This is a genomic window from Compostibacter hankyongensis, assembly GCF_039541075.1.
In the GTDB taxonomy this organism is placed as follows: Bacteria; Bacteroidota; Bacteroidia; order Chitinophagales; family Chitinophagaceae; genus Compostibacter; species Compostibacter hankyongensis.
In genome coordinates this window covers 230,686-288,273 of sequence record NZ_BAABFN010000006.1, presented here as the reverse complement: position 1 = coordinate 288,273, position 57,588 = coordinate 230,686, and the positions used below count along the sequence as shown (strand labels likewise).

The 57,588-nt window shown below is 51.9% G+C and carries 35 protein-coding genes and 1 CRISPR repeat array (1 of these 36 only partly in view); of the genes, 17 read left to right on the top strand and 18 right to left on the bottom strand.

The genetic code is table 11. From position 1 onward, the window contains the following. Positions 1–96: 96 nt before the first annotated feature. The 6 genes from ABD851_RS18040 (at position 97) to ABD851_RS13450 (ending at position 14,770) form a co-directional block, all read left to right on the top strand. Positions 97–192, top strand: coding sequence for a Dna2/Cas4 domain-containing protein (locus tag ABD851_RS18040; protein ID WP_425549953.1), 96 nt, complete (start codon positions 97–99; stop codon positions 190–192). Beyond that, a complete protein-coding gene (gene cas1b, locus ABD851_RS13470; RefSeq protein WP_344980121.1) occupies positions 189–1,193 on the top strand; it encodes a type I-B CRISPR-associated endonuclease Cas1b in 1,005 nt (334 codons plus the stop codon). The genes ABD851_RS18040 and cas1b overlap by 4 nt, the downstream gene beginning before the upstream one ends. A 28-nt stretch (positions 1,194–1,221) precedes the next feature. Beyond that, entirely contained in the window at positions 1,222–1,485 is a 264-nt protein-coding gene (gene cas2, locus ABD851_RS13465; RefSeq protein ID WP_344980119.1) for a CRISPR-associated endonuclease Cas2, read from the top strand. Positions 1,486–1,693: 208 nt separating this feature from the next. Beyond that, a CRISPR array of direct repeats spans positions 1,694–11,178; the repeat unit is 30 nt; unit sequence CTTTTAATCGTACCATAGAGGAATTGAAAT. Between the two features lie 128 nt (positions 11,179–11,306). Next, positions 11,307–12,206: a TraB/GumN family protein gene (locus ABD851_RS13460; protein ID WP_344980117.1), complete on the top strand. Its 900-nt coding sequence runs from the start codon at positions 11,307–11,309 to the stop codon at positions 12,204–12,206. Positions 12,207–12,409: 203 nt separating this feature from the next. Further along, positions 12,410–13,474, top strand: a complete 1,065-nt coding sequence (locus ABD851_RS13455) for a class 1 isoprenoid biosynthesis enzyme (RefSeq protein WP_344980116.1) — start codon at positions 12,410–12,412, stop codon at positions 13,472–13,474. A 54-nt stretch (positions 13,475–13,528) separates the two neighbouring features. Then, complete coding sequence (locus ABD851_RS13450) at positions 13,529–14,770, top strand: NAD(P)/FAD-dependent oxidoreductase (RefSeq protein WP_344980115.1); 1,242 nt, start codon at positions 13,529–13,531, stop codon at positions 14,768–14,770. A 28-nt stretch (positions 14,771–14,798) separates the two neighbouring features. Here the strand turns inward: ABD851_RS13450 and ABD851_RS13445 are convergent, their stop codons facing one another. Further along, on the bottom strand, positions 14,799–16,946 hold the full coding sequence (locus ABD851_RS13445) for a CehA/McbA family metallohydrolase domain-containing protein (protein ID WP_344980114.1): 2,148 nt from the start codon (positions 16,944–16,946) through the stop codon (positions 14,799–14,801). Positions 16,947–17,039: 93 nt separating this feature from the next. Between ABD851_RS13445 and ABD851_RS13440 the strand changes: the two genes are divergently transcribed. From ABD851_RS13440 to ABD851_RS13425, 4 genes are all read left to right on the top strand, one after another. Beyond that, the gene (locus ABD851_RS13440) at positions 17,040–18,854 is read left to right on the top strand and encodes a tetratricopeptide repeat protein (RefSeq protein WP_344980113.1); all 1,815 of its coding nucleotides are present in this window, start codon (positions 17,040–17,042) and stop codon (positions 18,852–18,854) included. A 248-nt stretch (positions 18,855–19,102) separates the two neighbouring features. Beyond that, positions 19,103–19,549: a hypothetical protein gene (locus ABD851_RS13435; protein ID WP_344980112.1), complete on the top strand. Its 447-nt coding sequence runs from the start codon at positions 19,103–19,105 to the stop codon at positions 19,547–19,549. Positions 19,550–19,589: 40 nt separating this feature from the next. Next, on the top strand, positions 19,590–20,033 hold the full coding sequence (locus ABD851_RS13430) for a hypothetical protein (RefSeq protein WP_344980110.1): 444 nt from the start codon (positions 19,590–19,592) through the stop codon (positions 20,031–20,033). Between the two features lie 11 nt (positions 20,034–20,044). After that, complete coding sequence (locus tag ABD851_RS13425; protein WP_344980108.1) at positions 20,045–20,863, top strand: SDR family oxidoreductase; 819 nt, start codon at positions 20,045–20,047, stop codon at positions 20,861–20,863. A gap of 54 nt (positions 20,864–20,917) precedes the next feature. Here the strand turns inward: ABD851_RS13425 and ABD851_RS13420 are convergent, their stop codons facing one another. The 7 genes from ABD851_RS13420 to ABD851_RS13390 form a co-directional block, all read right to left on the bottom strand. After that, positions 20,918–22,336, bottom strand: coding sequence for a sugar porter family MFS transporter (locus tag ABD851_RS13420; RefSeq protein WP_344980106.1), 1,419 nt, complete (start codon positions 22,334–22,336; stop codon positions 20,918–20,920). Positions 22,337–22,364: 28 nt separating this feature from the next. Continuing rightward, a complete protein-coding gene (locus ABD851_RS13415; protein ID WP_344980104.1) occupies positions 22,365–23,117 on the bottom strand; it encodes an SDR family NAD(P)-dependent oxidoreductase in 753 nt (250 codons plus the stop codon). A 20-nt stretch (positions 23,118–23,137) separates the two neighbouring features. Then, positions 23,138–23,890: an SDR family NAD(P)-dependent oxidoreductase gene (locus ABD851_RS13410; protein WP_344980102.1), complete on the bottom strand. Its 753-nt coding sequence runs from the start codon at positions 23,888–23,890 to the stop codon at positions 23,138–23,140. A gap of 52 nt (positions 23,891–23,942) precedes the next feature. Further along, positions 23,943–25,721: a twin-arginine translocation signal domain-containing protein gene (locus ABD851_RS13405; RefSeq protein WP_344980100.1), complete on the bottom strand. Its 1,779-nt coding sequence runs from the start codon at positions 25,719–25,721 to the stop codon at positions 23,943–23,945. Positions 25,722–25,757: 36 nt separating this feature from the next. Further along, positions 25,758–27,854, bottom strand: coding sequence for an FG-GAP-like repeat-containing protein (locus ABD851_RS13400; RefSeq protein WP_344980098.1), 2,097 nt, complete (start codon positions 27,852–27,854; stop codon positions 25,758–25,760). Positions 27,855–28,002: 148 nt separating this feature from the next. Then, complete coding sequence (locus ABD851_RS13395) at positions 28,003–29,676, bottom strand: RagB/SusD family nutrient uptake outer membrane protein (RefSeq protein ID WP_344980096.1); 1,674 nt, start codon at positions 29,674–29,676, stop codon at positions 28,003–28,005. An 18-nt stretch (positions 29,677–29,694) separates the two neighbouring features. Continuing rightward, on the bottom strand, positions 29,695–32,895 hold the full coding sequence (locus tag ABD851_RS13390; RefSeq protein WP_344980094.1) for a SusC/RagA family TonB-linked outer membrane protein: 3,201 nt from the start codon (positions 32,893–32,895) through the stop codon (positions 29,695–29,697). Positions 32,896–33,159: 264 nt separating this feature from the next. Between ABD851_RS13390 and ABD851_RS13385 the strand changes: the two genes are divergently transcribed. Next, positions 33,160–34,038 carry an AraC family transcriptional regulator gene (locus tag ABD851_RS13385; protein WP_344980092.1) on the top strand — a complete coding sequence of 293 codons (879 nt, stop codon included), beginning with the start codon at positions 33,160–33,162 and terminating at the stop codon, positions 34,036–34,038. A 6-nt stretch (positions 34,039–34,044) separates the two neighbouring features. On the opposite strand, the gene ABD851_RS13380 is transcribed toward ABD851_RS13385, so the two are convergent. Together ABD851_RS13380 and ABD851_RS13375 are read right to left on the bottom strand one after the other, a co-directional pair. Continuing rightward, positions 34,045–35,157, bottom strand: coding sequence for a Gfo/Idh/MocA family protein (locus tag ABD851_RS13380; protein WP_344980090.1), 1,113 nt, complete (start codon positions 35,155–35,157; stop codon positions 34,045–34,047). 81 nt (positions 35,158–35,238) lie between these two features. Then, on the bottom strand, positions 35,239–36,438 hold the full coding sequence (locus ABD851_RS13375; protein WP_344980088.1) for a beta-galactosidase: 1,200 nt from the start codon (positions 36,436–36,438) through the stop codon (positions 35,239–35,241). 152 nt (positions 36,439–36,590) lie between these two features. Between ABD851_RS13375 and ABD851_RS13370 the strand changes: the two genes are divergently transcribed. The 6 genes from ABD851_RS13370 to ABD851_RS13345 all read left to right on the top strand — a co-directional run bounded on the left by ABD851_RS13370 (position 36,591) and on the right by ABD851_RS13345 (position 46,401). Continuing rightward, the gene (locus ABD851_RS13370) at positions 36,591–37,190 is read left to right on the top strand and encodes an RNA polymerase sigma factor (RefSeq protein ID WP_344980087.1); all 600 of its coding nucleotides are present in this window, start codon (positions 36,591–36,593) and stop codon (positions 37,188–37,190) included. Positions 37,191–37,267: 77 nt separating this feature from the next. Beyond that, positions 37,268–38,503, top strand: coding sequence for a FecR family protein (locus ABD851_RS13365; RefSeq protein WP_344980084.1), 1,236 nt, complete (start codon positions 37,268–37,270; stop codon positions 38,501–38,503). A 152-nt stretch (positions 38,504–38,655) separates the two neighbouring features. Further along, on the top strand, positions 38,656–41,940 hold the full coding sequence (locus tag ABD851_RS13360) for a TonB-dependent receptor (RefSeq protein ID WP_344980083.1): 3,285 nt from the start codon (positions 38,656–38,658) through the stop codon (positions 41,938–41,940). A 13-nt stretch (positions 41,941–41,953) separates the two neighbouring features. Beyond that, a complete protein-coding gene (locus ABD851_RS13355; protein WP_344980081.1) occupies positions 41,954–43,663 on the top strand; it encodes a RagB/SusD family nutrient uptake outer membrane protein in 1,710 nt (569 codons plus the stop codon). A gap of 77 nt (positions 43,664–43,740) precedes the next feature. Continuing rightward, positions 43,741–45,024 (top strand): polysaccharide pyruvyl transferase family protein, encoded by a 1,284-nt coding sequence (locus ABD851_RS13350; RefSeq protein WP_344980079.1) that lies wholly within the window; start codon positions 43,741–43,743, stop codon positions 45,022–45,024. A gap of 108 nt (positions 45,025–45,132) precedes the next feature. Continuing rightward, positions 45,133–46,401, top strand: coding sequence for a glycoside hydrolase family 5 protein (locus ABD851_RS13345; protein WP_344980077.1), 1,269 nt, complete (start codon positions 45,133–45,135; stop codon positions 46,399–46,401). Positions 46,402–46,472: 71 nt separating this feature from the next. Here the strand turns inward: ABD851_RS13345 and ABD851_RS13340 are convergent, their stop codons facing one another. The 8 genes from ABD851_RS13340 to ABD851_RS13305 form a co-directional block, all read right to left on the bottom strand. Then, a complete protein-coding gene (locus ABD851_RS13340) occupies positions 46,473–47,717 on the bottom strand; it encodes a glycoside hydrolase family 99 protein (RefSeq protein ID WP_344980075.1) in 1,245 nt (414 codons plus the stop codon). A 65-nt stretch (positions 47,718–47,782) separates the two neighbouring features. Then, positions 47,783–48,541, bottom strand: a complete 759-nt coding sequence (locus ABD851_RS13335) for a DUF3823 domain-containing protein (protein WP_344980073.1) — start codon at positions 48,539–48,541, stop codon at positions 47,783–47,785. 25 nt (positions 48,542–48,566) lie between these two features. Further along, the gene (locus ABD851_RS13330; RefSeq protein ID WP_344980071.1) at positions 48,567–50,468 is read right to left on the bottom strand and encodes a RagB/SusD family nutrient uptake outer membrane protein; all 1,902 of its coding nucleotides are present in this window, start codon (positions 50,466–50,468) and stop codon (positions 48,567–48,569) included. Positions 50,469–50,490: 22 nt separating this feature from the next. Beyond that, entirely contained in the window at positions 50,491–53,877 is a 3,387-nt protein-coding gene (locus tag ABD851_RS13325) for a TonB-dependent receptor (RefSeq protein ID WP_344980069.1), read from the bottom strand. 264 nt (positions 53,878–54,141) lie between these two features. Then, a complete protein-coding gene (locus ABD851_RS13320; protein ID WP_344980067.1) occupies positions 54,142–55,272 on the bottom strand; it encodes a FecR family protein in 1,131 nt (376 codons plus the stop codon). A 112-nt stretch (positions 55,273–55,384) separates the two neighbouring features. Beyond that, entirely contained in the window at positions 55,385–55,960 is a 576-nt protein-coding gene (locus tag ABD851_RS13315; RefSeq protein ID WP_344980066.1) for an RNA polymerase sigma factor, read from the bottom strand. A 63-nt stretch (positions 55,961–56,023) separates the two neighbouring features. Continuing rightward, a complete protein-coding gene (locus tag ABD851_RS13310) occupies positions 56,024–56,677 on the bottom strand; it encodes a bifunctional 4-hydroxy-2-oxoglutarate aldolase/2-dehydro-3-deoxy-phosphogluconate aldolase (RefSeq protein WP_344980064.1) in 654 nt (217 codons plus the stop codon). A gap of 80 nt (positions 56,678–56,757) precedes the next feature. Further along, positions 56,758–57,588, bottom strand: the 3' portion of a protein-coding gene (locus ABD851_RS13305; protein WP_344980063.1) for a 2-dehydro-3-deoxygalactonokinase. The gene runs 129 nt beyond the window's last position; only the last 831 of its 960 coding nucleotides appear in the window; the start codon falls outside the window, past its right edge; it ends in the stop codon at positions 56,758–56,760.

The window sequence follows — 57,588 nt, the reverse complement described above, 5'->3', positions numbered from 1 at the left end:
TACTCCAGTTTATCAATTTCAAAAATGGACTCAAAATTTCAAAGATCAAACACGCATTATGTTTTTAATAGCACAAGACGTTATAAAATAAGCGGCTTGTTAGAAAGTGAAACATGCCCAGCGGTAATCAACAGTAAGATTTGCAATAGCTGTAGTTATTACGATTTCTGTTACATAGAGGAAGCGATATGAAAAAGTCGTACTATCTTTTTAACCCAGGCCGAATGAGCCGAAAGGATAATACTCTTAAATTCACGCCGGTGGACGAGGAGGGTAACGAAGGCCCTTCCAAATACATCCCTATAGAGGGGGTAGATAACCTGTATGTCTTTGGTGCGCTGGATGCAAACAGTGCCTTGTATAATTTCCTCGGCAAAGAGCAGATCAGCGTTCATTTCTTTGATTATTATGAACACTATACGGGAAGCTTCCTTCCCAAGGAATACCTGCTGAGTGGAAAGGTGCTGGTGGCTCAGGTGGGAGCTTACTCGAAGCCCAAAAAACGAATGATCATTGCGCAACGTTTCGTAGAGGGTGCGGCTTTTAACATGCTTAAGAACTTGCGTTACTATGGTAATCGCGGGAGAGATACCAGTATTCTGATTGAAAAAATTGAGGACCTTTGCCTGCAGATATCCGCTACTGCTGATGTGGAGACCCTTATGGGCATCGAAGGTAACATCAGGATGAGCTATTATGAAGCATTCGATGGCATTATCAACGATTTTGAAATGGGCAACCGGGTGAAACAACCACCATCTAACGAAGTAAATGCCATGGTATCTTTTGTGAATATGCTTTGTTATACCCTTTGCCTCGACATGATCTACCATACACAACTGAACCCTACGATCAGTTTCCTGCACGAACCTGGTTACCGGAGATTCTCTTTAGCGCTGGACCTTGCAGAGATATTTAAACCCATATTGGTCGATCGCCTGGTATTCTCTTTGCTGAATAGAAGGGTGATCCAGATAAATGATTTTGATCGACAACTAAATCGTTGCTTGCTGAAAGACAATGGTCGAAAGAAGGTATTAAAGGCATGGGATGAGAAGATCAACGAGACTATAAAGCATCGGTCATTAAAAAGGAATGTTCGCTATAGGCACTTGGTGAAGCTGGAGTGCTACAAACTCGTTAAGCATGTCCTTAACATGGAGGAATATAAGCCTTTCAGAGCATGGTGGTAATTTATTCTTGAGTATTTGATTTTGAAAAATGTACATCATACTGGTATATGACATAGAGGAAAAGCGTGTAGGCAAAATGCTTAAACTGTGTAGACAATACTTGAATTGGATTCAAAATAGTGTTTTTGAAGGTGAAATTACAGAGGTTAAGCTGAGGGAACTGCTTCACCGTGCTAAAGGCATTATAAAGACAGAAAAGGATAGTATAATTATTTTCAGCAGTAGGCAGGAAAAATGGCTGGATAAAACTATACTAGGGAGAGAGAAAAATGAGCTAGATAATCTGCTTTAGTCGTCTAGGGTAGTGCTATTAGCATGAGGATAGGATGTGTTCTTTGAATTAAGGAGCATAATGCATTCATAATCAATTGTGAATGTTTGTCGTCGATCTTCTGTATTAATCTTATTATTGTATGTCGACGACATTTTTCATGCACAAAATAATTATTTACTTTTGTAAAGCCTTGAAATAAGGCTATTTTTTGTCGTCACACCGACGGCTTTTAATCGTACCATAGAGGAATTGAAATTCGCAATGGACTTTGATCACTTGGACGGTAAGAAAGACTTTTAATCGTACCATAGAGGAATTGAAATTATATTCTTTTCCAATACCCGCCATTCACAGACTGACTTTTAATCGTACCATAGAGGAATTGAAATACAAAAATCCTTACAACTTTTAAAGGAGGTAACAGAACTTTTAATCGTACCATAGAGGAATTGAAATTTTACTGCTGAATTGAATGACGGACGGGGGTCAGACCTTTTAATCGTACCATAGAGGAATTGAAATCCGACACTAAAGCTGATTAACCGACACTAAATAGCGCTTTTAATCGTACCATAGAGGAATTGAAATTCCAATCCAATATGGGCCTGACCGTTTGCCCTTTCTTTTAATCGTACCATAGAGGAATTGAAATACGACGGGGTCGGCTTTTTTGCTACTTCCTGTAAAGCTTTTAATCGTACCATAGAGGAATTGAAATATTTGCCCGGCCTCAACCTGCTGCCCAAGGAGGACTTTTAATCGTACCATAGAGGAATTGAAATTCGCTAAAAAGGGGCTGTTCTACTTTGACGGTTGATCTTTTAATCGTACCATAGAGGAATTGAAATGACTTCACTGACTTTCACCCTTTCCCGAGATATCGTCTTTTAATCGTACCATAGAGGAATTGAAATTTAAGAACCGTATAATCATATCCATGATCGTACACTTTTAATCGTACCATAGAGGAATTGAAATTTCGTTACCGGTCTGGTGTTCGGTGAAGGGAATTGCTTTTAATCGTACCATAGAGGAATTGAAATAAGAAAAAGAGGGTCGACACTCGGCAAAAGATATCACTTTTAATCGTACCATAGAGGAATTGAAATTTTCGCAGGGGGTGGCTATATCCCCAGCCCGCAGCTTCTTTTAATCGTACCATAGAGGAATTGAAATTGCTTGGAAATTTGTGTGTTCAGTTCTGCATAAGCACCTTTTAATCGTACCATAGAGGAATTGAAATAGCTTTCCGAAGCACTAAAAAAGAAGATTGCTTCCCTTTTAATCGTACCATAGAGGAATTGAAATTACTATCGAGCTGCACAGCGATGGTACATTATGGTCTTTTAATCGTACCATAGAGGAATTGAAATATTCCGAATCGTTCAGTAGCGTGGGGCGGGCAAATCTTTTAATCGTACCATAGAGGAATTGAAATATGCTACCGTAGACCACAGCAAAAAAGTCAATTCACTTTTAATCGTACCATAGAGGAATTGAAATTAGAATATCTCCAATAGATATTCCGCGGGAACGTTTGCCTTTTAATCGTACCATAGAGGAATTGAAATCAAATAGCATGCGCCAAAGTACCTTCCTGGGCGGCACTTTTAATCGTACCATAGAGGAATTGAAATATGAATAATTCCCCCCGGACTTCGGATACCCGAGCTTTTAATCGTACCATAGAGGAATTGAAATTAGCCTTCCGGGCCGGCAAGATGCACTACCCATCCAGCTTTTAATCGTACCATAGAGGAATTGAAATTTGAGCTACCCAATTATTTCCCTTCAAACTGGAAAACTTTTAATCGTACCATAGAGGAATTGAAATACGATTTTGAATAAGCGTGAAGAACATAACAAATTCTTTTAATCGTACCATAGAGGAATTGAAATAGATAATCAGTTTGACTTTGTAATGGCAAGTGCTGTCTTTTAATCGTACCATAGAGGAATTGAAATCTCACCGAATAGAACTATGTATGCAGGCTGTACGGCTTTTAATCGTACCATAGAGGAATTGAAATTCGTGGCGCCTTAGGTAGGCGAAGCCGAGGCCCTCCTTTTAATCGTACCATAGAGGAATTGAAATTTGTACAGCAACATAAAGTTATATAATCGGAATGAAACTTTTAATCGTACCATAGAGGAATTGAAATTTTAATCTTTTAGTGTAATCAGCCTGCAACTTATCCTTTTAATCGTACCATAGAGGAATTGAAATATTCCCTGAGATGCCTCAAACCCGGGGGGCATATCCTTTTAATCGTACCATAGAGGAATTGAAATCCTAATCCCCTGGCCAATGCCAATCCAACGGACAGCCACTTTTAATCGTACCATAGAGGAATTGAAATTAATAGCCCCTTTTGGCACCAAACCATGTTCACCATCTTTTAATCGTACCATAGAGGAATTGAAATCAAATCAGCAGTCCAATAGGCGGCAGCGCTGGAAGTCTTTTAATCGTACCATAGAGGAATTGAAATTGTACGACAACTGCGGATGCTATTCTAAAGAGAAATCTTTTAATCGTACCATAGAGGAATTGAAATATTCTACTTGCAAAGGCTTCATCGGGGTATATTTCCTTTTAATCGTACCATAGAGGAATTGAAATCTTGCCAGCAATTCTTTACTAAAAAGACCCACATGACTTTTAATCGTACCATAGAGGAATTGAAATCTAAGCATAGCAAGCCCATTTAACTCGCCTCGCTTCTTTTAATCGTACCATAGAGGAATTGAAATTCCTTTTGGCCTGTTCTTGGTCCTCAGTGGGCCTTCTTTTAATCGTACCATAGAGGAATTGAAATTCGGGGAAGTGTACGGGATTAGGAAGGAGATAAGCACTTTTAATCGTACCATAGAGGAATTGAAATATCTATATCAGCGGTCAGATCAGCGGAAACTTGACCTTTTAATCGTACCATAGAGGAATTGAAATAGGACAACGGGGTATCCGAAAAGCAGATACTTGAACTTTTAATCGTACCATAGAGGAATTGAAATGCAGAAAAAGAACCTTCGACATGTTGCCTCGTCCGTCTTTTAATCGTACCATAGAGGAATTGAAATAGGTAATCAAGCGCCGTTGTCTGTTTCAGGCTTAGCTTTTAATCGTACCATAGAGGAATTGAAATAATGTATAACCGGCATTAAAACCGCTGGCGAGTTATTCTTTTAATCGTACCATAGAGGAATTGAAATTTTTTTCGCAAAAGAATTCCCAGCAGACCATCCCGCTTTTAATCGTACCATAGAGGAATTGAAATTGCTACCAGATATTGCTCTTTGTTTAGTTGTTCGATCTTTTAATCGTACCATAGAGGAATTGAAATTATTTATTTTTATCCCGGTCGTGGTTATTTTGCTACTTTTAATCGTACCATAGAGGAATTGAAATTAAAATCCTCGATAGGTTTTTGTCTCCCCATTGAATCTTTTAATCGTACCATAGAGGAATTGAAATGAGGGAGAAGGATTACCGGTCGGAGCCGTCACGTGCTTTTAATCGTACCATAGAGGAATTGAAATATAATCGACTTCTGATCTTCCTTATCGAAATTGAAGACTTTTAATCGTACCATAGAGGAATTGAAATACTTCGGAACGCACAAAGGCGAAGTGGCCGGCACTCTTTTAATCGTACCATAGAGGAATTGAAATAAGGCCAGAAATGCACCAGAGGTTTGCTCCTGGCTCTTTTAATCGTACCATAGAGGAATTGAAATCGAACGAAAACTACCGGGTGTCGACCGAATACCGTACTTTTAATCGTACCATAGAGGAATTGAAATGCATTTAAGTTCAGAGGCTTTGACAAGGGATTTCGGCTTTTAATCGTACCATAGAGGAATTGAAATAATTTGGAATCCTTGAGGAAACACCCAGGTTGTACACTTTTAATCGTACCATAGAGGAATTGAAATGCGAGAAACGCGCTACAGCCGGGAAATCTGGCGGCACTTTTAATCGTACCATAGAGGAATTGAAATTTGACGATCCCCTAAACCCCCAGCAGGCCGCATCAGACTTTTAATCGTACCATAGAGGAATTGAAATTTGGGATCGGCCCGTTAATCCGTACCTCCTTGCTGGTCTTTTAATCGTACCATAGAGGAATTGAAATGCGTTGGCCTTATCTGCGAGGCGCCGTAGTACGACCCTTTTAATCGTACCATAGAGGAATTGAAATTGATATGCGCGGGTCTGTAGCCGCCGGGCGATAATTACTTTTAATCGTACCATAGAGGAATTGAAATTAACAGAGGTCTTTAAGTGAAAATTTGGATTTACAGCTTTTAATCGTACCATAGAGGAATTGAAATTCAGAACGAATATCACTGCCGCCCCGGGATTCTTCTTTTAATCGTACCATAGAGGAATTGAAATTTTCTCCCCCTTTCTACGACGATCGCGGCACTATCCTTTTAATCGTACCATAGAGGAATTGAAATTGCTGAACGCCGAGGACGGGGATACCCATTGCCGCACTTTTAATCGTACCATAGAGGAATTGAAATTATTTTTTTGAGGAAATAGCCGCAACGGATGAAGCACTTTTAATCGTACCATAGAGGAATTGAAATACCGTTAACGTGAGCCATTAGGCTGTGCGTATGGGTCTTTTAATCGTACCATAGAGGAATTGAAATTCATTTAAGGATGATTGTTTGGGATTGAGGTTCTTTCTTTTAATCGTACCATAGAGGAATTGAAATAACGTCCGACACAGAAATAAAGCAAATGATTATTGACTTTTAATCGTACCATAGAGGAATTGAAATCTTTCATCGCCTCTTCTATCCACAGCAAAAAATGTTCTTTTAATCGTACCATAGAGGAATTGAAATAGGATTACAGGAGGTCTTGGACAATGGCAGCATTCTTTTAATCGTACCATAGAGGAATTGAAATATGGAAACCTGATTGCATCCTTTAATCTGACACCGCTTTTAATCGTACCATAGAGGAATTGAAATAATATCGGATCACATTCTATTAGGACATGATGATCTTTTAATCGTACCATAGAGGAATTGAAATACCGGAACGATGTTTTTTTATTCTTGTTGTCTTTTTCTTTTAATCGTACCATAGAGGAATTGAAATTATCATATTCCGCATCGTCAGCCTTTTGAAAGTTCTTTTAATCGTACCATAGAGGAATTGAAATAAAACTCCACCACCCCATTACCGTGGTACAGGGTAGCCTTTTAATCGTACCATAGAGGAATTGAAATTGATATTTGGATTAATGGTTTATGGTTTGAGTGCTCTTTTAATCGTACCATAGAGGAATTGAAATATATACAGAGATAAAAGTATCGGGGACTTTCCCTGCTTTTAATCGTACCATAGAGGAATTGAAATCTTTCAAAACAAATATTACTTTCCTGAAAACAACAACTTTTAATCGTACCATAGAGGAATTGAAATCTGCTTCTGTGTTAAGCCACTCGTCCGTTGCTCTTCTTTTAATCGTACCATAGAGGAATTGAAATTAAATCTGCTCAATGAGCAAAGTCAGAGAACCATCCTTTTAATCGTACCATAGAGGAATTGAAATTAGGCTTCCGGATGCCGTTTAATCCACTGAGCAAATCTTTTAATCGTACCATAGAGGAATTGAAATACTGCTGGGAAAACGTTGTATTATCACAGCGATGGACTTTTAATCGTACCATAGAGGAATTGAAATGGCGTGGACTGATCCGCCGATCTCGATTCCCGAACTTTTAATCGTACCATAGAGGAATTGAAATTTAAGCAGGCCATCGAGCTGAAACGCTACATGGGCACTTTTAATCGTACCATAGAGGAATTGAAATCTGAAAATCAAGTGCGTGCAAGCTGGATTGACGCTCTTTTAATCGTACCATAGAGGAATTGAAATAGCAGCACGACAACGTGGAGGCTGAAAGCATGCTGCTTTTAATCGTACCATAGAGGAATTGAAATATGCAAGCGCGTCCTGGTCATTTCCGATATCCATCTTTTAATCGTACCATAGAGGAATTGAAATTTATCTCACAATAATTAGCCAAATTATCTCCCGATACTTTTAATCGTACCATAGAGGAATTGAAATATAGCTTCCTGTTCTGATTTAATTTTAGCCTCACGGTCTTTTAATCGTACCATAGAGGAATTGAAATAAATTCGAATATTAGTGGGCTGGACATGGTCTTTCTTTTAATCGTACCATAGAGGAATTGAAATAATTCTATCAGAACTTTCAGCGCCGCGATAGCCCAGCTTTTAATCGTACCATAGAGGAATTGAAATTTTGAAGTACAGGGAATTTCCTGAAACAAAACTGATCTTTTAATCGTACCATAGAGGAATTGAAATTAATAAAAAGAATTTTCATTTGCGTATACAGAACTAACTTTTAATCGTACCATAGAGGAATTGAAATATCCTGCCGGTAGGCTCGCTATATCGCCGGTCGTAGTCTTTTAATCGTACCATAGAGGAATTGAAATGGAATTTTTGAATATTGCTAAAGGCGGAAATGCAACTTTTAATCGTACCATAGAGGAATTGAAATCCATTGACGTTTGATTACATTGTATTGAGATAGTGGCTTTTAATCGTACCATAGAGGAATTGAAATAGGATAATGGCCTTTTTAGTTCTGACGTCTCCACACTTTTAATCGTACCATAGAGGAATTGAAATTCGGGAAGGTTACACCGGAATACTCATAAAGGAATCTTTTAATCGTACCATAGAGGAATTGAAATTTGCTGCGGCTTCATCTATTTTGTTTTTGTCCAGCTTTTAATCGTACCATAGAGGAATTGAAATTTTTCAAACGGGGTGTTATCGCTTACCGGAGGCGGCTTTTAATCGTACCATAGAGGAATTGAAATGAATATACCGAAGGGCTGTTTACCTACAAGCTGCTCTTTTAATCGTACCATAGAGGAATTGAAATTTAGCTGATCCCGCCAGAGTATCCGTAAATATCTTTCTTTTAATCGTACCATAGAGGAATTGAAATTAGGCTTCCGGATGCCGTTTAATCCACTGAGCAAATCTTTTAATCGTACCATAGAGGAATTGAAATATAATGCTTTCGGCCGAATATTTGAAATTGGTAATCTTTTAATCGTACCATAGAGGAATTGAAATAAGTTTATAAAGAGGATATTATCCGCGTCTTGCTCTCTTTTAATCGTACCATAGAGGAATTGAAATTTGGCAAAGACGGCCGCACTGAAAAAGTATGAGGACCTTTTAATCGTACCATAGAGGAATTGAAATAAGTCCGTTTTTAGTCCTATAGTCCCCCCTGGATTACTTTTAATCGTACCATAGAGGAATTGAAATAAGATAATGGCTTTTGGAGGACATCTTTGCCGCAGCTTTTAATCGTACCATAGAGGAATTGAAATGATTTAAAGGAATTGGCAACATGGTTGAAGATGGCTCTTTTAATCGTACCATAGAGGAATTGAAATCGAACTTAGAACGCGCCGGTCTGCAGGAGGAGATCAACTTTTAATCGTACCATAGAGGAATTGAAATGCATCTTTACGGCTTTTCTCCCTTACAAGCTGCATCTTTTAATCGTACCATAGAGGAATTGAAATAAATCCCTTATCTTTCTGGCGTTTCCATCGATGGTCTTTTAATCGTACCATAGAGGAATTGAAATTTTTGTAACTGTTTTTAAGATAATCCGGCTTGCACTTTTAATCGTACCATAGAGGAATTGAAATAACAGAATATTCTTTCTAAATCAACACGACCCATGGCCTTTTAATCGTACCATAGAGGAATTGAAATCCGGACTCTTTAGCTGCTTTTGTCCGTGGTTCTGTTCTTTTAATCGTACCATAGAGGAATTGAAATTTCTTACCGGACAAATTTCCACGATCTAACCTGTTTCTTTTAATCGTACCATAGAGGAATTGAAATTGAATAGCCGGGATTTGGTAAAAGAAGTCATCTTGAACTTTTAATCGTACCATAGAGGAATTGAAATAGCTATGCTTGAAATTGGAATGAAGGAGGCCCCTTGCCTTTTAATCGTACCATAGAGGAATTGAAATGAAAATGTACCGTCGGGATCAACTATAGCTACCACAACTTTTAATCGTACCATAGAGGAATTGAAATAAGGATCATTCCCGCCGCTTATATCGGTCACGGCCCCTTTTAATCGTACCATAGAGGAATTGAAATTTATTCATTCTGTCAATTTCTTTCTGAAGTCTGGTTCTTTTAATCGTACCATAGAGGAATTGAAATGAAGAATGGAGTGCCGATACCGATGTTTCACCGGACTTTTAATCGTACCATAGAGGAATTGAAATCAGCAGATGCCTCCGATTGACACATACTGGCTGCTTCTTTTAATCGTACCATAGAGGAATTGAAATTCGGCTTTTACCTGATCTTTATGGGAAAGCAGACAGGCTTTTAATCGTACCATAGAGGAATTGAAATAAGCCAAAACCAAGACGAAATGGAAGTAGCGGCACTTCTTTTAATCGTACCATAGAGGAATTGAAATAAAACAGCGGTATGAATAATATCAGGAACTGTTTCCTTTTAATCGTACCATAGAGGAATTGAAATATGTCGTCTGGGCAAATATTTTTGTTCAACTGCAACTTTTAATCGTACCATAGAGGAATTGAAATTCAGCTTCCGGGTGTACTTGCCGGCTTCGTCGACCACTTTTAATCGTACCATAGAGGAATTGAAATGCGATAGGCAGTTCTGCGCAGCGGTAAGGCCGGTAACTTTTAATCGTACCATAGAGGAATTGAAATGCCCGGAAACAGCATCTGCCGTCTTTTCGCCTTCGGTCTTTTAATCGTACCATAGAGGAATTGAAATTTTGGGATCCCAGTTGCCCCCCCGTTGAAACTAAATCTTTTAATCGTACCATAGAGGAATTGAAATTCTCTATGAGTATTCTTCCGTGACTTTCCCAATGAACCTTTTAATCGTACCATAGAGGAATTGAAATTACATATCTCCCTCCAATAGTGCCGGAAAGCCTTCTTTTAATCGTACCATAGAGGAATTGAAATTAAGTCTTTTCTTCCTCCCACCTTATTGTCATGCTCTTTTAATCGTACCATAGAGGAATTGAAATGAGAATTGAGGACCTAACGGATGAGACAGTACACATACTTTTAATCGTACCATAGAGGAATTGAAATGTAATCTTGGCTTGCGCAGCGATATGGGCTTCTTTCTTTTAATCGTACCATAGAGGAATTGAAATAAATACAGCTGGCCATTTATGAACAGCACAATCCCCTTTTAATCGTACCATAGAGGAATTGAAATCACATGCCGGGCAGCATGAAGCGGGTGGCGCGGTATCTTTTAATCGTACCATAGAGGAATTGAAATTGAACTGAAGGCTCTGCACGGTCTGATCCATGCCGCTTTTAATCGTACCATAGAGGAATTGAAATTGAATAAATACAGGACTTTGTAAATTGGTATTATACTTTTAATCGTACCATAGAGGAATTGAAATTGATGGAGAAGTTTGCAAGGGGGAAGTATGCCGCACTTTTAATCGTACCATAGAGGAATTGAAATGGGTTTGCTGGTCGGCGCTTTTCAGCGCTTCGTCCTTTTAATCGTACCATAGAGGAATTGAAATTGCTTGATGGCCACAGGAACGTCAATGATGCCGTACTTTTAATCGTACCATAGAGGAATTGAGGCTTTGCCAATGATAATCTCAGTTTTCGGCCCCGGATAGTAGGTCAATGCGCCGTCATAACGAAAAGATGAAATAAATCATTCCGGTGAGCGGATTTGAAATAATTCCATACTGCTATAAAAAATCACAGATGAAACATTTCTCTATCTTCTTATTGATGTGTCTAAGCATAGGCTGTGTTAGTCAGACCAAGCCGAATACTTTGTTATGGAAAGTTTCTAAAAAAGGAAACAAGCATACTTCTTATCTGTTCGGAACCTTTCACCAGGTGAATCCGGATTTCTTTGATTCGTTAAAGGTGGCCAATAAATGTCTGAAGCACAGTAAAATATTATTTGTTGAAGATCATATCAATCCTAAAGACTCTGCCCAATACCTTCTTCAAATCAAAAAATCGTGGAAGCAGCTTGTAACATGGAATAAAGCTAAATGGGATTCAACGCTCACGCAAGATCAGAGAAAAATATTTGAAAGATTTGTAAAGAGCGGATTTTGGAAGGATAAATATTACCAGCTTTCTCCCGTTGCTATGATCTTTCCCCTTATAAATATTTATTTTCAGTACATCTGCGATACGGTCAACAGAACTTCATACGAGTTGATGGACCAGCGGATCACGGATATCGGGATTAAAGGCCATTTGAAGATAATAGGTTTAGACAGTAACCAGATCGACATTTTAAATAATGCCGGGAAGAAGGACAAGGATCTTGATATTGAGAACAGCGTGAAAACGGATATCCTGTACATGAAAAATATCGTTGATAAGAATCCCGAGATGGGAGCTTCGGAATTTTTATATCATTATAGAAAATTTGACCTCGACTATTCATTAGATAAAACGACAGATGGCAAAGCCACTCTTTTAAAAGAGAGAAACGACAAATGGATGAAGATCCTATCCAGAGCCTTCACCGATAATGATTGTTTTGTCGCTGTCGGTATGCAGCATTTGTTTTATATGGATGGCCTGATCCAGCAACTAAGGAGAACGGGATTTACCGTCTCTCCGGTGTCCTTGCAACAATAGATTTATAAGAAAGCACGAGCCCGGTGTCTTCCGACCATCCCGGGAACTCCTTGCATGCCGTTTGGAATCGCTCTTCTGCCGGGAGGAAGGGTCGATTTTATATCTTCCTTCCTGTATGATGCGCGGTTATCACCGGGTTCTTTTTTTATTTTATATAACAAAATGATGCTATTTTTATCCTCATTACCGTCAATACAAGCCATATGCCGCGAACGGATACTGTTCACTTTTACGAAGCCTTTCTTCGCCTGAGCTGGTTGCGCTGGCAGCTGAAGGTGCAGGAACAACGCCTCAGGAAGGAAATGCCTGCGTTGCTCGGAAATATCGCTCCCGGCTGGGCGGAGCACCTTTCAACCAATGACCTTTACCGGATAACAAAATACTGGCAACTGGCCCTGAATTTAATATGCGGCGGTCTTTACCGGCTAAGGGGATTGCCGTTAACGGAAGCGGAGCAACAGCGGATTATGTTGCTCAGCATTTTCGGGCCGCTGTACGACGACCTGTTCGACGAAAAGATACTGTGTTATGAACAGATCGAAGCCCTTACAAAAAGCCCTGAAGGATATATCCCACACAACGCTAAAGACGAGCTGCTGAAGAAAATATATCTGCGGTTACTGGATGTCGCCCCCTACCCGGAAGAGATGAAAGGACATTTATTCCGGGTTTTTATATGGCAAAAAGCATCGATGAAACAGTTGGATCCGCATATTGGAGAGGAAGAACTGTACGAAATAACTTATAATAAATGCTATCATTCAATTTTGCTGTTCTGCGCTGTATTGGATCATCCTCTTACAGCTGAAATGCAAAAGATGCTTTATCCCATGGCCGGTCTGCTGCAGCTGACGAATGATGCGTTCGACGTTTATAAAGACATGCAAAGCGACATTTATACCTTGCCCAATCTATACCCGGATTATAAAAGGCTACTGCATCATTTTATGAATGAAGTAGCGCTATTCAATGAACGCCTGATGAATTTACCCTTCCCCGGACGGGAAAAGAAGATATACAGCATTACCGTTCATGCACTGAATGGCATGGGACACATGTCGCTGGAGCAGCTCAGCATAGCGGGCCGCTATGTTAGCAATGCTGCCGGACTGAAGGCCTTAAGCCGTAAAGAACTGGTATGTGATATGGATACATTTGGCCAAAAGATAAGATGGGTAAAAAGGGTATGCGCCCTTGCCGGTCACCGGTCAGTTTCCGATAAGCATTACTATGTTCCCAGCCAAGCGGTTTCGCAGCCGCTCTGCTGACAAAGTGATCAATGTTGCCAATCTCATTTTTTAACCTGTCTGTTTTTAACGAGGATGCTTGAGACAAAGGTTTGTATCATAGGCGCCGGACCCGGTGGGGCCACTGCGGCATTGCAGCTGTCCGCTTTGGGTATTGAATGCGTGATAATTGACAAAGCCGTTTTTCCGCGCGATAAAGTGTGCGGCGACGGCTTAAGCGGAAAGGTTTTTACCACGCTATCAAAAATTGATAAGGAGATGGCCGGGCGATTGCAGCAGTTTACCGACAAGCTTGGCAGCTGGGGCGTGACCTTTGTTTCACCCGGGCGCCTGGGCATTGACATTGCCTACAAAACCCGGTACGACCGCAGCGTTGACGATCCGGCCGGTTATGTTTGTAAGCGCATTCACTTTGACCACTTTTTAGTCAGCGAGTTAAAGCGAAAGAAGGATATCCGCCTTTTTGAGGGAGTCAATATTGAAAAATATGAATTACAGGAAGATGGTTATCTTGTTTCTGACCGGGAAGGTCGTTTTTCCGTAAAGGCAGGGTTGCTGATCATTGCAAATGGCGCACACTCTTCTTTTACAAAGGATGTGGCCAACATCCGCATGGACCCCTCCTGCTATGCGGCGGGAGTCAGGGCTTATTTTAAGCATGTAAAAGGCACCCATCCCGATAATTTCATTGAGCTGCATTTTCTGAAGCAGCTGCTGCCCGGGTATATGTGGATATTTCCTTTGCCTGACGGGCAGGCAAACGTGGGAATGGATATGATCAGCGAAACGGTGCGGGGCAAAAAAATAAATCTGCGGACGCTGCTCATGGATACGCTTAAAAATGACCCGGTATTCAGGGAACGCTTTGAGGATGCTGAGATCATCGGCAAAGTAGAAGGCTACGGCTTACCGCTTGGAAGTAAAAAGCGAAAGCTTTCCGGCTGCCGGTATATGCTTGTGGGAGATGCGGCGCATCTTATAGATCCGTTAACGGGAGAAGGCATCGGGAACGCGATGTATGCCGGTCGCCTGGCTGCCTTGCAAGCCGAAGCCGCGATAAAGAGCGGTGATTATTCCGCCGGTGCGCTTATGGCATATGACAATGAAGTTTACCGCATATTGGGTCCCGAGCTGAAATTGAGCAGACGATTGCAAAGGCTGGCGAGGTTTCCGAGGTTATTTAATATCGCTATGAGGGCCGGTCGCCATAACCGGGAATTAAAGGAGCTGATATCCTGTATGTTTTATGAGGTAGACCTGCGAAAGAAACTATCCCGGCCTTCCTTTTATGTCAAGTTATTACTGAACAGGAAATAGGCAAAAAATAGCCCTTTATTGCGCTGCCTTATGTTCCCTCATCTATCCACACACATTGGGTAAACGCGCCGTTCACGGCGGCATCCCAGGCTTCGAGCCGGACCCATTTGCGATTGTGCAGGTCGAGGGGAATGGTGAACGTTTTTTTGCCGAATGCGCCGGTGCTGCGCAAGTCTATCTTTTTCTCGTAGACCCGGTCCCCGTCGCCGGAAACGATCTTTATATCATCCAGCGGAAAGGTCCATTGAAGGGTACAGGCGACCCGGGCATCCCCGGCTCGCGGGAGCTGTAATGTTTCCCCGGACTGGCGGCCGTTCACTGAGAAATCCGTGATCAGTATTTCCCCGGTGGTGACAAAGAACCTGCCCTTCTGCAAGGCTTTCAGTACGGATGACCAGCCGTTCCCGAACGAAGGCAGGCTGTCCAGCTGAAGATAGTTGATGTTCATGTTGCCATACAGCTCGTATTCCGGAAGGATCTTGAAAAGGTCTCCTTCCCCCGGCATATATTTTTTCTGCCCCCAGTTGGCCATGTCGCCCAGCAGGTCCAGCGCTCTTTTTCCCAGCACGGAGTCGGAAAGGTCGGCGGGAAGCGATTTCCAGGCTGCTCCCAGAAAGTGATCCGAGCGGTAGAAGGCTTCATCCTTATACCGGTCAGGATAGCCTGTCGATCCTTTTATCCGGGGATGGGAGGTCCAGGCAAGTCCGTCTTCTTCTTTCAGCAGCCGGAGCATGTCTTCTTTGCTGCCGATATGGTATACCTTTCCGTACACAGGATTGTTTTCTGAAAAGGGCCTGCCGCCCTTTTCAGACATGGTCCAGTACACCGGCCGTGGAAAGAGGCTTATCCAGTGGCCGCCGAAAAAATGATTGGGCTCTTCCCCCGGCAGCAGCAGGAAGCTGCTGTCCGACCAGCGCCGGCACAGGTCAAACGAGGTCTTCAGCTCCTTTAAGCGTATGCTGTCGGGTCCGGCGGGATGGCCGCCGAGGTGAAAGGAAGCGAGGTGAACGATATCTACGCCCGTCTGCTTGAAGGCAGGGACGAATTCCCCTACTGCCGGCAGCGGCTTGCCCTGGAGCACGTCTATTTCAGGCTCTATGTGATAATGACTGCTAAAGGTATAATATCCCGGCAGCCGCAGGTATTTATCCTGATGGGTATACGCCTTTACCTTTTCAAGGGTCTGTTCCCCGTCGCGCGGGTTCAGCAGACAAAAGAAGCTCAGATGCTGCTGTGTGCCCGGCGGAGCATTAAACCACGGCACAAAACGTTCATCCCCCTCCGGCTTTTGCCGGATACCGATGCCGAACTGCGGTATCTTGTTCCGGTAATTGCGGCCGCACCAGGTAAAGGCCATGTTGTAGCAGTTGTCTTCCGGAAAGAAATATTGATGCGGCGGCGGAAACAGGGCGATATCGCCGCCTTTTCCCCGGCCGATGATGGTACGGTATTTCACGGTGAGGTTGAGGCTTTTCATAGGGTCGCTCATCCGTTTGAGCTGATGCAGCCGGTTCTCCGGATCTGCCCAGCGAATGCTTTCCCAGGGATTGATGTTATTCCAGAGGTCGTCGTCCCAGGGCGTCCGGGATACAAGTCCTGCATCGTAGACCATGGCCGTTGAGTCTTCAGGCGTGGACATCACCGCGTCCATTTTTATCAGCGGGGTTCCTCCGAAGAGGGTAATTTCCATCTTACCCGAAAAGGGGCCGGCCTTGACGGTGGAGACCACCACCCGCGTGCGGATGCCTTCGGAAATTACTTTTATGTCTTTCTTCTGTAATTCGGAGCGATATACAGTATAGGGCCGTTTATACGGCTTGTCAAAGAAAATGATCCACTGCGTGGGCGCCTTCAGGGTGCGCTTTCCCACTGTTAAAAGAAAAACGGGGTCAATATGGGCGGCGATCTCCGAAAAAGCGGTGGCGCGGTCCCTGATCTTTATGCTGTTGAAAAGCGGCGCTCCGGCTTGCAGGTTAAGGTTGATCTGGCCTTCGGCGCCGCCTCCGGCATCCCAGGTGATGCCCAGGTTGTGATCCGAGATGGTCATCCCGGCGCTTTCTCCTTTACGGAACTGTTGGGTATCTACCGGTATCTGCGCCCGGATGGTCAGGGAGAGCAGCAGGCAGCCCAGACCCGACAGGATGAATGAAGAGAATGCCGGAGTTGGTTTTTTCATCTTACAGCTGTTTCTGCCGGGTATGGACCGGGCGGAGAGGAGATAAAAATACTTTTGTTCAAACATAGTTATTTTTGTCCTAAATCGCCTGTAATGACAAAAATGCGCCCGGCGCTCCGCATCGTAGTATCCTGTATGATTCTCTGCGGCTTCCTGCTCACCACCCCGTTGCATGCGCAACCCCGCCCCTCGGTGGAGTTGCGGGGCGGGATCGACTCGCTGGAGGCGGAGGTGATCCACCAGGACAGGGATACCGCCCGGGTGAACGAGCTGCTGCATCTCTCTTTTCACTATCTGTACAACGACACCTTACGGTCGCGGTACTATGCCCGGTCGGCGGTGAACCTGGCCGGGGCGCTGCATTATCACCTGGGTCAGATCGTGGGGTTCACCCGCATGGGCGACATATATGCGCAGGGCGATAATTTCAGGGCAGCCTATGCCCAGTACATGAGGGCCGACGAGATCGGGCGCCGCTATGCGGACAGAAGGGGGCTGTTTATCCTCTATAATGCGCTGGGCGGATTTCACAGCTCTCTACAGGAATTTGATCAGGCGCTGGAGTATTTCCAGCGCGGCCTCCTCGTGGTCCCCGAAGGCGACACGATCGGAAAAGCTAATCTCTACCTCAATATCGGGGTGGCCTACGGCTGGGCCGGCGATTATGCAAAAGCGAGGGAGTACCTGAACCGGGCCCTGACCCTATGCACCGAGGCGAACGCCCGGCCTAAGCTGGCCTTTATCTATAGCAACATGGGCAACGTCTTCGCCGCAGAAAAGGAACCCGGACCGGCCCTGGCTTATTTCGAAAAGGCCAGGGAGCTGGCCCGCACTTATAAGAATAACGCGCTCCTCGGATCGAATTACCTGTATGTGGCGGAGATCTATATGGAGCAGGGAAAGCTCCGGGAGGCCATGCAGCAGGTGCAGGCGGCGCTGAAGCTCGCCGTCGGGGCAGGCGCTACCGACGACCGCATCAGGGGCCGTATCCTCATGAGCCGTATCCTCGCCCGCATGGGGGAATTTGAGGAAAGCGGAGACATCCTCCGGAAGCTGGATCAGGATCAGCCGCTCAGTATCGAACAGCAGAAATTCAAACTGGAAGCCGCCATGGAGCTGTACCGGGAAAAGGGCGATTACCGGAAGGCGCTCGACTATGCCGGCCGCCTGGCCGCCGTCAAGGACTCCATCACCCGGCTGGCCAACCGGCAGAACATGGACCTCCTCGAGGTGCGCTTCCGGACCCGGCAGCGGGAAGCGCAGATCGGGCTGCTGCAGGAACAGAACAAGCGCAAGACGACCCTGGTCTATGCCGGCGGCATCGGGCTCCTCCTGTGTATCCTGATCATCTTCCTGCTGTTCCACTCCAGGAAGCTGAAGGAGAAGGTGTACCGCCACCGCCAAAAGATGCTGCAGGATGAAAATGACAAGATGCTGGCGGAAAAGGCCCTGATGGAAGAAAAAGCCTTGCGCGCCCGGGAGGATCTGGATCACAAGAACCGGGAGCTTTCGGCCAGCATCATGCAGACCGACCACATGACCAAGCTGCTGCTCGAGCTCCGGCAGCGGCTCTCCGACAAGCAAGGGCAGGAGAATCCCCGGCAGATGGAAGGCATCCAGCGGCTGATCCGGCATAACCTGGAGCTGAACGAAGACTGGCAGCGGTTCAAGCTGCACTTCGAGGCCGTGCACCCCGATTTCTTCGATAAGCTGATGAAGCTCTCCCCCCAGCTCTCCAAGAACGAGCTGAAGCATTGCGCCTATATCCGGATGAACATGTCCAACAAACAGGTGGCCAATCTGCTGAACGTGAACCCGGACAGCGTGAAGATGAGCCGCTACCGCATCAAAAAGAAACTGTCCCTCTTGCCCCAGGACGACCTCATTGCCTATATACTGACCCTGTAGCTCCCCTTTTTACGGTCGTCCCTCCGGGTTTCAGGGTCCTGACCCGTCATTTCTGCTGTGACAGGAGTTGTCAGGTCTTCCGGAAGTCCCGCTACAGCAAAGGGTTTCCGGATCTGTAGCCCATTTGTAACCCCCGCTGATCCTATTTGTAACCCCCTGAGATTTGGTCCCGCCACCGCTCCGGCATTACATTTGTCCGGAGAGCCCTTGTCAACCCTCAATCACATCAACCCTTAAAAACTACTGTCATGAAAAACAAATACCGGATCATCCTGCCGGTCCTCGCTGCCGCCTTGTGCGTCTTCGCCTCCTGTAAAAAAGATGAGAACAAGTCTCCGTCCAAAAAGATCGACGGCACGTATCATGCGTTTGAGCTGACGCTGAACGGACAGACGACCGAGCTTCCTACGGACGATGAAAATATCGATATCCAGATCGCCAGCTCCGGAGATAAAAAAGCAAAAGTGACGCTTATCGATAATTATAAGGGGAAGCCCACCGAGATCCCCTTCGATTGCACGGTCAGTGAAGATGAAGAGGGGGAGGTCGTGCTGACCGGCTCGAATGATAACGGCACGCTTCACCTGGATTTTTGGAATAAAACTTCCATCGAATTCGACTTTTATAACGAACGCAGCAATGAAGAGCTGTTTATCGGCGCGTCGAAGGATGGAAAGAAGCCGGGTGACTGGTAGTCTGTAACTATTTTTATTCAGCATCGAAATATATCTGAAAATGAAAAACAAATATTGGATAATGATCGTGGTCCTGGGCGGCCTGCTTTCGGCCTTCTCCTCCTGTAAAAAAGAGGATATCAAGGTGAGCGGCAAAGAGGCCGAAGGGACCTTTACCGCTTTTGAAATTACGATGGACGGCAAGACAACGCCGATGCCTACCGAAGACGAAAGCATGAAGATAAAGGTCACCGTTGTCGACGCTACAAAAGCCGAGGTGATCCTGAGCCTTACTACCAAGGATAAAACGGATCAGACCCCGCCGATATCCTGTTCCATAAAAAAGGATCCGGATGGATTCACTTATTTAACGGATATCGAAACCGGTAAAGAGCTCGTGCTCTATTATGATAAGAACACGATCGACTGCTTTGTTCCCGATGGGAAAGGAACAACGGTCAGCGCCTCAAGGAACGGCAAGAAGCCCGACTGGTGGGATGATTAAAAAAAAGTAAAATGTCCAAAACCATCTTTATTACCGGAGCTTCCTCCGGTATCGGAAAGGCTACGGCCAAAGTATTTGCCGCGAATGGCTGGAATGTGATCGCCAGCATGCGCGATCCCGAAAAGGAAACCGAGCTGACGGCGCTGGACCGGGTACTGGTTACCCGCCTCGACGTCCGGGAAGCGGATACGATTACGGCCGCCATCCGGGCCGGCCTGGATCGTTTCGGCCGGATCGATGTATGGATGAACAATGCCGGGCTGGGCGTCTTCGGCGTCTTTGAGGCTACGCCGCAGCAAAAGATCATCGACCTGTTCGAAGTGAACCTCTTCGGGGTAATGGCTGCGACCAGGGCCATTCTGCCTCATTTCCGGGCGCGGCAGGAAGGACTGATCGTCAATATCAGCTCGGCCACGGGTCGCAGCACCTTTCCGCTCCTGTCGGCTTACTGTGCATCCAAATTCGCGCTTGAAGGTTTTTCGGAAGCCCTGTCTTTTGAGTTGTCCTCCCAAGGCATCGGGGTAAAGATCATCGAGCCCGGGATGGTGGAAACCAACTTTGACGAGGCAAGCCGGCAAAACAGTGCCGACGCCCCGTTGCCGGAGGACTACAACGCTTATCTGCAGAAAATGATCGCATCCTATACCGCGGAAGAAACCCACCCGGTATCCGCTGCGGATGCTGCAAGCGCCATCTACGCCGCCGTAACAGACGGTACGGATACGCTTCGCTATGTCATCGGGGAAGATGCCCGCGGAATGCTCTCCGCAAGGAGCAGCATGCCGGACCAGGATTATCTCGACGCTATGCGTCAGCGGTTCACGGTTTAATACGGTTCCGGCCGGGCTTCGGCGGAGGATGCGCTCCGCCGGAGGCCGAGCCGGTCATGCTCCGGAGGCAGGTCTGTCGCGGCTTTTCTCCCTGGCCAGCATGGTTTCCAGCTCCTCCAGCGTTTTTCCTTTTGTTTCGGGTACATATCGCAGCACAAAGACGAACCCGATAATATTACATATTCCGAAGAGGATAAAATTGATTACCGGACTCAGCCTGAGCAGGTAAGGCGAGATAAACACCACCAGAAAAGTGGCCAGCCACAACACGAAGGAGGCCAGGGACAAGGCTTTGCTGCGGATATGGTTGGGAAATATCTCGGACAGCAATACCCAGGTTACCGGCGCCAACGTAAATGCATATACGGCAATATAAGCCATGACGAAGGCGAATACCAGGGTACCGTTCACGGCCGTGCTGTTGAACGACCAGGCCAGCAGGAAAAGCAATACCGCCATGCAGGATGTGCCGATCAGCATCAACTTCCTTCTTCCCATTTTATCGACCAGCCCTACGGCAAGGATGGTCATTATAAAAAGGACGAGTCCCACAAAGACGGCATTCAGCAGCCCGTCTTTTATGCTGATATTGGCCTTGGCAAAGATGACCTGCATATAGGCGGTAACGTTGTTTGCCCCGGAGAATTGCTGCAGCACGGCCAGCCCGAAGCCGGTCAGCAGGATCGGAAGCACGGCGCTTCCGAAAAGCTCGGCATAGGTACCCTGTTGACTGCCGGCCTGCAGGGACCGGTGGATCTCCTGCAGCTCCTGTTCCGCGAAACGGTCGTTGCCTATTTTCTTCAATACCGTCTCCGCTTGCTGGTGAAAGCGGGCCTTGACGAGCCAGCGGGGACTCTCCGGTATGGCAAATAACGCGGCAAAAAAGACCAGCGCCGGCACCAGGGCGGCGCCGAACATCCATCTCCAGCTCTCCATGTTACCGGGATCCCCGACATAATAGCTCACCACGATCGCCAACAGTACGCCGGTTACAATGGACAGCTGGTTGGTAGAGACCAGTTTTCCCCGCATGGGAGCGGGCGCTATCTCGGCAATATACATCGGGGACAATACCGATGCCGCGCCCACACCTAATCCCTGTGCGAACCGCCAGGCCGCCAGCGCAACAGGCCCGCCCGAAAAGGTAGCGCCAACAGTTGTCACCAGGAAGGACGCCGCGGTAAAGATCAGCATCTTTTTTCTGCCCAGCCGGTCCGAAAGCCAGGCCGTCATAAAGGTGCCGCCCATACAGCCCACCTCGAAAATAGCCACCACCCAGCCCAGGGAAAAGCCTTCAAGATGAAACTGTTGCTGGATGAAAGGAATTACGCCGGTGATCACGCCCAGATCGAAGCCGAACATGAGCCCGCCCATGGCTGCGATCAGGCTCATGGTCAATACATATCTCCTGTTGTAGGAGAAATGCTTCTGGTTATATCCCGTTTCGCCGGTGGGAGAAGGTATGGTTTGCATGATCAATAGGATGGTGAAAAAAATTGTGTCAGAACGTAATGGTCAGCCCCCCGTCGACGGTCAGCACCGATCCGGTGATATAGGAGGCGTCGGGGCCGGCCAGGAAATAGGCTGCTCCGGCTATTTCTTCCGGGCGCGCCGCCCGTTTCAAAGGCAGGTGCTCCCCACTGATATAATTCTCCCGGAACCAATCCGATTCCAGCTCGTTTTTGCCGTCTTCCTTTACCGACATCGGCGTATCGACAAAACCCGGCGCTATAACATTGGCGAGGATATTCCGCGGGGCCAGCTCCACGGCGAGGGAACGGGTAAACTGGGTGAGCGCGGCTTTGGCCATGCCGTAGGCAGAGCTTCCTCTGGCTACCCGTTGAGCATGTATAGAGGTGATGTGGATGATGCGGCCCCCGTCCTTCATGAGGGGAACCAGGGCACGGCAGATCCCGACCGATCCGTACAGCATGACCTGCAGCGAAGCGTCCCAGCTTTGAAAGTCGGAATCAATGGCGCTCTGTTTCCGGGAGATGCCCACGCTGTTTATCAGCACGTCAAAATCGCCGAGTCTTCTTTGTACGGTTTCCCGGAGCGAGGCAATGTCTTCAGGATTACGGATGTCCATTTGATGCGCGATATGCCCTTCTCCCGGCAGCGTTTCGAGTGTGGTGGTACATCCCGCCTCTTCCAGGGCCGCCACCACTACCTGCCAGCCCTCCAGCGCAAACCGTCCTGCAATAGCCTTTCCTATTCCCGAAGATCCCCCCAGCACGATAACTTTTTTCCGCATGTTAAGATAGTTTTAAAAGGTCAATAGGTGGCTCTTCCCCCTGAAATGTCAAAAATAAAACCCGTAGTAAAGCTCGCTTCCCGGGATACGATCCAGCTCGCGATAGCCGCTACTTCCTCGACGGTGCCCAACCGCTTCATCGGTATCTTGGCCGTCATATAAGCCAGCTGCTCGGGCGCCGTATTCTCGTTCATCGCAGTTTTGATCACGGCCGGAGCAAGTCCGTTCACCGTAATGCCGGTTTCGGCGTATTCCTTGCCGACCCCTTTCACCAGGCCGATCACGCCCGCTTTCATCGAAGAGTAGCCTGCCATAAAGGGATTGCCTTCCTTGCCGGCAATGGAGGCCAGCAGCAGGATGCGTCCGTAATTGTGCTTCTCCATAGCCGCTACGGCATACTTGGTCATCAGGAAAGAACCCCTCAGATTGATGCCGTATATCTGATCATAGGCTGCCGTGCTGTAATCCGTGATCCTGGTATTCGTGGGTCCGACGATGCCGGCGGAGTTGACCATGATATCCACCCGCCCGAAATCATCTGCTACCTGCTGCATAGCCTGCCGCACATCTTCTTCGGAAGAGATGTCTACCACCGTTCCGCTGACGGACAGGTTTCCGGCTTTACATTCGTCCACGGTTTGCTGCAGCAATTTTTCGTTGATATCGAAAAGCACCACGGTACCGCCTTCCCCGGCAATGCGGAGGGCAATGGCTTTTCCCAGCCCGTCGGCTCCGCCGGAGATGACGGCTACCTGATCTGTAAATCGTTCCAAAATGTGTTGTTTTTAAATCTGTTCATAAAAATGGATCCGGCAGTATGTCCGGTCATCCCTTAAAGAGTATCTGCTTTTGATAACCCGAAGCTTTGTTGACCTTTGCATCCATCAGGTGATAAACCGTGGAAAGACGAGTCCCTTCTCCCTCCACTTCCCATTCCCGCGGGGACGACCTGACGAAACGGGGGCGGCTGCCCAACGAAACGGGTCCTGCACCTTCATATCCCAACAGCAGGGGACCATAGCTGATGCCATAGCGGCCGGGCCGGGTGTGTTGTGCGTTAACCCTGTTGCGTGTGCGCAGGGCCTGATCGAATTCGAGGGTAATGACATTCCCTTCTTTTAACACGGAGTTTATCATGAGGAAGCCGTTCTCCGTTTTGAAATCCTGCGGGCGGCCGTTCACCTTCAGACTATGCCGGCCGGCCCAGGAGGGCGCGAACAGGCCGAGCCTGATGTTATCCGGCGCGCTCCCGCCGGTAACGGTCAGGGTCATCTTTCCCGCAAAGGGATAGCCGGTCTCCTGCCGGAGCCGTACCGGTCTGCCCCCCAGTACCAGGTCTGCTTCACTGTTGTGGTAAAAGGGAAGCATCACGGCTTCCGGAGTGGTAAAACAGGCATAACGGATGGCGCTGGCCAGACCTTCCCCGCCGCGCATGGTACAGCACCAGTAGGCCTCGTCGGTGTTTACGCGCAGCACATCAGCGTCCGGACCGGGACAGTTATCCAGCCCGAAGCCGCCGTTGGCCCGCTGGGTATGCCCCAGCGCATTGTAGTAGATATGATGCGCATCTTCCAGATAAGCCGTCTTGCCGGTATGTTGCCACAGCTGAACGGCTACCATAAGTGAATCCACAATGGCGCAGGGTTCCGTCCATTCGGGACGGCCGAACCAGTTGAAGTTTTCATAGTTCTCCGTCATCGCTCCGGCGCGGTACAGGGCATACCGTTTTTCCACCTGCGACAGCAGATCTGCCCTGCGGGTCGTTTCATAATAGCGCAGTACGCCCCGCAATCCGGTGAGGGTGGCGTGGGTCTGCGCCTTTATTGCAATCAGGTCCATTTGCAGGAACCGGTCGGTCATCTCTTCGATAAGCGCTTTCAATTCGGCGGAGGGAAACAAGCCGTAGGCCTGCACTACGCCGTCCAGGAAAATAAAATCGCAGCCGATATCCGAAGACAACATCCATCTGCCAATCGTATTTTGGGTTGTGCCGGCCGCCTCGCCGGTGTTCTTCCGCCGGCTGCCGGGATCGATGGGATAGTCTTTGTGATGCCCCCGTGTGGGCAGGGCAAGGTTATAAATGATGTTGCGGATATGCTGCTTTACCTGGGGATCTTTCTTCCAGGCATAATGTTCGCACAGCCCGCGGAGCAACCATCCGTGTCCCGAAAGCTGCTGCTCCAGTATCTTGTCTTTCATGACGGGACCCAGGTAGCCCTTCTCGTTTACATGTGAAGGGATAAGCCGGATGATCTCATCAAGATACTTTGGCTCGCGGCGGGTAGCCTGCGCCTGCAGCGTCAGACCAAGTATAATACGTCCTTCCTTATCGCCGGGCCATCCCTCGGAGGCGCCCCCTGCATTGAAGTCATTTTCGGGCCTATAGATATCCGTTTCCAGCCGGTCATAATTTCTAAAGGCGCGGGTGAGCAGCTCGCCTTTCATCATGATATCCGCAAAAGCCGCCGGCTGCAGTAGCCGGCCGGCCGGGGCGGTGGTTGCGCTTCGGGTCAGGAAGTCCCTTATTCCGGCCGGCACAAAAGCTCCGGTTAATCCAAGCGCCGATGCCTGTTTCAGAAAATCCCTGCGGGTTTTCGGTTCCATAATCTGTTGTTTACAGTAAAAATAGAAAAATGCTGCTTAACGCTGCGGATCTACGATCTTTCCCTTAAACGTTTTCCGGAACCCTTCCGGTAACAGCAATACCGGCGCTTTTACCGGCCATGCGGTTTGCTTGATAAAGCCGGTTGCGGTGGCCCTGAAAATAGTGCTGTCGCCGTATTCCTGGAAATAAGTGCCCTGCAGCAGAACGTTGTCCATGAACAGCCGGTTATACTGACGCGTCATAATCCAGTAAAAATCATCCATGCGGTTGCCGTAGTGGTCGGACCATGGCTTTGTAAACAAAGGGTTGGCGACAAACCGGTCGATAACGTGATGAGAAGGCTCTACCGCAGTATGCTCCCAGGTCTCGTTAAAGCTGTTCACCCAGACCGATCGGGGCGCATACTGAATAACCCGCATCCACTGGCTGCGGTAAAAGTCTCCGTCTTCCCGGCCTACAAAGGTCAGTCCGTTCCAGAATCCGGGCATGACCGGCATCATCTCCGGGTCAGCAACATTGCCGTATTTCTCCGGAATGACCCAGCCATAGCAATTTGATTTCTCTCCGCTGGCGCCGGACTGGGTGCCGTCCATCCACCGGCAGGTGATCTTGTCGATATAGGCCCGGTCGCCTTTCCAGGTGTCGATGTCTTTTACATATTTCCATCCGGTGGTGATCATATGTATGACAAGAGGCTTGCCCTTCAGCAGATAATAGAGGTCTTTAAAAGGCAGGTAGAACTCCTCCCAGGCCCGTTTGCACTCCTGGTTCAGCCGGTTAAAAAAAGCATCCTCGCCTTCTATGCCGCGGGTGATGCCCAGGGAAATGTTCGCGTACATTTTGTGGTCGCCCGGTTTCAGATGCCGGTTCCAGTAACGGAGGCGCTCCATAAATTGCCTGGCCCGGTTGTCTACCCATGCATTACTTCCGTTGGTAATATCCAGCGTCACATAGGTGAAGCCGGCGTCGTGTATCTGCCGTATCTGTCTGTCATTGACCGCCGGGTCGCCCGAATCGTAAGTGCCTCCGTCCGGGATATAATCATTGCCCCAGGCTTCCCAGGTGTCGATGAGTGCCGGGTCGGCGGTTTTCCCCCTGCCCGGATATTCCAGCCCCAGCCATTTTCCGCCGGAAACGATCATTACAGCAGCCTTCTTGCCATCCGGGCTGCCCGGCATGCCGAACCCGGCATCGGGGATGTTGTTTTTGTGTTCTCCGTGTAGAAAATTTGCGACCCAGGTTTGCGGAGGTCCGAACCCTTTACCGGTTGAATATGCGGCACTCCAACTGCAAGCGCCGTTTTTATCCCAACATATCAGGTCGTCCCTGCCGTCTTTGTCGATATCGTACATCATACACACCGGCGGCCGGCTATCCTGCTTATCCCCGAAAATCTTTGAACCGGTAAGCCCCGTTGCCCAAACGGCTTCGCCGCTGCATTGCTTCCCGTCCGACAGCGCAACCTTCCAGGTGCCGCTGCTGAAATCTCCCGTAATGAGATCGGCTTTTCCGTCGCCGTTTACATCACCGACGATCCTGGTTTCCTCATCCGCACCAAAGCCGGAAGCGAGGGGATATGGGATTCCGAATCCATGGCCTGTCGACAATGCGGTAACCCATTTTCCCGCGCCCTGATAGACCAGGAGGTCTGCCTTCCGGTCTCCGTTGATATCTGCAAGGAAGGCCTGTCTGCCGGGCGCCTCCTCCTGGGGTAATTTCCACCGCACCGCGCTCCGGAACGCGATGTCCCCCGAGAGCGCAACATAGGCATCTCCCGTAGTCATATCCCTGAACAAAAGATCGGCTTTCCCGTCGCCGTCCAGGTCGCCCATCAGGGGTTGGATAAAAGTCCACTGCCCCCTGAACGTGAGCGCATGCACCGGCGTTAAAAAAGTATGGCCATCCGACAGCGCCACTTCGACGGCACCGCTTTTTCCTCCGTTCGCATATACGGCCACCGCGTCATCCTTTCCGTCTCCGTTGACATCCCGGAGAAAACAACGGACCGCGCCATCTCCGAAATGCGTGGCCCATTTCAGGGGACGCTCTTTGGCAAATAAGGTAGAATAAAATATTCCGGCATTCCGCTGCGCATGCAGGGGCCTGACGGTGAGCAGACAAAGGCAAGACATCGCCAGGGTATATTGAAGAATTCCTCTTCCGGCGTTCATCGCAATGGGCATATTATATCGGGTTAATCGATTGGTTGTTTTTTTGTGTTTTTGAAGCGCCGGATACTGTCCGGAAGCTTTTCTCGCGTTCCGGGCAGGCGATCAGCGCCTAATAACCCGGGTTCTGCCCGTTCACCCAGCCGTCCGGTCCGCCGTTCTGCGCCTGCATCTTCGGATTGGATTCCAGCCAGCCTTTGTAGACCGGGAACAGGTAATTCTTTTTGAAGAATTTCATCGGGTGTACCACCACGGTATTGTAATTATATCCGCCGGCTCCGTCGGGAACGATATCGATCCCGTTTACGGGTTTGTTCAACACAGATTCCGCGGTCTTCCACCGGATCAGGTCCCAGTAGTAGCGGTTCTCGAAAGCCAGCTCTATCCGCCGTTCCCGGCGTACAATATCGCGAAGATCGGATTGGGAAAAAGAGCTGGTCTTGTAAGAGACGGATAACTTGGGAATGCCTGCCCGCACCCTGACCTGGTCAATAGCGTCTATGACCGACTGGTCGATCTGGCCCAGCTCGATCTTTGCTTCGGCGTAGCCCAGTAATACCCCGGCATAGCGGAAATAGACAAAATTGGCGGCATCGTTGTTGACCGTAGCGGTCGTAAGCCGCTCGTCAATACCTTTCTTACGGTAGTAGCCGGTCTCCCTTTCCTGCGCCGGGTCACGAGCGTACTGGCCACCCTGCTTCATGTTGTAGGTGGCGCCCTGCCACACGGAACCGTCGTGAATGATAGACATATCGAAACGGGGATCCCGGTTGTCATAGGGATGTTTGGGATCCCAGTAGGGGGATTGCTCTTTGGGCAGCCCGTCTTTCATCAGGTAGGCGTCCACCAGGTTCTGGGTCGGCTGCATACAGGCCCAGGCTGCCGATACGGGCGGAGGGCCGAATAACAATGTTCTTCCCGAACCTTTTGTAGCGGGGGCGTGCTGATAGGCCCAGATGCTTTCTTCGTTATTGTTGTTTTCCGCCATGAACTGCGCGTTGTAGTCCGGGAACAGATGGTATATACCCAGATCCGTGATCTGCTGATAAGTGGCGGCGGCATCGGTGTAATCACCGGAAAAGAGCTCCGTCCATGCTTTCAGGGCGAGGGCCGCACCGCGGGTAGCGGCGCCGGTGCTCAGCTTGTTGGGCAGATCCGCTGCGGCTGCCGTGCACTCGTCCTGGATGAACTTGAGGGTCTCTGCCTTGGTGTTCCTGGGTCTGAAAACGCTGTCGCCCTGCTCGCTGATGCTGAGTACATCGGTGATCAACGGCACGCCGCCATACCCCATGTACAGCCATTGGTAGAAAAAGGCGCGCAGAAACCGGGCTTCCGCGATCTTGGTCTTCCGGAACGATGCCGAGAAATTATCCGGGTGCTCGTTCAGCTGCTGGATAAAGAGATTGGTCTTCCGGATATTGGCAAACTGCACGTCGTATTTAAAGGGCATGGCCGGGTAATCATGGTTGTACAGGCCGGGGTTGTAGTCAGACGGACCATATGAGCGGGCGACGCCCTGCACCCAGGAGATGCCCCATTGGAAGCGGTTGACCGCATTGTCCGACCAGTCCTCCATGGGATCGTAGTTATAGCCGGGCATCGCTTCGGCGTCGGGCATGGCGCCATAAATGGCATTCAGGAAAATATCGGCCCCGCTTGAATCCGCAAAGATCGTTTCGGCGGAGAGGTTGGTCTTGGGGACCACATTCAGAAAATCCTTGTTGCAGGAGGCGGTGATGATCAGCCCCAGTACGGCAAGAATGCTATAAGAGATGTACTTTTTCATGGCATATTATTTAAACCGTCAGAAGGTTACGGCGATACCTGCGGAAAATGTTTTTACGAACGGATAAGACCATCCTCTCTGGTTGGAGTTGGCGGTATTGCTGGTGCCCGCCTGTGTGAATTCGGGATCCACCAGGCCGTCCAGGTTGTCCCAGGTCTTCAGGTTGGTCCCGGAGAGATATATCCGTACATTTTGCAATTTGATCCTGTTCACTACTGCCGTGGGGAGCGTATAGCCAAACTCCAGGCTTTTCAGCCGCAGATAGTCGAGCCGGCGCAGGTACCAGCTGGACAGCTGCGTATTGTTGGTATTGCCGCCCTGTCCGAACGGACGGGGAAATGCGGCGTCCTGGTGGTCGGGTGTCCAATAATCCAGCACGGCCGTCGAAGAGTTGGCGCCGGTATAAAAAGGAAATACCAGCTCTCCGTTCAGGATGGCATGTCCGCCGGTTGCGCCCTGGAAGAATAGGTTCAGGTCAAAGCCTTTGTAGGAGATCCGCGGATTAAATCCGAACTGGACCGGAGGAATGGCGCTGTTGCCCAGCGGAACCTCATCGCTGACATCGATATGCCCGTCACCGTTAGTATCCTGATACCGGATATCGCCGGGAGCGACGCTGCCGAACTGTGTCGGAAAACCGTCGTCTGCTGTGATCTGCCCGTCCCCGTTTTTATCATCGGAGGTCTTGAACAGCCCCAGCGCCTTCAGGGCGAATATCTCGTTCAGGGGCCGGCCGGTCCGCCGGCGAACCGGATCGTTATAGGTGGCGGCGTTCTCAAAGGTCTGCACCAGCTTGTTCTGCGCGTAGCTGAACGTACCGGAAATATCCAGCGTAAGACCGTTGCTGAAGGCATGATAGCTGCTCAGGGTAACATCGATGCCATGGTTATCCATCTTGCCCGCATTGATCTGGGCAATGCCGATCCCGTATTCCGTGGGAATGGTGCTGTTGGGACTTACCAGCATATTGTTCCGCTTCTCGTAGAAATAATCCACCTCAAAGCCCAGGAGCCCTCTCCAGAGCACGCCTTCCAGTCCGATATCGGCTTTCTTGGCCCTTTCCCAGGTGATAAAAGGATTGGGCTCCACCCGTTCATTGGCGCCCTGTACTGTTTTTCCGTCCATGACATAGGCCGCTCCCGTGATAGACATGGAAGATGACCATTGGTCGGGTCCGACCAGGTTCCCGGATTCACCGTAAGAGCCCCTCAGCTTCAGGTTGTCGATCCAGGTGAGCCGGTCTTTGATAAAAGGTTCCTCGCTGATCCGCCAGCCGGCGGAAAAGGCCGGGAAAAATCCGTAGCGGTGCCCCGGTGCAAATACATAGCTGCCGTCGTAGCGGCCGGTCGCCCCCAGCAGGTATTTGTCCTTAAAGGCATAGTTCAGCTGGTAGAGATAACCAACCTGCCGGGTGTCGCCAGACCCACCTCCGTTACCCCAGTTGGTCTGGATCGGGCTGCCCAGCGACAGCTCGTCGATGTTCAGATCATAATTGGACCGGGAAGCGCTGAAATTATCATTATGATACTTCCGGGCATCCATGACGAGCAGCGCCGTGATGTCGTGGTTCCCGAATACCTGATGATAATTGATATAAGACTGGGATTCGAGCGCGGTTCCTTTTGAATATGCCTCGCTGAGGCTCGGCCGTCCGTCATTGGCAACGGGATCATAGGTGTAAGGGGAGGTGCTGGTATTGATCATGTAATAAGTGGGTGACGCCTCCGTCCAGCTCTTGGAAAAATCGTGTTCGGGATCATAGCTCACCACCTGCTTGATGCTCAGGCCGGGAATAAAGGGCAGGTCCTGGCTGATGGACAGCTGCGTCATGATGGCGGTATTGTCGTCCAGGCGGTTGCCCAGCTCGATGCCGGGGCGCAGCAGCTTGCCGTTGCTGCTGGCCAGCAGACCGTTTGAATAGTTTACCGCAGAAATGGGCAGATAGGCCTGTGCATTGGCAAAAGGATTGCCGTCGCCGTCCTGGGGACGGTTCCGCCGGCTATTGTAACCGCTGATGGAAACCGAGACGAGCGTGGTCTTGGTGACCTGCGCATCGGTATTGCCCACGAAATTATAACGATCCAGGTGCTCATCGCCCAACAAGCCGCCCTGATGGAGATAGCTCAGTCCCATGTAGTATTTTATCTTGTCCGTTCCTCCGCTTACCTGCAGGTTGTGCTGGGTCATGGGAACATTCCGGTTGAGCAATGCCTTATACGCATCGGTATTGGGATATTTATCGGGATCCGCACCCGGAGCCCCCTCGACGGTCTTTTTATAGCCTGCGATATCCGCATCCGTGAAAGACACGGGGCTTCCCGCATTTTTGTCGGCCACGTTCCGTAATGTGGCGTACTGGTATGCATTTAGCATCTTCGGCAGGGTGATCGGGTTGGACCAGGACACGTAGCCGTTATACGAAAAGGTCGGCGGACCGGCCTTGCCCCGCTTGGTGGTCACGAGGATAACTCCATTTGCGCCCGCGATGCCGTAGGGAGCGACGGCCGCCGCATCTTTCAGCACCGTTACCGATTCGATCTGGTTGGGGTTCACCGAGCTCATGCTGCGGGGGATGCCGTCCACCACCACCAGGGGCGCGTTATTGCCCGTTGTGCCGATGCCCCGGATATGGATTTCGCTTCCGTCGCTGCCGATCTCCCCGCTGGCCTGGGCGCCGATCACCCCGGCAATGCGTCCGGACAGGGAATTGGTAACGTTGGCCGTGGCGATGTTGTTGATGTCTTTTACCTGGAGCGTCGATACGGCGGCGGTCACGGAGGTTTTCTTCTGCGTGGTATAACCTACGTTGACAGTGACGGCAGCAAGGCTCCGGGCATTACCGGTCAGGGCTATGGTGATCGATTTCCTCCCGTTGACCGGTACCTCTGCCGTGGTGAAGCCTATATTGCTGATCACCAGGGTGCCGTTATCCGGAACGTCTAAAGTAAACTTCCCCTGATCGTCTGTGATGACGCCGGTTGCGGCATCTTTAAGCCGGACGGAGGCCCCCGGCAGCGGTTGTCCGTTCTGGTCGGTGACCGTGCCGCTGACCGTATCGTCCACTGTGATGACCGGTGGGAATGTGTTTCCCGGCGATATCATCTTCGCGGCATGTACGGAAAAGCTGCAAAAGATCAAAAGGAGCATGGCCTCCACCCGTTTGATAAGGATGCCCCGGCGGGATGGAGTGCCACTGGTCCCATAATACGTACTTGTCATGGTCAGTCGGTTTAACTGGTTAAAAAGCGATAACCGGCGGCTGTTCGCTTTACTACTTATTTTGCTTTGGTGGAACAGGGATAACTAAGCAAGTAACGGCACAGGCTTTTCTGAAAAGAAGGGTCAAAGCTATATCCCCCGGTGGCGATAAAGAAACACCGCATTTGCCATTTCTAATACAATATTTGCATGGATTTAAAAATCTCATCCCTCTCTTGTAAATAATGATTAATTTGGTTGATCATGGAGTAAAGATTTGCTGATATGAAGATTGTCTACGAACACCAGTCGCCGAACCCGGGGATGGGATTTATAGTAAAGGAATATCGCCAGGATCATTTTACCTCGCCCTTTCATTTTCACGATCTCTATGAGCTTATCCTGATCGTCAGAAGTTACGGGAAATTGTATGCGGGAAACAAGGTGCTGAATTTTAAGGATAATGAGGTCTTCCTGTTTGCCCCGGGATTTGCCCATTGTTTTTATAACGAACGGTCGTTTATCTCATCGGGTGAAACGGCGCATGCCATTGTGATCTTTTTCAGGGGGGATTTCCTTGGAAAGGATTTTTTTTCAAATGCGGAGATGGCCAGAAGCCGCGACCTGTTTCAGAACGCCGCCTTTGGCATAAAAGTGACCGACACCGATGCGCTGATGCACGGCTACTTTACCTCGATCACTCAGAAAAGCGGGATGGATGCGCTGATCATCCTGCTGCAGCTGATCAATCTGCTGTCAGGCAGAAACGATCTTAGCCTGATCAATCCGGAGGTATCCCGCGTAACGCTGAACAATGCGGATTCCGCACGGCTGGAGCCGGTGCTGAAATATGTAATCGAGAATTTTAAGGACGAGATCTACAACCGGGAAGCTGCCGCGCTCGCCTGTCTGAATGAAGCCGCTTTCTGCCGGTATTTTAAAAGCAGGACCCAGCAAACCTTTTCCCAGTTTGTGAATAACGTCCGGGTGGTGCATGCCGCGGACCTGCTGTTAAAGGAGGACCGGGGAATCGCCGACATCGGCTACGAATGCGGGTTTAAGAATATCTCCTATTTTAACCGGCAGTTCAAAAATATCATGGGCCAGACGCCTATGGCTTACCGTAATACCCTGAAGCGGGCCAACGATACGCTGATTGTCTGAACCTGCTCACAGCTTCAGCTCCTGGCGCTGTCCTGTCCGGCAGGCGCGGTAGATGGCGTCGATGATCTTCAGGTCCTTTACCGCTTCTTCCCCGTCTACCGGCACTTCAGGCTTTTCACCATGGAGAATGATCCCCGCCATGGCATCCATCTGCGCCGTCTGGTGGGTGACCACCGGCTGGGTGAGCTCGCCCTTGTGGGTGCGGCCTTTGATCGGGCCGTAGCCCGTTGAGGGTTGCATTTCGGCAAAACCCTTCTGCCCGTCGAGATAAAAACGGTCCAGGTTGTTCATGTTGTACGTGGAGAGGCAGGAGGCCACTGCCCCGCCGGGAAAGCCCAGCTGGAACTGTATGGTTTCATCCACCCCCTCCCTGAATTTTACCGGGTCTGTTTTGGTTTCCTGGGCCGTCACCCATACCGGATCCTCGCCGGTCATATAGCGCGCGCCATTGATGGCATAGATGCCGATGTCCATCAGGGAACCGCCGCCGGCCATGTCCTTTTTCAGCCTCCATTGTGTAGGATCGCCTATCTTAAAGCCGCATTGTCCCTGAAAGAACATGATCTTGCCGAACTCGCCGTTTTTGCGCATCCGGACCACCTCCAGGGTGCGTGGCTCGAAGTGCATACGATAGCCGACGAGCAACTTTACGCCCGCTTTTTTGCAGGCGTCTACCATCTCCTGTCCCATCTGCGCATTTAACGACATCGGCTTTTCGCTGATGACATGCTTGCCCGCCTTTGCCGCGCGGATCACATGATCGTGATGCAGCGAGTTGGGGGTGATGACATACACCACGTCGATATCGGGATTGTCTTTTATGCGGTCGAAATTCTCGTAGTTGTAGCGGTTCTTCTCCGGGATATTATAACGGGTGCCCCAGGTGCTGAGCTTCTCCGGTGTACCGCTGACCAGCCCCACCAGCCTGGCCCGTTTGCAGGATTGCATGGCTTCCGCCACCCGGCCGCCGTAACCGCCGAGGCCCAGAATGGCCACCCGCAGCAAGGGGCCTTCGGGTACCGGATCTTTCCGGACGGACGAAAAGCCGGACAAGGGGAGGAAAGGCAGCACGACGGCAGAGACCGCCATCTTTTGCAGGAAATTGCGACGTGTATCCATAACAGTGGTTTCAAAAGGTTAACAGGAGCCCCGGAGGTTACCCCAATATACGCATTTTCGGCAAATGTGTCCTGTTTCCCCCTATGGGGTGGTCCACTGATAGACAGCCATATCGCCCGGATCGACCTCCAGGGTGGGCAGGTAAGCGTTCGCCGGAACGAGGGAGCCGTCCTTCAATACTTTTTTTACGCCCCCGTCGCAGTGGATGGTCAGCTCCATGGGCTGACGGAAGTCGCGGTTGACCACCACGAGAAAAGTGTTTTGCCCATTCTTCAACACGGATACCACGGCGCCCTTTCCCTTTGTTTCCAGCGTCTTGATGGGTGCGGGCAAGGTGGTCAGGCGTTTTGTCCCGTACGGGATACTGTCTCCCGTATGCGAAACGGAAACGACCTTCGCGCCCAGGAAAACACCGGACAGGCTTTTAATTTCCTTATTCATGGTCCGGATGCGGTCATAGATCTCGCTGCGCTTGCCTTCGGGCGTGATGGGACCGTGATGAAAATCCCACTGTGTGCCCGTCGGCGTCCAGTAGGTGAAATACTGGATGCCTTGCGCCCCGTAGGCCAGGTCGCTGAATACCTGCAGCTTCAGTTCGGCTACCGTAGGTATGGGGTACGGGCCATGCGACACGGTAAGCGCAAAGGCCCAGAAAGGCTTTCCGGCCTTCCGCGCTTCATCGGAGAAGACCTCCAGGTTATCGTACCAGTCCCAGCGCAATGAATCGCCGACCACGGGATAATGATCGAACGAGAGCAGCTGCAGGGGAACGGTTTTTATGAAGGTATGGACATATTCCCGGTAAGTGCTGGTGCCGAGCGCTCCCGCGCCGTAAGTGGGCAGCAGGTTGAGATAACAGAAATGGGCTTTATCCACCGATTGGATCTTTTTTGCCCATTCGGCCAGGTCAGGAAAATCTTTTTTACCGGGTTCATCCCGGAGAAAATAACCGGCAACGGCGGGATGATGCATAAACCGCCGCACCGTATTCCGGGTATCGGTTTTCAGCTCGGGACAGGCTACGATCATCTTTATCCCGGCTTTTCGGGCGATATCCAGCGCCTTGGCCATCGCTTCCGCATCCGGAAAGTTGGTAAACTGGTAGGTGATCCCTGAGGCTTTCAGCTCCTCATAGCGGGCAAGAGAGGTCTGACCGGCCGGGATGCCATACCAGGCCAGGATAGGGATGTCGCCGGAAGCGCTTATCCGTTCCTGGGCTGCGGCGGGCTGCATATACAGGGAAGTCCAACACAGTAACAAGAGAAGATGGATATTTTTCATGGATCAATAATACGGCTTTTTGTATTTTGACGAAAGGAAGCATAGCGCATATGACGCTTTTCTTTTCCAGGATCATGCGTCCGGTAAATAAATTCCCGGATGGGAACCACAGTTTTAATTAATTTTAAACCGGTCAATACAGATATTCCGATTTGTACACTCCTCCTCCGATACCCGATGATGCTGCTTTGCTGTCCGGTCTGGCAGCCGGCGATGAGGCGGCCTTTAACATGCTGTTCGAGCGCTACAGGGATAAGCTGTACGGCTACCTGCGAAAGATCACCAAATCTGCTGAGGTCGCAGAAGAGATCGTCGTTGATATTTTTGTCAAATTATGGGAAGGAAGGGAGCTGGCGATCCAGATCCGGCAAATGGAGCCTTTCCTGCATAAAGTAGCCTATCATAAAGCTGTCGATTTTCTAAAGACCGCCTCCCGTCATGCCCGCCTACAGCAGGCTTACCTTGAGCGGCTTGAGCGTTCTTCCGAAAAGACGGCCGACGATCTGCTGATCGATACCGAATGCCGGAAGCTGCTCCGCGAGGCGGTCAACCGGTTGCCGCCAAAGCGAAAGCTGATCTATACCCTTAGCCGCGAGCAGGGACTGACCCATGACCAGATCGCCGCTGCCCTGAACCTTTCCCGCAACACGGTTAAGAACACGATGATGGCGGCCACCCGCTCCATCAGCAGCTTTCTCCAGCACCAGGGGTTGGGTAAGGCCGCGCTTTCCCTTTTCTTCCTCTTGGCCTGAAAACGCGCGTCGGTTTTTTTACCCTTTAATAGCCCTTTCTCTCGTTTGGTGCCGTCTTATGGGTACAAGCATTGGTTATGTCTTCTGATCCTCAGCGGCTGCGATACCTGTTTCAGCGATACCTCCGGGATACCGGCACCCCCGATGAACTACGGGAGTTCTGGACACGTTTTGCGGAGCTGGAGGAAGACGATCCTGTAAAGCAGGATCTCTGGCGGCTCTGGCATGACCAGCCTGCCGGCAGCCGGCCGGAGGAGCGGGACTGGGACCGGATGGCGCAGCGCATTCGCCGGAAAACAGCCGTGCCTGAAAAGCGCCGCGCTTCCGTGGTGCGGAGGTCCGTCCTTCGTGTAGCCGCTGCCGCCGCAGTCCTGCTGCTGACCGGGACCGGTATTTATTTCCTGGCTTACCGGAAAGCCATCCGGCCCACAGCGGAGAGCCATAGTGGGAGGCAGGGACCGGAAAACGACCTCGCTCCCGGCGGCAACAAGGCTGTCCTGATGCTGGCCAACGGATCTGCCATCCTGCTGGACAGCCTGCAAAGCGGTACGCTGCTCCTGCAGGGCAATGCCAAGGTAGTGAAACGGCAGAACGGCCTGGTGGCCTACACCGCTGCCGGCGGTGTTTCCGGCCGGCAGTCCGCAGTAGGGAACGGCGTGCTGAACACCCTGCGTACGCCGAGGGGCGGACAATACGGTCTCATCCTGCCGGACGGAACACGGGTATGGCTAAACGCAGCATCTTCGATCCGTTTCCCTTCGGTATTCGGCGGAAAGGTCCGGGAAGTGGAGCTGATCGGGGAAGCCTATTTCGAAGTGGCTCACCGTACCTCCGGTACGCGAGGCAATGGAGAAAACATCCCTTTTATCGTCAAGGCCGGCGGTATGAAAGTGATGGTGCTGGGCACGCATTTTAATGTCAACGCCTACCGGGATGAAGCGATTGTAAAGACTACCCTGCTCCGGGGAAGCGTACGGGTATCGGGGAACGGGCAGCAGCGGATGCTGTTGCCCGGGCAGCAGGCCCGGCTGGACCGGGCCGGGAAGATGGTCCTGGTGGAAGATCCCGACCTGGAGGCCATCATGGCCTGGAAGAACGGCTATTTTCAGTTCCAGAGCGATTCCATTTCCACCATTATGCGGCAGGTGTCCCGCTGGTATAATGTGGACATCGATTACCAGGGGGGCATTTCCCAGCTGTTCACCGGAAAGGTGCCGAGGAATGTCAATGTCTCTACTTTGTTAAACATATTGCAATCCACCGGCTGGGTGCATTTTAAGATAAGAGACAGCACGATTGTGGTGGAGCCTTAATACATTTTAAAAACACACATTATGCGAGCACGCGATTCTTGATGGCCTTGTCCGGAATAAAAAAACCGGGGTGCGCTAACACCACCGGTCAAGGTCCGGTTATCCTTTGAGCCACGACGAATGACTTTAGAAAAACCAAACCATACAAAAGTATGAAAATAACTATACATGGTAAGGCCATGCATGGGTTCTTTACCGCCAAAGCACTGAAGGTCATGAAGCTCTCGGTCCTCTTATTAACCGCTTTTTCCCTGCAGGTGAGCGCCGGTGCTTATTCCCAGACCATCACTCTTTCCGCGCAAAATACTCCCCTGAAGCAGATCTTTCATGAAATTGAGCAGCAGACGGGCTATACCTTCTTCTATGCCGGTAACCTGTCGGTGAAGGCGCGAAAGGTCACGCTTAACCTGCGACACGTATCCCTGGAAGAGGCCCTCAAAAAATGTTTTGAAGCGCAGCCTTTTACCTATCACATCATCAATAAGGTCATCATTGTAAACACCCGGATAAAGGTTCCGGACCCATTCCCGCCGGTAACGGCAGCTCCGCAGGCCGGTATCCGCGGCAACGTGACCGATGCGAACGGCAAGCCCCTCGAAGGAGTCACCGTTTCCCTGAAGGAATCGGGTGTAGGCACGGTCACCGATGCGGCCGGAAATTATACCCTAAAGGTGGATAACCCGGAAGGCGTGCTGGTCTTTACCTATGTCGGCTTTGATAAGCAAGAGATACTCATCGACGGGCTTTCTACCATCGATGTGGTCATGAAAGCCAGCATCTCTTCGCTGAACCAGCTGGTGGTGGTGGGCTACGGATCACAGAAGAAAAAAGACCTGACCGGCGCACTCGCAAGGGTGGATCTGGAACAAAGCCGTCTGCTGCCCAATGCGAACCCGGTGCAGAACCTTCGGGGCACGGTGGCCGGAGTAACGGTAACGGATAATGGCAGGCCTGGCTCCGACGCCTCCATCACGATCCGGGGGCGGAACTCGATCTCTGCCAGCAATGCCCCTCTGATCGTGCTGGACGGGATCATCTATGCCGGCGGAAGCCTGTCGGATATCAACTCCAACGATATTGCTTCCATCGATATCTTAAAGGACGCCAGCTCCTCGGCGATCTATGGCTCCCTGGCGGCAAACGGCGTCATCCTGATTACCACGAAAAAAGGCACCACCGCCAAACCAAGGATCTCGCTGAATACCTATTACGGGGTTTCCGACTTTGCCCACCTGCCCGATTACCTTGACGCTGCGCAGTACCTGCAGGCGCGCAAGGATGCGGAGGCTGCCGACGGCGGCCCGCTCCCCTTCCAGCCGCTGGAGGTAGACAATATCGAAGCGGGGAAAAGCATCGACCCCTGGAAAGCGATCAAACGGCGTGCGCCGGTGTACAGCAACGAGCTGAGCATCTCCGGGAAAAGCAACTGGGTGAATTATTATTTTTCCGGATCCTATACGAACGTGAAGTCGCCCGTGATGGGGGATAACTTCAGCCATCTTGCGGCCAGGATCAACCTCGATGTGACCGTCACGGACTGGCTGCATATCGGCACGAACACGGGATACAGCGTAAGGGACAACTCCGGGGTAAGGGCCGACCTGGGCGCGGCCAGCCAGATAAGTCCCTTTGCAGACCTCTATTACGATGACGGCGTCCCGCGCCCGCTGCCGATGAACCTGGGCGCCGTGCCCAACCCGCTGACCAAAACGCTCCTGAACGATAATCTGAACGTTACCAAAACGCTTTTCACCAACACATACGCCGACGTTTCGCTGCCCCTGGACGGTTTGACCTATCGCCTGAACGTGGGATATACCGCCAGGAACGACCGGGATTTCAATTATACGCCTTCCTTTAAACGGGAGCAGTTCTTTAATCTCGGCAGCGGCAGCAAGTCCTATGCGGAATCGGACAACCTGACGGTGGAGAACATCCTCAAATATGATCAGGTCATCGCCCGCGATCATGATGTCAGCCTGACGTTGATGTACGGGATCTATACGAACAAGTACGAAAATTCCGCGCTGAGCAGCAAGAATATCTTTAACGACCTGCTGGGGTACAACGGGCTGGAGATCGGGGACAACTTTTCCATCAATACGGGCGCCGGTAAAAGCCAGCAGGTTTCCTCCATGGGTCGCGTCGGGTATCGATACAAAGGCAAATACATTGCAGATTTTACGGTGAGGCGCGATGGCTATTCGGCTTTCGGCCGCGGGAAGAAATACGGCGTCTTCCCCGCCGTCGGGCTGAGCTGGAATATCTCCGAAGAAGATTTCTTTGCCGACGTCAAGGCCGTGAACAGCCTGAAGATCCGCGCTTCCTGGGGCAAGAACGGGAACCGGGGTGTCAGCGCTTATTCTTCCCTGAGCAAGCTGAGCCAGGTAAACTATGTCTTCGGCGACGGGGGCGCCACCTCCGTGGGGTTGTACACCACCTCGCTGGGTAACCCGGACCTGAGTTGGGAGGCCACGGCCAGCACCAACTTCGGGATCGACTTCAGCATCCTGTCCAACAGGATAAGCGGTACGATGGATTATTACCGTACCCAGACCAAAGACCTGCTGCTCAACCAGAGCATCCCTAACATGTCCGGCTTCACCTCGTTTCTGCGGAATATCGGGGAAACGGAGAACAAGGGTTTTGAGTTATCGCTGAATACGACCAATATCCAGCAGAACGGCTTTACCTGGAACACCCGGATCGCCTTTTCGCTGAATCGGAACAAGATCGTCAAGCTGACGGGGAATGACCTGAATAAGGACGGGAAAGAGGACGACGATATCAACAACAAATGGTTTATCGGCTACCCCCTTGGCTCGAATTACGACTATGTGTTTGACGGCATCTACCAGGAAGGTGACGATCTGTCCCTGATCCCGAGCGCCAAGCCGGGGCATGTCCGGTTCAGGGACATCAACGGGGACGGCGTCATCACTCCCGACGACAAGCAGGTGATCAGCTCCAGCGAACCGGATTTCCTGGCCGGCGTCACCAATACTTTTTCCTATAAAGGAATAGCCCTGATGTTCATGTTCAACATCCGCCAGGGCGGGGAAAGCGCGATCCCCACGCTGAACCCCGGCACCAATTATTACGATCTGTTCAATACCCTGGATGTGCCGCACTGGACACCCGAACACCCGAGCAATACCTATCCTGCCATCAATTACCGCGATCCCCTGGGATACCTGTTCTACCAGAGCCGGAGCTTTGTCCGCCTCCAGGATGTATCGCTCTCCTACGATCTTCCCCAATCCCTGGTAGAGAGGATAAAGATGCACGCGGTGAAGGTGTATGTCAGCGGAAAGAACCTGGTCACCTGGACGCGCTGGATGGGCTGGGATCCTGAATTCGGCGCCGGCGCGAGGAGCCCGGGCGACAACGGGCCCTTGTTGAAATCCTATACCGTTGGACTGAACATTCAGCTTTAAACTTCCGAAACACATGAAAAATCATATCAGCTCAATAACTGGCGCCGGCAGGGCTTTCTGTACAGCGCTGCTGCTGGTTTCCGCCTTTGTTCTTAACGGCTGCAAGGACTCCTTCCTGGATGAAAAGCCGCTGGACCAGTTCAGCCCCGAAAGCCTCCTGGTCGATTCGGCGGGGTTCGAGACCGCTGTGGTGGCGCTTTACTATACCGCGCGCGAAGAATGTACCCTGGGAGGAGTCAACTTCGACTACATGAACCTGGGCACCGATATATGCGACTGGGGCCGGCCCGACAGCCGGGGCTTTAAGGACTATACGCTGCTGAATTCGGAGTATGATCCGGTGAACACGTATTGGAACTGGGCCTATGAGGACATGATCCGTCAATGCAACCTGATCCTGGACAACCTGGATAACCCGGAGGTACAGCTATCTGCCTCTGCCAGGGCATCCTTCCTGGGGCAGGCCAAGTTTTTCAGGGCCTATGCCTATAATGTGCTGGTGAACCTGTATGGGGGCGTGCCCATCGTGGACCACCAGATCACCACACCCAAGTTCGACTTTCAGCGCGCCGGCAGGAAGGAAGTGCTGGAGTTTATCCGCAAGGACCTCGAAGATGCCGCCGACAGCCTTCCGGTTGTTGGAAATGTATCAGACGGGCGAATCTACCGCGCAGCCGCTTACCACCTGCTGGCGGAGGTCTATATCAGCCTGGGCATGGAAACCGGCGACGACGCCTTTTATGATCAGGCAGTTTCCGCTGCCGGCAAGGTCATCAACGGGGAGGTCGGTAATTATAAGCTGATGACCGAACGGTTCGGGGACCTGACCCGCGAGGGCGACGTTTTTTCCGACCTGTTCTGGACCAACCAGCAGAACCGGTCTTCCGGCAACCTGGAAGTGATCTGGTCCCTGCAGTTCGAAAGCTATACCATTGGCGGCGGCACCGGTACCGGCAGTTCCGGTAACCTTCTTGCCCGGCTCTGGGGGATGGAATATGATAAGATCAAAACCCCGAACGGGGTGTCCAATATCTCATCCAAGGAAATGCTGCGAGGCATTGGCGTCATGATCCCCACCAATTATTTCAAATACCGGATCTGGGACGGGGACACCGGGGATATGCGGAACTCCCCGTACAACATCCGGCGGGAGTTTTATTATGATAACCCCGCCGACCCGGAGTACCTCGGGAAAAAGATCCTGACGGGCAGGGATGCCAAAGGCCGACTGGTGGTAGCTAAGGAAGACGGCACGCTCACGGGACAAATCCTGGACACCACCCGGGGGTACTATCCCTGGATCCGGAAGATCGACGGTCTGCCCTTCAACGACGACGTGACCCTCGGGGCCACCCCCAATGATGTCATCAGGATGCGGCTGGCGGAGACCTACCTGCTGCGGGCCGAAGCTTACTTCAGAAAGGGGGACCGCGAAGACGCCAAAAACGATATCAATGTCATCCGGAGCCGCGCGCATGTCAAGCCCATTACGGCCGCGGATGTATCCGTCGACTTTATACTGGATGAGCGCGCGAGGGAGCTGGTGATCGAAGAGCCACGCCGGCGCACGCTGGTGAGGATGGGTGTATTGTATGACCGCGTCCGCCGGTATAACCCCGCGTCCGCCGCCACCATCAGGCCCTTTAACCAGCTCTGGCCGATCCCGCAGCGCGCGATCAATTCCAATACCGGGGCAGCGCTCGAACAGAACCCCGGGTATTGATCACTGCCTTCCCGGAGGCAGAATTTTTTTGAAAGCATACGGATCCCTATATTCAACAAATATCAAAATACTCGGACATGCACAGAAAAACATTTATACAGCACGCCGCCCTGCTGGCCTCCGGCGCCCTGCTGACGCCGCATATCCTGCGGGCCCAAAGAAAGGAAGACCCTGTTATCCTGCTCGTATCCGGCTGGCAGGATGTGAACATCGGCGACATTGCGCATACCCCCGGGCTGCTGCATGTACTGCAGACCTTTATTCCCCGCGCCAGGATCATCCTGTGGAAACGAAGTACCGGCGAAACCGTGCGGAAAATGCTGGAAAGGGATTTTCCCAAAGTAAAGATCATCTACGGGAACGTGGATGCGGACAAGAACGTGGACAACCCGGAAGTGATGGAAGCCTTCCGGGATGCGGATATCATGATCCACGGCTCGGGCCCCAGCGTGGTGGGCAAAACGAATCTCGAAGCCTGGGCAAAGCATACCGCCAAACCTTTTGGCATCTTTGGGACCACCATCCAAAATATCAATGACAGCCTGAAGACCCTGCTGGAGAAAGCCTCCTTTATCTATACCCGTGAAACCGCTTCGCTGAAGGTGCTGAAGACGGCGGGGATAACCGGCCGGCACATCTCCTTTGCGCCGGATGCCACCTTCTATATGGACATACGCGATGATGCAAAGGGCGACCGGTTCCTGTCGGAAAATAAGCTGGAAGCGCAAAAGTTCATCTGCGCCATTCCCCGTCTGCGGGTCACGCCCTATTATAAGATCAGGGAAAACAACGCCGGCTGGAGCGATGAAAAGATCCGGCAGGTCAATGCGCTGAACGACAGCAAAAAGGAGGCGGATCATGCCAAGCTGCGCGAAGCGATGACGGCCTGGGTCCGGGAAACGGGCCATAAGGTGCTGGTATGCCCCGAGATGACCTATGAGGTGGACATCATGGATGAGCTGCTGATCGATCCCTTGCCGGCGGATGTAAAACCGTATGTGATCAAGCGCGGCTACTGGCTTCCCGATGAGGCGGCTTCGGTATATGCCAAGGCGCACACCGTGCTCAGCTTTGAATGTCATTCCCCCATCATCGCCGCCGCCAACGGCGTGCCCTTCTTTTACCTGCGTCAGCCGGAAGATACCATCAAAGGGCAAATGTACTACGACCTTGGCTTTGACGACTGGGTCTTTGAGATCGAACAGCGCAGCGGAGCGCAGATCACTGCTGAGCTGCGGAAGGTATGGCAGCATTATGACCAGGCGAAAGACAAAGTGGCTTCCGGCATGCGTCAGGTTGGTAAGATATACGCCGCGGCCACAGGAGTGGTGCGGCAGGAGATCGGGCACATCCGTAAATAAACCGGGCTGCCCGGGCAGCGGCAGGCTTCGCCTGGCGTTCCGGTTTGCAGAATTACCGCGATTTGTCTATTTTGTTTCTGGAAAAATCCGTCAGACAACCGCAAAACCATGCTCATCATCACCGGAAAGCCGGGTCTTCTGCTCCGCCCCTTCATATGGAGCGCCGCGCTCATGCTGCTGGCTTCCACAACAAGGGGGCAGGGCTTCCTGCACCGTCAAGGGAAAAAGATCGTGGACGGCGGCGGACAGGCGGTCCTGCTGAAAGGCATAGGGTTGGGCGGATGGATGCTGCAGGAGCCGTATATGTTAAAACTTTCCGGTGTTGCAGTTAACCAGCAGGGCATACGTGCCCGCATCAGCGAGCTGGTCGGCGAGGAGAAGATGAAGCAGTTCTACCGGGAATGGCTGCACGACGGTGTGCAAAAATCGGATATCGACTCGCTGGCGGCCTGGGGCTTTAACTCGGTACGCCTGCCCATGCATTACAATCTGTTTACCCTGCCTGCGGAGCAGGAGCCTGCGCCGGGGAAGCAAACCTGGCTGCCGGAGGGCTTCCGCCTCACCGACAGTCTGCTGAGCTGGTGCCGGGCCGATCATATTTATCTCATCCTCGACCTGCATGCCGCCCCCGGCGGACAGGGACACGACCTGCCCATCGCCGACCGCGATTCCGCCGCCGCCTCCCTCTGGCAGAGCAGCGCCAACCGGGAGAAGACGGTAGCCCTCTGGAAAAAGCTGGCCGAACGGTACAAGGATGAAGCCTGGATCGGGGGGTACGATCTGCTCAACGAACCCAACTGGTCGTTTGACCACCCGGAGAACAAGAAGGATCACGGCTGCGACGATAAGACCAATGCCCCGCTCCGGCAGCTGCTGGAGGAGATCACGCGCGCCATCCGTACGGTGGACCGTCATCACCTGATCTTTATTGAAGGCAACTGCTGGGCCAACAACCACAACGGCCTGTTGCCCCTGTGGGATGAGAACATGGCGGTGAGCTTTCACAAATACTGGAACAAGAACAACGAAGCGTCCATCCGGCAATTCCTGGACATCCGCGAAAAGTATGGCGTTCCCCTCTGGCTGGGAGAATCCGGGGAGAACAACAACCAGTGGTACCGCGAGGCGGTGCAGCTGATGGAAAGTCACGATATCGGCTGGTGCTGGTGGCCGCTCAAAAAGATCGGCAGCAACAATCCTTTCGAAGTAAAGATGCCGGCAGCATATCCGGCGCTCATCCGCTACTGGAAGGGGCAGGCGCCGCGGCCGGATCCATCGCAGGCTTATCAGACCTTATTGCAGCTGGCCCGGAACTACCGGACGGGAAACCTGGTCGTTCATCAGGATGTTATCGGCGCGCTGTTCGGCCGGCCCTGAACGGTTGACTGACCGCGCGGGGCTTTCACCGGGCGGCAGCGAAGCCGCCTTCCGCAAATACCCGGCTGCCCTTACCGCCGCGGCGTCTGCGGGCCATAGCCGCTTTGCCCGTGGAACCAGCGGGCCGCCTGTCCGGCCAGCCAGAGATAATAATCGCTGCCCAGGTCGGGATCGATGCCGGTAAAGCTGCCATCGCCATTCAGCGGGAGACGGTCGCTGGTGGCGCACTTGAAGATGGCTGTTCCCTCGTTCATCTCGTCGAACATCGCAATATAAAGCATGGCGGCCCCGGCGGCTTTTTCCGCCGCTACCTGCTGCCAGAAGAAGTTGCCGCGGTCCCGCGGAATGCTGCGGGTATCCGGACCGTTCATGTTTTTCCAGGAGAAGCCGGGAAAAGCCAGCGGCGCGTATTCCACCCCGTTGGTTTTACACCAGGCCAGGTCTTTGCCGATCAGCTCCTTAAAGCCGGGAAAGCTGCGGGAATCATAGCGGCCCACGAACCAGGGCATGATGATGTCGCATTCCCGGATCAGGCGGTGCAGCGCTTCGTCCGGCAGGGCGTCCATCTTCAGCTCCCGCCAGTAGGTGGGTACGCCCAGCATCACGCTGAACCCTTTTTTCTTCAACCTCTGTATGATCGTTTCCGCTTCTTTGAAGCCGTACCGGCGGTGATCGTTAAAGCCGACGCCCCATACCACCACCAGCGGCTTTCCGTGTTCATGGAGATAAGTAGGGCTTTTGCTGCCGTGCAGCAGATCGTATTTTCCCGACAGCTCATCGATATCCCGCAAAACAAGCTGCTCCTCACCGGGGTGCATCCCGCTGAGGTCGTACATGATACAGATGGCGCGGCCGTAACGGGTGGCGGCATGCATGGCATAATCCAGCACCCGGTTGAAGTGATGTTTGCCGCTGGGGTTCCTGATCTCGCTGACAAAGCGTTGCATAAACACGCCGTCGATGCCGTATTGCTGCATCCACTTGAAATGCAGGCTGACGGTGGAGGAATCATAGGGACTGAAGACATAGGCAGGCGACCCGTTTTTATAGACAAAGTCCGTCTTGTACGTCTTCGTGTATTCGGATACGTCCGGCCAGAAGTCGATCACGCTGGAGCCAGGGCCGAAGGTGCCGCCTTTCTGGTAATGATGCCAGCCGCGGTCCGCGCCGTCGCCCGGTGTATTGAACCAGCCCTGGTAACCGGCCATCACGAGACCGCGGTAGGTCGGATACCTGGGCGCATGTGCGGTCTGGGCCTTCAGCCCTGCCGGCAGCGTACAGCAAAAGAGCAGGGAAATAAACAAATATCGCATCATCGTTTTTTTGTACCGTTTGAACGGCGGGCGGAAACATCAGGCATCTTCTGCCTGCCATTGTTTTCTCAGGGCATATTCACCGTTTTCACGTCAGTATAGTTATACCGTTTCTGGATATTGTCCGCCGTGCGTGCGCCCACCCTGAGATACCAGGTCCTGCCGGCAGGCAAAGGCGCCTTGCTGCGGAGGGTAATCGTTTGCCCGAGCAGGGCGTTTCCTGCCTCCCCGCTGTAGGTCGCCTGGGTGGAAAGCTTGTTGTTAAAGTTGTTGTTCCCGATGTAAGGCTCCTCGCATACAAACAGGTATGCGTCGGTAACATTAAACTGGTAAGCCGGGTCGCTGGTGCCTCTGGTAAACCGGATATTCACCGATACCGTGCTGTCCGGGTTCACCACCGGGTCTCCCACCCATTCCACTTTCAGGAAAGGTACTACGGTAAATGTTACCTGGGTTACCCCTGAAATATCCACCGTCTGGCTGTTGTTGACCGTAGTATCTCCATTGCCGTCCTGCCGGATCAGCGGAACAAAGGGACCATCCACCGGGGTGATCCTGTAATGGCCGGGGAACAGCCGCGAATTGTTAAAGGTGCCGTCCTGCTTTACCCAGAAATACAGGGGCACCGGGTTGGCGCTCCAGCTGAGCTCATCCAGCTTGATGCGGATACCGCTGCCTTGCTCGGTCTGTATCGGCATACCGGTGGTGGAATCGATAATGCTTCCCGTCAGCGTTTCCGAAGGCACGCTGTAATCGTCTTTTTTAAAACATGCAGTGGTCGCCAGCAGCAGCATCCCCGCATATGCATAATAGATTATCTTTCTCATGTTTCCAATTTAATTTTTAGCACGCTCAGTACCCGGGGTTCTGAATGAGATTGGGATCTTTGGTAAGCTCTCCGGAAGGTATGGGCTCGTAATACCAGGTGGGATTGAAAGTGAAGCGGATGTTCCTTTCGTCGCGTCTTACGTCAAAGAAGTAGGCGTCTGCCTGCGCAGCATAAAAGGGATTCAGCATGCGGTAGGTCTTGTTGTTGATTTCCTTGTCGGCCGTTCTCCAGCGGCGGATGTCCCACCAGGTTTTGTTTTCAAAGGCCAGTTCCTTTTTTCGCTCAATGCGTATGGTGTCGGCCGTCATCACGCCGGGGCCGCTCAGCAGGCTTGCCCCGGCCCGCTCGCGTATCCTATTGATACACTTATAGGCATCCCCGAGATAATCGGCCCCGCCCTGTCCGTCGGCCTGCAGCTCAAAGGCGGCCTCGGCCCGGTTCAGCAGGATCTCGGCGTACCGCATATCGATCCAGTGCTGGTCGGACCGCATCAGCAGCATGGAAGCGTCGTCTTTGGTGGAGTCCATGTACTTGCGGATATAGAATCCCGTTACCGTATGCGGTTCGCCCGTGAAGATGCCGCTGAGGCCGGCGGGGTTCATCTTTGAGCCGTCGGGCAGGGTATAGGGTTGTTGGGTGCTGGAGGAAGAGGTGACGAGGTTCGTCTCGGGATATTTCCCGGTATAGCCATCGGGAATAAGCCCGGATATGCCTCCCGTTACGCTGCCGGTATAGATGCCGCGGCGCACGTCGATCTCTTCCCCGCGGTAGCCGGAGCCCGGTACGATCACCGTAGCCAGCAGCCGCGGCTCAGCCCGGGCAAATAGATCCAGGCGGTGTGGGTATAAAATGTATTTGCCATCGGCGTCTTTGGTCTTCAGGGTACCATCGGCGTTTTTGGGAATGCCGCCGAACAGCTCCACATACTCCAGCGTGGGGTTGAGATAGGAGCTGTATCCGTTTGCCCCGACCTGCTGGTAAGGTATCTCCAGTGCATCGTAGCTGTGTACCACATCCGGGTAGTGATAGTACTTTACAAAGATATTTTCAGGGCTGTTGTCGTCGATAAAAAGATTGACATAGTTCTGGTATTTATCCGGCGCCGGCTGATAAAGGGAGTAATGTCCCTCCAGCATAAGGGAGGCCTCGTAGCTGGCTTTGAAAAAAGAATCGGCTTTGTCTGCCGGAATGCCGAGCAGGGAGCGGCCGTCACGATCAAAAAGACGCGTTTTGTTGTATTTGGCGATAGAGCCGGCAAAAAGCAGGGCTCTTGATTTGAGGGCGGCGGCCACATACTTGTTGACCCGGCCCTTCTGCTCGCTCGTTTCATCCAGGTGCTGTATGGCAAAATCGCAGTCGGCGGCGATATAGCCGAACACTTCTTCCTCGGTATTGCGCGGCACCTGCAGGTCTTCAAGGCTGGTGCCGGGATAATACTGTACGCTGTCGATGATGGGCACGCCGCCGTACCGCTTGGCCAGCTCAAAATAGGTATAGGCGCGGATAAACCGGGCTTCCGCCATCCAGCGGTCCAGCTGGGCCTGATCGTTGTTAAAGTTGGCCGCATACTTCGGCAGCGTGGTCATAAAATAATTGGTTTCGCGGATAAGCGTATAGGCGTCGCCCCAGTAGCCGGTATTGCCGTTGGTAAGTCCGGTTACGTTTTTGTTCTGTCCCTCGCCCGAAAAGGTGGCCAGGCACTTTATGTAATTCCAGCTGTTATAGCCCTGGTCGGTGCTGAACTTGAAATCCTCTACCGGCATCTGGCTGTACATGCGGGCCATGTAGGCCGTGATGCCGTTGGCGCTGTTGAAGATATCGTTGTCACTGATGATGTTCATGGGCGGCACATTCAGCTTTTTGCTGCAGGCGGTAAACAGCATGCCGCAGGCGAACAGGACGCTTATGGATTTTATTATTTTCATCCGTTGATGTTTTTCGTGGTAACTAAAAGGTGATGCTCAGCCCGGCATTATAGGTTTTGTTCAGCGGGTAGACGTATCCGTAAAGGTTGGACGGGTGCTCGGGATCTACATACCGGATACCGGTAAAGGTGATCAGGTTATAACCGTTGACGAATACCCGTATGTTTTTGATACCTGCTTTTGCGGTAAGTTGTTCCGGGAGGGTATAGCCCAGCTCCACGCTTTTCAGCCGGAGGTAGGCTGCATTTTTTATAGCATGCCCCGAGGTGGCGTTGGCCACGGTGCCGGTATAGGCATAGTAGCCGGGTATCCATTCGGTAGCGGGATCGTAAGGATCTGCGGTAGGGTCGGCGGGATGCCAGCGGTCCATGAACTGCTGCAGCGCGCTGCCGCCGAAGGCGAGCGGCTGCGCCAGCTGTTCGGGATAGGCGATCCAGGTCATGGCCGCGCCCTGGAACAGGGCGTTCAGGTCAAAACCCTTGTAATCCGCGCCGAGGGTAAGACCGAAATACATGGCCGGAGGGTTGGGAGAGGCGGTGCCCAGGCTGGTGTTGCCGTTGTATCCCGAGGCAATGGGATGGGTATCCCAGTCGTCGATGATGCCGTCCTGGTTCCAGTCCTGGTAGACATAGTCGCCGGGAAGGGTATTCCGTCCCGCATATACGGGGCTGTTGATAATATCCTGATAAGATCCGTACTGTCCGGCCGCGCCGTATCCCCACCAGATGTCATTGTAGCGGTTGTTCAGGTTATTGCGCCAGTTCTGGTAGGAGTTGCCCGCCCGGGCCTGCACATAGCCGATCCAACGGGTACGGGTATAGGAAAAGTTCCCCGATACATAATATCCCAGCTTCCCGATAGTATTCCGGTGATTGACCGAGATCTCGAAACCGCTGGTCTGGTCGCTGTTCAGATTTTCCTGCGGCAGGCTGGCACCCAGCGAAGCCGGCAGGCTCAGCAGCTCGGTCGCCAGCAACCCGTTGCGCCGGCGGACGAAAGCGTCGGCTGTGACGCCCAGCAAGCCGTTCCACATGTCGAGGTCTATCCCGGCATTGAAGGTATTGACGGTAAACCAGGTGATGTTGGGGTTGGGCAGGTTGGTAAACCCGATGGAGCTTACAAAGTTGTCGTCGAATACATAACCGGAAGCCAGGCCCTGGTTGCTGCCGCCGCTGGCCGGGTAGGTATAGCCCGAAATAAACTGGTACGAAGAGGCGGCATCGTCGCCCATCTTGCCATAGGAAGCGCGCAGCTTCAGGTTGCTGATAAAGGAAAGCGCGGCATTTTCCTGAATAAAATTCTCCCGGGAGATAAGCCAGCCGGCGGAAACGGCCGGGAAAAATCCCCATTGCCGCCCCGGCGGGAATTTGGAAGACCCGTCGTAACGGAAGCTGAATTCAAAGAGGTATTTCGACTTATAGTCATAATTGAACCGGCCCACCAATCCTTCGTTCACCTGCTTATACAGCCCGTTGGCATTCATGTAGCCCTGCTGGTTCAGCGAGCTGCCGGCGATCAGCTGGTCCACCTCCAGCGCCAGATCCCTGGAAGCGTAGAAGTTGTCCCCTTTCTGCGTGCTTTGCTCAAAAAGCACCAGACCGCTCACGTGATGGGCTTCATGAAACCGGTGGTCGTAGCTGAGCGAGAGCTGCAGCAGCGACGACGGGTTTTCGGTAAAGCCCCGGTAGAGGTTGCTGGGCGACTGGCTGATCACCGGTGAGAAGACCTGGGTCGCCGAATCGTAATTGTAAAGATTAAAGGCTTTCTGATAGCGTTTGCTGTTGGACATGGTGTAGTCGTAGCTGAACATACCCTTGGCCAGCAGCCCTTCCACGCCGGGGATGTCATAGCTCAGCGTAAAGGCGCTCTGCAGCCATTTGTTGTTGGACGTTTTATATCCCGATACGTCCGAAGCGGTCATGGCGGCGGGGTTGGTGCCGTCCAGCGTATTGCCGAGGAACTTCGGATCGCCGTTGGCATAGGGCGTTTGTGTGGGGATCTGCCGCCACAGGGATTTGAGTATGCCCCAGGAGTCGGAATAAGGCTGGTTTTTCTGATCCATGATGGCCGAGACGGACAGCTCCGCCTTGAGTCGCGTTGTGATCTGGGAGCTTACATTGGAGCGGAAGTTATACCGCTCGTAGTTCAGGTCGCCGCTTTTCCAGAAACCGCCCTGTTTGAGATAGCCGAGGCTCATGTAATACCGCATCTTGTCCGTCCCGCCCCGTGCCGAGAGGTTGTGCTCGGTCTGGAAAGCGCTGGGGTCGATGACCGGCGCAAACCAGTCGGCGCTTTTCCGGATGCCTTTCCGGTATGCGTCCACATCCGACAGCGGGTAAGCCAGGCTGCCCCCGTCAGGATTATGCATCTGCTGCTCGTTCTTCAGCGTCATCCAGTCGGCGGCATTTACGTTTCTGGGAAGCCCCGAAGGATGCTGCAGCCCGGCCGTACCCGTATAGTTCAGCTCCAGCGAGCCGGGCTTGCCGTGCTTGGTGGTGACCAGCACTACGCCGTTTGCGGCCCTTACGCCGTATATGGCTGCCGATGCGTCTTTCAGCACCGATATGCTTTCGATATCATGCGGGTCGAGGCGGGCGATATTGGAACGGGGCACCCCGTCTACCACGATAAGGGGCGTCCCGAAACCCCGGATGTCAAACGCGTTGTTGAAGGAGCCGGGCTCGCTGCTGCTCTGCAGCACCCGTACGCCGGGCAGCTTCCCGGTGAGCATGTTCTCCACGTTTTCGTTGGTGGTGGTGTTGATCTCTTTTGCGCTTACCGAGGATACCGAACCGGTTACGGCGCTTTTCAGCTGTGTGCCGTAACCCACTACCACCAGCTGGTTCAGCGCAGAGACGGCCGGCTTCAGTATGATATTGATTTCCTTCCTGCCGCCCACGGCCACCTCCCGCGTCAGGTACCCGATGTAAGATATCACCAGTATGCCGTCGTCGGGAGCCAGGATGGTATACCCGCCCATGGCATCCGTGACCACGCCCTTGCTGCCGTCTTTTACCTTGATGGTAACGCCTACCAGGGCATTGCCCAGGCTGTCGGTGACGCGACCGCTTACTTCCACCGGTGGAAGCGCCTGCTGCCGGGGCTGCTCCGGCGCAGGTTTCTTTTGCACGATGATCGCTTTGCCCACCAGCACATAGGTGAAGGGCTGGTTTTTGAAACAAAGGTCCAGCGCCTCTTTCAGGGGCATATTTACGGCATCGATACTCACCTTCCTGGATTGCTTCAGCAGGTCGTAGGTGTAGGCAAACTGATAGCCGGTCTGCCGGTAGATGTCCTCAAATATTTTCCCGAGGGGGGCGTTTTTTTTTCTGAGGGTGACCTCCTGGGCATAGCTGGCGGCCCTCAGCTGCAGGCAGGTAACGGTTAAGAGCAGGACGACGAGCTTCATAACCCGGAGATTTTGATGGATAAAGCGGTGTTCCCGGTGGAAAACCTTGCAATACTGGGTTAATTGCATAAATTGCAGTGTTTGGATTTGAAATGAACAATGGCTGTCTCTGACAGTCTGTAATCTTTAGCGGGATTCATTGTTTCAGCCTGATCCGGACATACGCCAGGGGCGTGCCAGCGCCTCTGGTTTTTGCATGGCTGAGGAAGTGTCATGTATCTTTATCGCTCATCATAACGTTTTTTTGGTGATATATACGGGACATTACGGCATCACCGTAATCTCTTTTCCGCTTGTTTTAAAACGGATGCCGCCGGTGGCTTCCAGGATATCCAGCACCTGGGCGATATCGTTATCCCGCCGGATGATGGCGCCGAAATAGCGTTCGGGCAGATTTTCCTCGTAGCGCACGGTGACGTCGTACCAGCGGGACAGCTGCTGCATGATGGTGTGGATGTCTGCGCCGGCAAAGCGGAAATAGCCGTTCTTCCAGGCCACTGCCGCTCCGGTATCCGCATCCGGGATCCGGGACAGCGTACCGGTCCCGTCCAGCCGGCTCTGCTCGCCCGGTTTCAGCCGCAGGGTATGCGCCGCGCTCTGGACCGCCACGCTACCCTGCACCAGCGTTGTCACTGTAGCCTTTTCATCCGTATAGGCGTGTACGTTAAATGCTGTGCCCAGCACACGGATGCTTTGTCCGGGGGTGTTCACGATAAAAGGATGCCCGGCGTCGGACGCTACGGCAAAGAAGGCTTCCCCTTCCAGCTGCACCTGCCGGGTCTCCCCGGTAAAGACCGAAGGATATTCCAGCCGGGAAGCTGCATTCATCCATACCGCGGTGCCGTCTGCCAGCACCACCCTGTATTCTCCGCCCCGGGGCGTGGTCAGCACATAATGCACAGGATGCGCGTCCGCCGTTCTTATCCTGCCGCCGTTCACCTGGATGGTGTTGCCGGCCAGGGTAAAGCTGGTATCTTTTTTATTCAGCATCACCCGCGTGTCCCCCGCCTGCAGGAAGGCTTTGGAGCTGCCCGGCCGTATAGCGGCGGCCGTCGGCCGGTCCGCTGCAGGCCGTTCTGCCGGGTAAAGCAGGTAGAGGCCGCCCGCCATTACCAGCGCCAGCAGCGTTGCGGCAACGGCATAGCCCTTCCTGAGGGAACGCGTCCGGCGCTGTTGCGAGCGCCGCAATATCTTCCGGTAGGTCTTTTCCCAGTCCGGCTCCGCCAACGGCAGCCCTTCCCCCGCGCGGATCAGCCGGTCTATATACCGGCGCAGGATCTTTTCATCATGCGCTGCGGTTACCCATTGCAGCAATTCCTCCTCCTCAGCATCCGTAGCGGTATGCTGGGTATAGGCCTGCAGCAGATAATAAGCCCGTTCTTCGGAAAGCGGCATGGCGGATTCAGCGTCTTTTGGTTCCGGAACATCCCGGAACATCCGGTGCGTATAAGATAAGAGTAAAGAAACGCGGCGTTGTACTACCCGGAGAAAAATTTTTTTGAAAAGCTCAGGCGAAGAGCAGCAGCAGGATGATCATGCCCCGGTGAAAATGGGTGCGGATATATTTCACCGCTTTTAGCAGGTGATTCTTTACAGTATGGGGCGATACCTGCAGCCGGTCGGCTATTTCGCTGCGGCTGAGGCCTTCCTGCTTGCTGAGCTGATAAACAAGCTGCTGCTGCAGGGGCAGCTGCCGCAGGATATTTTGCAACAGCTGCTGGCGTTCCTTAAAAACCAGCCGCTCTTCGACGGCATATTCCGTCTGCGTGAGCCGTGCGCCCGCATTTTCCCGCATCTTTTTTTCAAGCATTCCCTTTCTGAAATGCGCGTATATGGCATTTTGTGCTATCGTAAAGAGATAAGCGGAAGGGCGGTCCACCGTTTCCAGCTTCAGCCGGTGCAGCCATAGGGTGACAAAGCTTTCCTGTACGATCTCTTCGGCGAGGTGAGCGGAGCGTGTCATCTTCAGGGCGGCCGCATACAATCTTCCCCGGTAACGGTCAAAGATTTCCCGGAAGGCCCCTTCGTCCCCCTGAGCTATCCGCCGAAATAATTCGTGTTCGTGTAATGTGTCGACTGCCACCGTAACATAATGAGCAGGGGTAAATATAAAAATAATAAACGAGAAGACACAGCGGGGGCAGGCTCAGGCCTGCCTGGAAAGACAGGCTTTGACGGTCGCGGCCAGTTGCTCAAAATGATGGTACAGGGCTTCGAAATCGCCGGCGGCGATCAGCGTTTTGTCAAAAAGGGTGCTGCCCATGCCCGCACCCATAGCGCCGGCTGCGAAGAAGTCCGCAATATTTTTTAGGGATACGCCGCCGGTAGGCAGCAGCGGCACTTGCTGCAACGGGGCTTTCAGGTCGCGGATATAAGCCGCGCCGTATTGTGCGGAAGGAAATACCTTTACGGCCGACGCGCCCAGCTTCCAGGCCCGGTATACCTCTGTAGGGGTAAGCGCGCCGGGGAAGACGGGGATATGATCAGCGGCGCAGTGGAGGATGATCTCCTCGTTCACGATCGGGGTAACGATAAAGGAAGCGCCTGCCGCCAGCGCCCGCTCCAGATCGGTCATTTCGCAAACCGTGCCGGCGCCGATGTTGAGCCCGGGATAACGGGCCACCAGATCGCGGATAATATCTTCCGCCCCGGCTGAATTCATCGTGATCTCCAGGGTGGTAAACCCTGCTTTTTCAAAAAGCGGCACTACCGCAGCGGTAACGGCGGGGGCGAAGTTCCGCATGATGCCGATAACCGGCATGCGTTCAAAAGCTTCCTGCGAAAAGATACGATCAGACATGTTTTAAGCTTGAAACCGAATATTGACGGATGAAATGCTTTGTGTGTTGCCGCAGCTGGAAAAGACGCCCGGCGTTGTTATTAAAAGATGCTCCGCTGCTGCATGATCCTGGCCTGGCCCCGTACAACAGCAGCCTCTGCGGCAGAGGGCGGTATAATCTCCGCCCGGCCGGAAAAACCGCACAGCTCCAGCGCCCGGGCGTAGGGCGCCTGCAATGCTCCCCCTGCGCAGAGCCATATCTTTCCGGTATCATGGCGCTGCAAAGTACGGATTTCTTCACCGATCAGCAGACCGCTCAGGTAGCTGTAGTTTTCCCAAACCGTCCGGCTACCCAGCAGCTGCCGCGCCCGGATACCGAACAGCGTTTGCAGGATGGACCCTCCTGTCCGGCTGTCCTTCACACCTTCGTCAAAGGCCGGAGTACCCTGCACGCCGTCTTCCGGCACGGCCACCGACCGGGACAGCAGCGTATGCTTCGTGATCGTTTCAAACAACTCGCCGGTCATGAAGGTGGTAAAATGCGATACGGCGCCGTTCCGGCAAAAGATATGTTTGCTGTGCGTGCCGGGGAGGATATAGATCGCATCGCCGGCGGTTTCTTCCGTGCCGGCCAACCCGATGAGCTGTACTTCTTCGCCGCGCATGACGTCTGCCGTGGTGCTTACGCCGGAGATCAGGTAAATCTCCTGCGGAAACAGGGTGTGCTGCAGCGGTACTACGGAAAGTCCCGCCCCGTTCAGGGTAAACGGCAGCGGCGCATAGGGCAGCTCCCGGATCCCGATATTCGAGGAGGCCATCCCCGAAATCACGAAGGGGATATTGGCGGGGCAGGGCGTTTTCAGCCGCGCAGCCTGCTGCGTCAGGAAAGACAGGAAAAACGTTTCCCGGTCTCCGCCTTCCTGCTGCCACTG

Excerpts from the sequence above, each read along its gene's own strand:
- cas1b (WP_344980121.1), top strand. The coding sequence starts at position 189 with ATGAAAAAGTCGTACTATCTTTTTAACCCAGGCCGAATGAGCCGAAAG.
- cas2 (WP_344980119.1), top strand. The coding sequence starts at position 1,222 with ATGTACATCATACTGGTATATGACATAGAGGAAAAGCGTGTAGGCAAA.
- ABD851_RS13460 (WP_344980117.1), top strand. The coding sequence starts at position 11,307 with ATGAAACATTTCTCTATCTTCTTATTGATGTGTCTAAGCATAGGCTGT.
- ABD851_RS13455 (WP_344980116.1), top strand. The coding sequence starts at position 12,410 with ATGCCGCGAACGGATACTGTTCACTTTTACGAAGCCTTTCTTCGCCTG.
- ABD851_RS13450 (WP_344980115.1), top strand. The coding sequence starts at position 13,529 with ATGCTTGAGACAAAGGTTTGTATCATAGGCGCCGGACCCGGTGGGGCC.
- ABD851_RS13445 (WP_344980114.1), bottom strand. The coding sequence starts at position 16,946 with ATGAAAAAACCAACTCCGGCATTCTCTTCATTCATCCTGTCGGGTCTG.
- ABD851_RS13440 (WP_344980113.1), top strand. The coding sequence starts at position 17,040 with ATGACAAAAATGCGCCCGGCGCTCCGCATCGTAGTATCCTGTATGATT.
- ABD851_RS13435 (WP_344980112.1), top strand. The coding sequence starts at position 19,103 with ATGAAAAACAAATACCGGATCATCCTGCCGGTCCTCGCTGCCGCCTTG.
- ABD851_RS13430 (WP_344980110.1), top strand. The coding sequence starts at position 19,590 with ATGAAAAACAAATATTGGATAATGATCGTGGTCCTGGGCGGCCTGCTT.
- ABD851_RS13425 (WP_344980108.1), top strand. The coding sequence starts at position 20,045 with ATGTCCAAAACCATCTTTATTACCGGAGCTTCCTCCGGTATCGGAAAG.
- ABD851_RS13420 (WP_344980106.1), bottom strand. The coding sequence starts at position 22,336 with ATGCAAACCATACCTTCTCCCACCGGCGAAACGGGATATAACCAGAAG.
- ABD851_RS13415 (WP_344980104.1), bottom strand. The coding sequence starts at position 23,117 with ATGCGGAAAAAAGTTATCGTGCTGGGGGGATCTTCGGGAATAGGAAAG.
- ABD851_RS13405 (WP_344980100.1), bottom strand. The coding sequence starts at position 25,721 with ATGGAACCGAAAACCCGCAGGGATTTTCTGAAACAGGCATCGGCGCTT.
- ABD851_RS13400 (WP_344980098.1), bottom strand. The coding sequence starts at position 27,854 with ATGTCTTGCCTTTGTCTGCTCACCGTCAGGCCCCTGCATGCGCAGCGG.
- ABD851_RS13395 (WP_344980096.1), bottom strand. The coding sequence starts at position 29,676 with ATGAAAAAGTACATCTCTTATAGCATTCTTGCCGTACTGGGGCTGATC.
- ABD851_RS13390 (WP_344980094.1), bottom strand. The coding sequence starts at position 32,895 with ATGACAAGTACGTATTATGGGACCAGTGGCACTCCATCCCGCCGGGGC.
- ABD851_RS13385 (WP_344980092.1), top strand. The coding sequence starts at position 33,160 with ATGAAGATTGTCTACGAACACCAGTCGCCGAACCCGGGGATGGGATTT.
- ABD851_RS13380 (WP_344980090.1), bottom strand. The coding sequence starts at position 35,157 with ATGGATACACGTCGCAATTTCCTGCAAAAGATGGCGGTCTCTGCCGTC.
- ABD851_RS13375 (WP_344980088.1), bottom strand. The coding sequence starts at position 36,438 with ATGAAAAATATCCATCTTCTCTTGTTACTGTGTTGGACTTCCCTGTAT.
- ABD851_RS13365 (WP_344980084.1), top strand. The coding sequence starts at position 37,268 with ATGTCTTCTGATCCTCAGCGGCTGCGATACCTGTTTCAGCGATACCTC.
- ABD851_RS13360 (WP_344980083.1), top strand. The coding sequence starts at position 38,656 with ATGAAAATAACTATACATGGTAAGGCCATGCATGGGTTCTTTACCGCC.
- ABD851_RS13355 (WP_344980081.1), top strand. The coding sequence starts at position 41,954 with ATGAAAAATCATATCAGCTCAATAACTGGCGCCGGCAGGGCTTTCTGT.
- ABD851_RS13350 (WP_344980079.1), top strand. The coding sequence starts at position 43,741 with ATGCACAGAAAAACATTTATACAGCACGCCGCCCTGCTGGCCTCCGGC.
- ABD851_RS13345 (WP_344980077.1), top strand. The coding sequence starts at position 45,133 with ATGCTCATCATCACCGGAAAGCCGGGTCTTCTGCTCCGCCCCTTCATA.
- ABD851_RS13340 (WP_344980075.1), bottom strand. The coding sequence starts at position 47,717 with ATGATGCGATATTTGTTTATTTCCCTGCTCTTTTGCTGTACGCTGCCG.
- ABD851_RS13335 (WP_344980073.1), bottom strand. The coding sequence starts at position 48,541 with ATGAGAAAGATAATCTATTATGCATATGCGGGGATGCTGCTGCTGGCG.
- ABD851_RS13330 (WP_344980071.1), bottom strand. The coding sequence starts at position 50,468 with ATGAAAATAATAAAATCCATAAGCGTCCTGTTCGCCTGCGGCATGCTG.
- ABD851_RS13325 (WP_344980069.1), bottom strand. The coding sequence starts at position 53,877 with ATGAAGCTCGTCGTCCTGCTCTTAACCGTTACCTGCCTGCAGCTGAGG.
- ABD851_RS13320 (WP_344980067.1), bottom strand. The coding sequence starts at position 55,272 with ATGCCGCTTTCCGAAGAACGGGCTTATTATCTGCTGCAGGCCTATACC.
- ABD851_RS13310 (WP_344980064.1), bottom strand. The coding sequence starts at position 56,677 with ATGTCTGATCGTATCTTTTCGCAGGAAGCTTTTGAACGCATGCCGGTT.